Genomic DNA, 42,551 nt, shown 5'->3' on the forward strand with positions numbered 1-42,551 from the left:
TCACCTCGATGCTGGAGGGATCGATTTCATGGTTGATGACACTTTGTCCCATCAGCCATCGATGCAGCCAGTGGCCGTCGAGACCCGCCTCGTAGCACGACAAAACACGTACCGGCCGGCCATCTGCGGCCGCCTTCTTGCGCATGTCGGCAAGCCGGGCCGTCAAGGCGGCCAGGTCGCCGCCACCGATCGTATAGCGGCTCAGCTTCTGCGATCCCGGCAGCAACACGCCGAGTTCCATTTCGCTTGGCTCAGTTCAAAAGCCAGATAAACCGTGGCATGCTCCGCTGCGGCGGGTGTCTCAGTGCGATCGAGCTTGATCATCTTGGTCCTCCGAGGCTGGATGGTTTGCAATCTAATCCTACCTCTCCTGACCACCCGCCACCCATAGGATCTGAGGCGCGAGACGTGCGGTGCGAAGCAACGCACGAGGAGCCTCGAAGGACGACGGCCCGGCTACCAGCGCGGCCGCTCATCCTTCGAGCCTCGGCTTGCGATGCATACGCATCACAAGCCTCGCACCTCAGGATGACGGGATTAGGCAACGAAAGCATTCACATCGCCCGCCTTCACTCCGGCGCAGCCCCCACCGGCGGGCCGCCGGGCGGGCGGTGCAGGAAGGTCAGCGAGACGTAGGCGCCGACCCAGGAGCCGATCGCCGCGAAAGCGACATAGAAGGCGTTTTCCGTGTAGCTGATCACGGCATAGGAGGAGAGCAGGTACCAGATCGCGCTCCAGCTCGCCGCCGGCACGCGCTTGCGCGCGACTACGGCTGACGTGAACATCACATAGACCGCGTCCGTGGCCGCCGTTGCGAGGAGCACGGCGCCGGCGGTGAGGGGATCGACGGCAGTCATTGCATTCCCTTTCGTGATCGTGAAAAGCTTGCAACGTTAGCGGGAGCAGATAGGCATGCAAAGTCCGAGCGAGATACTCAAGGGCATCTGGACTTCTGTCGGTGGTGACGCCACAGCTCTGCAACGCGTGCGACTGACGGGCGAGGAGCCGCAGATCCCGTCATCGTTTCGGGTTGCCGTTGCCGGACAGACGACGATCGCCGCGGCTGGCCTTGCCGCTGCCGAAATCTGGAAGATGCGCGGCGGCGAGGCGCAGGACGTCAGCGTCGACATGCGTCACGCCGTCGTCGAATGCCGCTCCGAGCGTTATCTTCGCGTCAACGACAAGCCACCGTCACCAGCCTGGGACGCGATTGCCGGCGTCTACAGGACCGGCGATGGGCGCTTCGTCCGCTGCCACACCAATTTCAGGCATCACCGCGACGCCGTTTGCAAGGTGCTCGGCTGCGAGCCGGAGCGCGAGAAAGTGCAGGCCGCATTGATGCGATGGAAGGGCGAGGATTTTGAAACTGCGACTTACGCCGCCGGCGGCGTCGTCGCCCTGATGCGCAGCCATGACGAATGGTCCGCGCTGCCGCAGGCACGAGCGCTCGTCGAATTGCCGCTGATCTCGATCGAGAAGATCGGTGATGCCCCGCCAAAACCCTGGCCCGGACCGTTGTCGAGCGGCGATCGTCCGCTCTCAGGCCTTCGCGTGCTCGATCTTTCCCGCGTGATCGCAGGCCCGGTCGCCGGCCGTACGCTCGCGGCCCACGGCGCGGACGTGCTTCTGGTCTCGGGGCCTGAGCTGCCCGCCATTCCCTGGCTCACCATCGATACCGGCCGCGGCAAGCTCACCACGTTCATCGAGCTCAAGAGCGAGGCGGGGCAAGCGCAATTGCGCGGACTTCTGAAGGACGCCGACATCTTCTCGCAAGGCTATCGCCCGCGCGCCCTCGCAGCCCTCGGCTTTGCGCCGGAAGATGTAGCGAAGATCAATCCCGGCATCGTCTACGTCACGCTATCGGCCTATGGCCATGCCGGTCCTTGGGCGGAGCGGCGCGGCTTCGATTCCCTGGTGCAGACCACGACCGGCTTTAATCATGCCGAGGGACGGGCTGCCGGCATCGATGGGCCGAAGGAATTGCCGGCACAGATGCTCGACCACGCCACAGGCTATCTGATGGCGTTCGGCGCGATGATGGCCAAGGCCCGTCAGGTCCGCGAAGGCGGCAGCTGGCACGTGCGGGTGTCGCTGGCGCAGACCGGGCGTTGGCTGTGGAATCTCGGCCGGCTCGAGCATGGTTTGAACACCCCGGATCTTACGGGCGAGGCCGTACATGCTGCATTCATCGAGAGCATACCATCTGGCTTCGGCACGTTGAAGGCAGTGAAGCATTCAGCGGTGATGTCGAAAACGCCGGCACTATGGAGCCGTCCGGCGATGCCGCTCGGCAGTCATCCGCCCGAATGGCCGGTGCGAACCTGACGTGGAGCTGACGTGTCGCAAAATTTTAACGCAAACCGAAAGGCGATCGGTACTTTTTAGGTTGTTTGAAATCTGAATTCGGCACTATTAGCGCGATCGATCACGCAGTCATTTGCCGAGATCGTCGCAGACTAGACCGGGCCCCATGGTAGTTAAAAAGACCAAGCGATTGCAGGTGCTTACAAAACCGCGGATGATCGCATCCGTAGTTTTACTAGCTCTTGCCGGCGCTGGCGCCTATGGCTTTCTCTCCACAGGAGGCAAGCAGAAGAGCCACTCCGAAATCTCCAGCCAGTCGCGCAGGAATGCGCAGAACTTCACGCCGACGCCGTCCGAATGGGCGACGCTGACGATCGAGCCGGTCAAGGCCAAGACGTTCCGGGCTGAATATGTCACCGAAGGCAAGGTCGCGGTCGACGAGGACCGCTCGACGCCGGTGTTCTCGCCCTATGCCGGACGTGTGACCAAGCTGCTCGCCAAGCCCGGCGAGAGTCTGAAGCAGGGTCAACCGCTGTTCACGATCGAGGCCGCCGACACCGTGCAGGCGCAGAACGATTTCATCACGGCGATGACCTCGCAGAACAAGGCGAAGTCGGCGGTCGATCTCGCCGACATTCAGTTCAAGCGCGCCAAGGATCTCTATGAAGGCCACGCCATTCCGCTGAAGGATTATCAGCAGGCCGAAGCGACCCAGATCCAGGCGCAGAACGACGTGCGCTCCTCGGCGACGGCGCTGGAAGCTGCGCGAAACAAGCTGCGCATCCTCGGATTCACCGACGAGACTATCAAGACTTTCCAGGACAAGGGCGCCATCAATCCGGAGGTCACGATCTACTCGCCGATCGCGGGCACGGTCGTGCAGCGCAAGATCGGTCCGGGCCAGTACGTCAATTCCGGCGCCAGCGATCCGGTCTTCGTGATCGGCGATCTCTCCACGGTCTGGCTCACCGCCTTCGTACGCGAAAGCGATGCAGCTTCGGTCTGCATCGGGCAGGACATCACCGTCAATGTCATGGCGCTGCCGGGCCGTCCCTTGACCGCCAAGATCAACTATGTCGCCACGGCGATCGACCCCAGCACCCGCCGTCTCCTCGTCCGCGCCACCATCGACAACAAGGACGGACTGCTCAAGCCGGAGATGTTCGCCAACGTCACGATCTATTCCGCCGGCGACCGCGCCGCGCCAGCCGTGCCGAAGCAGGCGTTGATCTATGAAGCCGACCAGGTCCGCATCTGGGTCGCGCGCGAGGACAGGTCGGTCGAACTGCGCCAGATCAAGATCGGCCTCATCAACGGCAGTCTCGTCGAGGTCACCAGCAACCTCAAGCCCGGCGAGCAGATCATCACCAAGGGCAGCTTGTTCATCGACCGTGCGGCGTCCGGTAGCTAGTGCAGTGACGCTTGATTGAATCAACTACTCAGCGCGCGAGTTCACCTCGCCCCGCTTGCGGGGAGAGGTCGGATTGCGCCCTCGCGGAGAGTCCCCCTCACCCCAACCCTCTTCCCGCAAGCGGGGCGAGGGAGAACGCCTGAAGACCTGAATGGATCGCCTCGTCGCCCTTGCCGTCAACCGGCGCTTCCTGATGGTCGGCATGTTCGTCGCCGTATTGATCGGCGGCCTGATCGCGTTCAATCAGCTCAACATCGAAGCCTATCCCGACCCGACCCCGCCGATGGTCGACATCGTGACGCAGAGCCCCGGCCTGTCGGCGGAGGAGATCGAACGCTACATCACGATCCCGATCGAGACCCAGGTCGCCGGTCTGAAGAACCTCACGACCATCCGCACCATCTCGCTCTACGGCCTCTCCGACGTCAAACTCCAGTTCTCCTTCGCTTATACCTATGACGAGGCGCTGCAGCAGGTGTTGAACCGCCTGGCGCAGCTTGCGCCGCTGCCGGGCAACGTGCAGCCGCAGATATCCCCGCTCAGCCCGATCGGCGAAATCTTCCGCTACAGGCTGGTCGGTCCGCCGAACTACAGCGTGCTCGACCTCAAGACCATCCAGGACTGGATCCTCCAGCGCCGCTTCCGCGCCGTACCCGGCGTGATCGACGTGACGGGGTGGGGCGGCAAGAGCAAGACCTATGAGCTTCAGGTCGACTTCAACAAGCTGGTCGCCAACGGTCTGACGCTGCCGCAATTGCTCCAGGCCGTCGGCAACTCCAACGTCAATGTCGGCGGCAACACCGTCAATATCGGCCAGCAATCGGCCGTGGTGCGCGGCGTGGGTCTGATCCGGTCCATTGACGACCTCGCCAACACCATGGTGGCCCAGACCGGCGGCAATCCGGTGCTGGTGAAGGACGTCGCCACGGTTACGGTGGGCCAGAGGCCTCGTCTCGGTATCGCCGGCCTCGACGAGGCCGACGACATCGTGCAGGGCATCGTGCTGATGCGCCGTGGCGAGCAGAGCTCGCCGACGATCAAGCGCGTCCACCAACTCGTTCAAACCATCAACAATTCCAGCATCCTGCCGCCCGGCGTGCGCATCGAGCGCATCTACGACCGCGGCGACTTGATTGAGCTCACCACCCACACCGTGTTGCACAACATGGTGGTCGGCATTCTGCTGATCGTGCTGCTGCAATGGATTTTCCTCGGCAATTTGCGCAGCGCGCTGATCGTCGGCGCCACCATTCCGTTTGCGCTGTTCTTTGCCGTGATCATCCTGGTGTTGCGCGGGGAATCGGCAAACTTGTTGTCGGTTGGTGCGATCGATTTCGGCCTGATCGTCGATGCCACCGTCATCATGGTGGAAGCGATCTTCCGCCGCCTGACGCAAACCACGCCGCTCACCGAATTCGAGCATGTCTCGCCCGAGACGCTGTTCGGCATGAAGAGCCATGCCATCCTCAGCGCCGCGGCCGATGTGTCGCGCTCTATCTTCTTTGCCGCGGCCATCATCATCGCCGCGTTCCTGCCGCTGTTCACGCTCTCCGGCGTCGAGGGCAACATCTTCGGACCGATGGCGCGTACCTATGCCTACGCGCTCGCCGGCGGGCTCCTTGCGACCTTCACCGTCACCCCGGCGCTGTCCGCGATCATCCTGCCCGCGCATGTCGAGGAGACCGAGACGAGGATCATGCTGATCCTGCACCGGATCTACATGCCGGTGCTGAATTGGGCGGTCGCCAACCGCAAGATCATGCTCGCGGGCGCGCTCGGTCTCGTGCTGATGACGGTGGCGCTCAGCCGGCTGCTCGGCCTCGAATTCCTGCCCAAGCTGGAGGAGGGCAATCTGTGGATCCGCGCCACGCTGCCGCCGACCATCTCGCTCCAGGAAGGCAACACCTACGTCAATGAGATGCGCAAGCTGATACGCGCCCGGCCCGAAGTGGAATCCGTGGTTTCGCAGCACGGCCGTCCGGATGACGGCACCGACGCGGCGGGCTTCTTCAATGCCGAATTTTTTGCGCCGCTCAAGCCCGCCAGCGATTGGCCCGGCACGCATGACAAGGAGGAACTGACCGCGCAGTTGCTCAAGCAGCTCGACGACCGCTTCCCCGGGGTCGAGTTCAACTTCTCGCAATATCTCCAGGACAACGTCTCCGAAGCCGTCTCCGGCGTGAAGGGCGAGAACTCGATCAAACTGTTCGGCAGCGATCTGCAGGCGCTCACCGACACCGCCAACAAGATCAAGTCGGTGCTGGCGACGGTGCAGGGCGTCACCGACCTTGCGGTGTTCACCTCGCTCGGACAGCCGACCATCCAGATCGACATCGACCGCGCCAAGGCCGCGCGCTATGGGCTCGCGCCCGGCGACATCAACGCCACCATCAAGGTCGCGATCGGCGGCGACACCGCGGGCGATCTCTATGAGCCCGGAAGCGACCGCCACTTCCCGATCATCGTTCGCCTTGCGCCGGAATTCCGCAGGAGCGCCGAGGCGATCCAGAACCTGCGGATCGGCGCGCCCGGCCCGAACGGCACCGTCACGCAGATCCCCCTCAGCGAGGTCGCCAGCATCAGCCTCGTCTCGGGTGCGGCGTACATCTACCGCGAGCAGCAGGAGCGCTATCTCCCGATCAAGTTCTCGGTGCGCGAGCGCGACCTCGGTAGCGCGATCCGCGAAGCGCAGCAGAAGATCGCCGATCAGGTACAATTGCCGCCCGGCGCGCACATGGACTGGGTCGGCGAGTTCGGCAATCTTCAGGACGCGATCCGGCGGCTGTCGATCGTGGTACCGATCTCGTTGGCGCTGATCGGCGTCCTGCTCTGGTTCAATTTCGGCTCGATGACCGACACGCTGCTCGCCATGAGCGTGATCCCGATGGCGATCTTCGGCGGAGTGCTCGGGCTATTGATCACCGGTACGGCGTTCAGCGTCTCCGCCGCCATCGGCTTCATCGCGCTGTTCGGCATCGCCGTGATGGACGGCATCATCATCCTGTCGCAGTTCAACCAGCTGATCGACGAAGGCATGGACCGCATGAGCGCGGTGATCCGCACCGGCGAATTGCAGCTCCGGCCGGTGCTGATGACCTGCGTCGTCGCCGGCATCGGTCTGCTGCCTGCCGCCCTGTCGGAGGGCATCGGCTCGCAGGTGCAAAAGCCGCTCGCCGTCGTGGTCGTCACCGGCATGATGCTGGCGCCGGTCGTGATCCTAGTGACCCTGCCGGTGCTGATCTCCTTCTTCTCGCGACGCGCGCGCTAGGGCAATCAGAACCCGTAAAGCCGCGCCGGATTGTCGGCCAGGATCTTCTTGCGGACATCCGCATCCGGCGCCCACACCGGAAGCTGATTAAGCAGGCGGCCGTCGTCGATCTGGTAGAGCGGCGCGACGTCGGTTGCTTTTCGGCCCGGCACCTGGCTCGAATCCGGATGCGGCCAGTCGGTGCCCCAGACGATGCGATCCGCGTTCGCCGCGATCAGCGCGCGGGCATAGGGAACCATGTCCTGGTAGTCGGGTGCGAGCTTAGACGAGCGGTAGGCTCCCGAAATCTTCACATAGGCCTTGCCGGATTTGACGAGCGCGACCAGGTCGGAGAATCCCGGCTGCTCCAGTCCGAGCGAAGCCTCGAGCCCGCCGAAATGGTCGAACACGGCGGGCACCGGTGCGGCCAGCACCAGGTCCTTGATCGCCGAGATCATCGGCAGCGTCGTGTAGAGCTGCACGTGCCAGCCGCGCGCCTTCATGTGCTCGACGGCCGCCGTGAAGCGGGCGCGGCCGACATTGGGATCGCTGATGCCGCCGGTCGCGAGATTGATGCGGATGCCGCGGAAGCCGTCCGCCTGCATCGCATCGAGCTCCGCCTCCGTCGTCTTGTCGTCGATCACGGCGACCCCGCGCGCGGTCGCGCCGCGCGCCTTCATGCCGAACAGGGTGGAGGAGTTGTCGGTCCCGTAGACGCTCGGGGTGACGATCACCACCCGCTCGATATGCAGCGCCTTGTGCAGTGCCGCCATTTCTTCCGGGCTCGCCGGCTCCGGCGTATAGACGCGCCCGGCGAAGAACGGAAACTTTTCGACATCGTCATGGATATGAGTGTGGCAGTCGCAGGCATGCGGCGGCACGTCGAAATTGACCTGCGTCGCGGGCTGCGACGGCTTGGCGCGGGCTTTGTCGGTCATCGCTACTCCGGCGGCAAGGGAGACAAGCAGGAGGCTGCGTCGGTTGAGCATGGTTGTCCCCTGCTTATCTTTTGGCGACGGGCACCGGAAGAATATCACATCAGCCGGACAACCGTTGCGCTTCGCTGCATGGCTGCTCGACAAGGTCCGCAAGCGGGCGTGAGCCGTCAACGCGTACCACCGGGCAGGGCAGGCCGGCGAGCCACGCTTCATGCTTTGCAAGATTGCGGCCTTCGCGATCAGCGGCCTCGTAATGGGAGGCCCATTCGATGAACGCTTCGGTCTCGTCATGGCGCCAGCCACCCGGCGCGACGGCATCGGCGCCGAAATGGGCGGCCTCGCGCGCGCAATCGCATCAACCGGATTTCGCGCGGCGCGGCCGCGAAGACGACGAGATCGAAGAGCGGCATGAGCTCCTCGCCCCAGCCGGTGACGGATCCGCTCAGCACCCAATCGAGACTCGGCAGAAACATCTCGCGCATCAGGCGCAGGCGCTCGGAGGCGGGGCGCGTGGTCTGGTAGGGCGGCGCAGTCGGCAACCAGAAATAATCATCGCTGTCGTGATGGGGAGGGCAAGCCTGTCGGCGAGCGCGCGACCGAGCGTCGTCACGCCGGAGCCTGAAGCTCCCATCAGATGGATGCGACGACTCTTCATCGGCACCGGCCAGAAGATTTGAGACTACTGCCCCGACGGCGTGCGCAACCCGTGCCAGGCGTCGCGGACCTGCTGGTAGTGCACCTCGGGTAGGTAGTCCGGCGTGTTCAGGCTCAGCGTCTTGACGTCGAGGCGGCCGACAGCGCTCAGCAGCGTGTAGGACGCGATCACGCGGTCGCGCAGCGCACCGATCAGGCGGGCCCTGGCTTGGATCAGGTCGGCCTGCGAGTTCAAGACGTCGACGGTCGTGCGCTGTCCGCCGGCCGCTTCGCGCTGCACGCCTTGCAATGCCACGCTTGCCGCCTTCACTTCGGACTCCGAGGCCGAGACGGCGATCTTGGCCCCCTCATTGGTGACCCAGGCGCTCGTCGCTGCCGTGCGCGCTTGGTTGCGCACCTGGTCGAGCACGAGCCGGCTCTGCGCCGTGATCTCCTTGGCTTGCCGCGTCTGCGAGGCGGCCTGGCCGCCATCATAGATTGGTGCGGTGACGTTGGCGACGATCGAGGCCTGGTCTTCTGCGAGGGTGCCGAGCGTCGGGTCGTTGTTGCGGCTGCGGCTGGCGCTGCCTTGAATGCTCGCGCTCGGCAGCAGCGTGCCTTCGGCGATGCGGATGGTGGTGGAGGCGACATCGACGTCGAAGCTAGCTGCCATCACCGCAGGATGCTCGCGGATCGCCATCGTCATCGCGTCCTCGCGGCTCCTTGGCAGATAGCGATCGACGACCTCGGCGGGCCGAAGCTGCGACGGCGTATTTCCGACCACCTGGGCGTAGGTCGCCTGGCTCACCGCCAGCGCGACTTCGGCGGCATTGAGATCGGCGAGCCCGCGGTTGAGCCGGGCCTCGGCCTGTGCACTGTCGGTCGGCGTGACGTCTCCGGCGTTGAGGCGGCGCTGAGTGACGGCGAGCGTCTCGCGCAGGAACGCGACGTTGGAGCGCTGGGCCTCGACCAGCGACTGGTTGGCCAGCACGTTGGTGTAGGCGGTCACCGCGTCCAGCAGCACGCCCTGACCGACATTGCGCAGCGCCTCGCGGCCCGACTGCACCTGGAGCTCCGCCATCCGCACGCTGTTGGCGGTACGGAAGCCGTTGAACAGGGTCTGCGTCACGGTGACGCCGATAATCCATGGTTTCAGGTTTGCGGTCTGGATGGTGTTGTCAGGCAGCAAATTGCGCACCGATTGCAGACCGGCGCTGAGGCTTGCCACGATCTGCGGGCGGTAGCCGGCGAGCGCCTGCGGCACGTTCTCGTCGGTGGCGCGCTGCCGCGCGCGCTCGGCATTGAGCTGCGGATTGGTCTGGTAGGCTTTTGCCAGCGCTTCCGGCAAGGCTTCAGCCTTGGCGGTGGCAGTCACGACGCAGGAAAGCGCCAGCGCGGTCCATGTCGCCAGGACAGGAGCCACGCCCAATCGATGCCGCATCATCACGCGACCAGCTCTGGCGGCACGCCCAATCATGTAATCCCGCAAACTTTCGGCTGTCCGCCCCCGCCGACAGTCGCCCTCGTACCTGTTTAACCAGCGCCGGTCCCGCAGGCAAACTGCCGCGGGCAAAACCCCCATGTATTCCGTGCTTGTTGCAGCTTCGTCACAGGGATTCTGCTGGAGGCGTCAGAGCCTTGCACCAGCCTTACCTGCGCTTGTCTTGCCGGTGCTCGCCTTAGCGGTTCTTGTTCACCGGCTTGCGCTTCTCGATGAACGCCGCCATGCCCTCCGAGCGGTCTTCCAGCGCGAAGGTCGAATGGAACAGGTTGCGCTCGACGCTCATGCCCTCGGCGAGCGTGGTCTCGAAGGCGCGGTTGACCGCTTCCTTGGCCATCGCGACTGCGGGCCGTGACATCGCGGCGATCTTCTCGGCCGCCGCCATCACCTCGTCCATCAGCTTGTCAGCGGGCACGATGCGGCTGACGAGGCCGCTTCGCTCGGCTTCGGCTGCATCCATCATGCGGCCGGTGAGGCAAAGGTCCATCGCCTTGGACTTGCCGATCGCGCGCGTCAGGCGCTGGGTGCCGCCGATGCCCGGAATGGTGCCGAGCGTGATCTCGGGTTGGCCGAATTTGGCGGTGTCGGCGGCGATGATGAAATCGCACATCATCGCGAGCTCGCAGCCGCCGCCGAGCGCATAGCCTGCGACCGCGGCAATCGTCGGCTTGCGGCAGCGCGCGATGCGATCGCCGCCAATCGCGGCAAAGTCCTCGGAGAACATGTCAATGAAGCCCTTCGGCTGCATCTCCTTGATGTCGGCGCCAGCGGCAAAGGCCTTCTCGCTGCCGGTCACGACGATGCAGCCGATCACGTCATCGGCCTCCAGATCGTCGACGGCGGAGGCGATCTCGCGGAACACGCCGAAGGAGAGCGCGTTGAGCATCTTCGGCCGGTTCAGCTTGATGATGCCGACCGCGCCTTTGCTTTCGACGATGATGTGATCGAATGTGCTCATGCTCCACCCACGCATTTGAATGAGCGGGCAATGTGCCCGCTGGCGCGGTGGGCTTCAAGAGGGCCAAACGCCCCGCAGGGACGCGCGTGCCGCGCGTCCTTACGGAACCGGCCGTCAGGCCATGAACATGCGCGCGGCGGAGGCCAGCGTCAGCAGCGTGCCGACGCCGATGAAGATCTTGCCGATCAGCGAACTCTGGTCCCAGGCCGAATTCTGCTGGCTGCTCGCCATCACCGGCGCCGGCCGCGGTTGTGCGTCGGTCGCGGCAATAACCGCCTTCTGCGCAGTCGGGTTGTCCTGTTGCAGGGCACGGTCGAGGTCGTTGAGCTGGTCGGGTGGGACCACTTGGTTCTCGGAGCCGGAGGTGGCGGTATCATCGGCCGCTGCCTGCACATTGTCGTTGGCGCGACCGGTCATCGCGGAGGCTGCCGCCGCGGGCGGCGTATCGCCGGCCGCGAGCTGTGCATTGGCGTCGGCGACTGCGGGCGGCATCTGGCTGGAGGCCGGCACGTCGCTGGCGGCCTTTGCATCGCCAGCCTTTGCATCGCCAGCCTTGGCGTCGTCGGCCTTTGCCGCCTCTTTCTTGTCGGCGCTGTCGCCCGATGATTTCTGCGCCGTCTTGCTATCTGTGCGATGGTGAGAATCCTGATGAGAATCTCGGCGCCGCTGCTTGCCGGATTTGACCTCATCTGCCTGCTTGCTCGCACCGTCCGGCTTGGAGCTTGCAGCCGAGCTTGGCGCCGCCTGCGCCGCGTCCCCGAACAGCACGAATACCGCGGCCAAAAGAAGCAATGCCGCACGCCTGCTGGCTTTCAACATGTTGAGGGTCTCCCCGATTGCGCCATCCCGAACCGAACAGAGACCCCGGCGCATGACGACAGCGGGGCAAAAAATGGGAATCTTCGGGCTAGACCGGGCGAAAGCGGGGCAAATCAGGGCAGCGCCCCAGCCACCCGGATGCGAGTCGAACCGATCGGTGTTATGAGCCTCCCGGCCTTTAGGCTGGATCGGAGCCTTTGGGTTGCGTCCTGATCACGACTTCGTGATCCCCTGGAGTGCCGGCGTAACAAATTGAAAGAGCGGCCGAATTGCCGTGTAGGAGCGCGCGTGCGCGGACGTGAGGACGAGTGGACCGGCCTGATGCGGTCGGCCATGGGAGGGGATGATGCAGCGTATCATCGTCTGTTGAGGGCGGTCACGCCGGTGCTGCGCGCTGCCGCGAGGCGCGGCCTGGCGCGGGCCGGGCAGCCTCCCGACCAGGCCGAGGATATCGTGCAGGAGATTTTGTTGGCGGTGCATCTGAAGCGACACACCTGGGACAGCGAAGCCTCCTTCGCGCCTTGGCTGTTCGCGATCGGCCGCAACAAGCTGATCGATGCGCTGCGGCGGCGGGGCCGGCGGATCTTCGTCAACATCGACGACTTCGCCGAGACGCTGCCGGGTGAGGCGCCGCAGGAGACGGCGTCCGCGGGCGAGGTCGCGGCGCAGCTCGATACCTTGCCGCAGCGCCAGCGTGACGTGTTGCAGTCGATCGCGGTCGAAAGCGCCTCGATCAAGGATACGGCGGCAAGATTTTCGATGAGCGAAGGCGCGGTGCGGGTCGCGCTGCATCGCGGACTTTCGGCCCTCACCGCCAAACTGCGGGACCACTAGGATGGATACCGACCAACTCATTCGCACGCTTGCGGCCGATAATGCCCACCGCGCCCCGCGCGTCGGCGCCATGCTGACCATGGCGCTGCTGGTGGCCGCACCCTTGTCGATCCTGATTTTCGCCACCTTCCTTGGCGTGCGTCACGACCTGATGAGCGCCATGCGCAATCCGTTCTTCGACATGAAGTTCGCGGTGACGCTGTCGCTCGCGATTCCCGCCATCATCGTCAGCCTGCACCTGTCGCGGCCTGAGGCTCTTTTGCGTGGCTGGGGCTGGTTGCTGCTGCTTCCCGTCGGCTTGCTTGCCGTCGCGATCGGCGGCGAGATGATGATGGCGCCGGCGATGCCGATGACGATGCGAATGGTCGGCAAGAACTCCAGGGTGTGCCTGTCCGCGATCCCGGCGATGTCGCTGCCGCTGCTTGCTGGCGCGCTGTTCGGTCTGCGGCATGGCGCGCCGTCGCGCCCTGCGCTCGCAGGCGCGCTCGCCGGTCTGGCGTCGGCCGGGCTCGCCGCGACGCTCTATGCCTCGCACTGCACCGACGACTCCCCGTTGTTCGTCGCGACCTGGTACACGCTCGCAACCGCGCTGGTGACCGCGATCGGTGCGCTGGTGGGATCGAAAGTGCTGCGCTACTGAGCCTGCGGCCCGTTGAAGCACGTGCCCATCAAAGTCTGCGAGCCGGCGCACTCCGTAATATGGCGCAACGTCCCTTATCCGCGGCGTCGGTGCTTCACATGCGCGCGATGCGACTCAATTCATGAATGGCGGACATAGGTTCATGCCATCGTGAAGGGCTAAGCCAGATCGCACCTGGAAACTAACCTCGGTTGGAAGACTTCTAGCCAGAGCGTCGCCGGACGCTGCTGTAGCAAGGGACATGCCCAACCATGCGAAAACCCAGCGCATTCGAAATGTCGCGGCGGAACCTTCTGATCGGAACCGCCACGTCAGTTGCGGTCGGCGCCGCGCCGCGCGCCGCCCAGGCCCAGAATTCCGCCGCCGGATCTCCTCTCATGGCTGAGGAGCCCGTGATGGCGACGGTTTCTCTCAGCGTCAACCATGAGCTCCGCGCGCTCAAGCTGGATACCCGCACCACACTTCTCGATGCGCTGCGCGAACATCTCCATCTCACCGGCACCAAGAAGGGCTGCGACCATGGTCAATGCGGTGCCTGCACCGTGATCGTCGGCGGACAGCGTATCAATTCATGTCTGACGCTGGCGGTCATGCATGAAGGCGACAACGTCATCACGATCGAGGGGCTTGGTACACCGGAACACATGCATCCGATGCAGACCGCCTTCGTCAAGCACGATGGTTTCCAGTGCGGCTATTGCACGCCGGGACAGATCTGCTCGGCCGTTGCCGTGCTGGATGAGATCAAGGCCGGAATTCCCAGTCACGTTACTGGCGACCTGAATGCCGCCCTGCAATTGACGAACGCTGAACTGCGCGAGCGCATGAGCGGCAACATCTGCCGCTGTGGCGCCTATTCCAACATCGCCGAGGCGATCACCGAGGTTGCCGGGAGGCCTGCATGAAGTCCTTTACCTATGAGAAGGCGAATTCGCCCGCGGCGGCTGCGTCCGCTGCCGTGAAGACCGGCAACGCCAAATTCATCGCCGGCGGCACCAATCTGCTCGCCCTGATGAAGCTTGAAATCGAGACGCCGGCTCATCTGATCGACGTCAACGGCCTGGCCTTCGATAAGATCGAACCGACGCCCGAAGGTGGCTTGCGGATCGGTGCCCTGGTGCGCAACACGATCCTGGCTGCCGACGCGCGGGTCCGGCGTGACTATGGTCTGCTCTCGCGCGCGCTGCTTGCCGGCGCGTCCGGGCAATTGCGCAACAAGGCGACCACGGCCGGCAATTTGCTGCAGCGAACGCGTTGCCCGTATTTCTATGACACCAACCAGCCGTGCAACAAACGCGCCCCCGGCAGCGGCTGCGCCGCCATCGGCGGCGTGACCCGCCAGCATGCGGTGATCGGCTCCAGCGATGCCTGCATCGCGACGCACCCGAGCGACATGGCGATTGCCATGCGGGCCCTCGATGCGACCGTCCAGACGGTTCGTCCGGACGGTTCGACCCGAAATATTCCGATCGCCGATCTCCACCGTCTGCCGGGAGACACGCCGCACATCGAGACGACGCTTGCGGCCGGCGAACTGATCACGTCCGTGACGCTTCCAAGACCCGCTGGCGGAACGCATATTTACCGGAAAGTGCGTGACCGCGCCTCCTACGCATTCGCGTTGGTTTCGGTCGGAGCGATCGTCCAGCGCGATGGATCAGGTCGTGTCGCCGTCGGAGGTGTCGCTCACAAGCCGTGGCGGATCGAGGCAGCGGAAGCCGAGATGCCACGCGGCGCCAAGGCCGTCGCAGCACGTCTGCTCGACGGTGCCCGGCCGACGCGGGATAACGTATTCAAGCTGGCCTTGGTCGAGCGCACGCTCGCCGCCGTGCTGGCCGAAGCGAAGGGCTGAGCCATGAAGTTCGATACGCCCGCGACCACGAATCCGATCGACCAGCTCAAGATCATCGGGCATGCGACGAGCCGGATCGACGGTCCTCTCAAGACGACGGGGAGGGCAACCTACGCTCATGAATGGCACGACGCCGGCTCGCGCCCTGCACCTGCCTACGGCTACATTGTCGGGTCTGCCATCGCCAAGGGCCGGATCGCGTCGATCGATCTGTCCCGCGCCAAAGCCGCGCCGGGTGTCATCTCGATCGTCACAGCCGAGAATGCCGGCAAGCTCGGCAAGGGCAATTACAACACGGCGAAGCTGCTCGGCGGCCCCGAGATCGACCATTATCACCAGGCCGTCGCGGTCGTCGTCGCCGAAACGTTCGAGCAGGCCCGTGCCGCGGCCCATCTTGTCCAGGTCAACTACAACGCGGCGAAGGGCTCGTTCGACCTGTCGGCCGGACGGGACGGTGCCGCCAAACCTCCCGGTCGCGGTGATAGCCAGCCAGATACGACCGTCGGCGATTTTCCGGGTGCCTTCGCCGCCGCGCCGGTGCAGCTTGATGCGACCTACACCACCCCGGATCAAGCCCATGCCATGATGGAGCCGCATGCGTCGATGGCGGCCTGGGAGGGCGACAAGCTGACGCTGTGGACATCCAACCAGATGATCGCCTGGACGACCGAGGACGTCGCAAAGACGCTTGGCTTGCCGAAAGAGAACGTTCGCCTCATTTCGCCCTTCATCGGAGGGGGGTTTGGCGGAAAATTGTTTCTCCGGTCGGACGCGGTCCTCGCGGCACTCGGCGCCCGTGCTGCGAAGCGTCCGGTCAAGGTCGCGATGCAGCGTCCCCTGATGTTCAACAACACGACGCATCGTCCGGCGACCATCCAGCGAATTCGCATCGGCGCGACCCGGGATGGCAAGATCACCGCGATTGGACACGAGAGCTGGTCGGGCAATTTACCGGACGGCAGGCCGGAGACGGCGGTCCAGCAGACCCGTCTGCTCTATTCCGGCGAGAACCGAATGACGGCGTTGCGTCTGGCCATGCTCGATCTGCCCGAGGGCAACGCCATGCGGGCTCCCGGAGAGGCGCCTGGCATGATGGCGCTCGAGATCGCCATGGACGAGATGGCGGAGCGATTGAATCTCGATCCGATCGAATTCCGCGCGCGCAACGACACCCAGGTCGATCCCGAACATCCCAACCGTCCTTTCTCGCAGCGTCAACTCGTGGAATGCATGCGTCTTGGCGCGGAACGCTTCGGTTGGAGCGCGCGAAATGCCGAGCCTGGCAAGCGGCGTGAAGGCCGTTGGCTGGTGGGCGTCGGCATGGCCGCCGCGTTCCGCAACAACCTTCTGATGAAGTCGGGTGCGCGCGTCCGTCTCGACCGACGCGGGATCGTGACTGTCGAGACCGATATGACGGACATCGGAACAGGCAGCTACACCATCATCGCCCAGACCGCGGCGGAGATGATGGGCGTGCCGGTCGAAAAGGTCGTGGTGCGCCTCGGCGACTCCCGTTTCCCCGTGTCAGCCGGCTCCGGCGGCCAGTTCGGTGCGAACAACTCGACATCGGGCGTCTATGCAGCCTGCGTCAAGCTGCGCGAGGCGGTGGCGCAGAAGCTCGGCTTCAACTCTGCAGACGTCGCCTTCTCGGATGGACAAGTGTCCTGGGGCAACCGGAGCGCCCCGCTGGGACAGGCGGCTTCCGAAAGCGAGCTCGTGGCGGAGGATTCGATCGAATATGGCGATCTCGCCAAGACCCATCAGCAATCGACGTTCGGCGCACATTTCGTCGAGCTCGGCGTGGACGCAGCGACCGCGGAGATCCGGGTTCGCCGCATGCTCGCCGTCTGTGCCGCGGGCCGTGTCCTCAACCCGACGACCGCACGCAGCCAGGTGATCGGCGCAATGACGATGGGCGTCGGTGCGGCGCTGATGGAAGAGCTGGCGGTGGACAAGCGCACCGGCCTCTTCGTCAACCATGATCTCGCCGGTTACGAAGTCCCCGTCCATGCCGACATTCCGCACCAGGATACGATCTTCCTGGACGAAACCGACCCGATGTCTTCGCCGATGAAGGCCAAGGGGATCGGTGAACTCGGGCTATGCGGCGTCGCTGCGGCGTTGGCCAACGCCATCTACAATGCGATCGGCGTACGCGTGCGGGACTACCCGATCACGCTCGACAAGCTGCTGCATCGCATGCCCGATGCCTGACATTGGCGGCGGCACGCGGTCCTCACGCCGCCGGCGTCGCGCCCTGTTGCATGCGGTGAAAGCGCAGCACCTGCTGCGCGGTCGAGCTGCGCAGGGCCTCGTACGTGTTGCGCAGGGTCAGCGTGTCCGTCTGCGAACCGCCGGATAATTTTTCGCGCATGGCGATAATGGCGCGCACGCTCGGCCACGACATGCCCGCGACCTTGGCGAGGAGCATCACGCCCTCGGTGCGGCTCTCGATCATGATGCTCTCGGCAGTCTCGACCGAGACGCCAGCGAGCGCGGCGAGCCCTGCGCTGGTCTCGTCGAACTTGCCCTGCTCGGCGAAGGTCGCGACCTGGAATTCATTGAGACGGCCGTCGTCGTGCAGCGACTTCACCAGCGCCCGCGCCATCTCGATCTGCCTCGTCACGGCGGCGGCGCGAACGCGCTGGGCGGCTTCCTGCACCACACTCGAGACTTCTTCGGCGAGCTCCGGATGGGCAGCTTCGAGCTTCTTGCGCACGCTGAGCGACGCTTTCGCGACCAGCTTCAGGTAATGATGGCGCGGCAGGTCGGGCCGCAGGCCGATGCAGCTGGCGAGGTCGTCGTCGCGTTCGGCGCGTATGACGAGCTCGGTGAGGCTTCCCTCGGAGAGCTGCGCGCCCGGATTCTTGACGGTCAATTGCACCACCTCTTCGTCGCCGCGCGTCACCAGCACGTCGCTCAATGCTTCGGAGAGCACCCGCCGAAGCGAGATCGCCTTGAGATGCGCCTGGCCCCTGCTGTGCGCAATCTCGATCAGGGTTACCTCATCCAGGCACTCCGACTTCGTCAGGACGGGGCCGGCGACCTCGATGACCTCGTCGAGCGCGAGCGTGCGGATGGTTTTGGGCGGCGCGGCCGCCATCGGCGCGAGGCGGTCGGCAAGCAGCGCCCTGGCCGACGTTTCGATCTGCCCGATCAGGCACTGGAACACGTCGTCGAACAGCCGGACATGGTCGTCGGAATAGTCCACCGCGTTGTTGACGAAGAGATCGGTGATCCGGCGCAGCGTCTCGACGCGGCGCACGACGGTGCCGTGCGAGAGTGCCGCCTGCAATTCGTCGAGCAGGTTTTCGGCTGGCTTGGCGGATTTGGATCTCATAGCCCTGTCCTGGAGCGTTCGATCCCGCGGCGGCTTCTGCGCGCCCTGGAGGAAATGGATTGGTCAGCTCGATGCAATGCAGTTGCGCCCTTGCGCCTTGGCCGAATAGAGCGCGCGGTCGGCGCGCGCGAGAAACGTGTCGGCAGTATCGTTGTCGTGCAGCGTTACGACGCCGGCTGAAATCGTCACGCGCATGCCGGGGGAGAATGCGCTCCAGTCGAGGTCCGCGACGATTCCGCGCAGCCGATCGAGCATGCGCGACGCGACGTCGCCCGCCATTCCCGGCAGCAACAGCAAAAATTCCTCGCCGCCGTAACGGCCGAAACGATCGGCGGGGCGGATGTTGGCAAAAATCGTGATTGCGAAAGTGCGCAGCACCTCGTCGCCGACGGGATGACCGTGCGCGTCGTTGATGCGCTTGAACCAGTCGAGATCGATCAGTGCGATCGCGCAAGGCGCGGCCGCCTGCCGCGATATTTCAATCTCGGCGTCGAGATGCCGCATGATGCAGCGGCGGTTGTAGGAGCCGGTGAGCTCGTCGAGTTCGGCGAGTTCCTCGATGCGCTGATATGCGGCCTTCAGCTCGATGCTGCGCCGGTACAGGATCTTCCGCAGCGTGGCGCCGAACAGCCCGAGAAAGGCGCACTGGCCGATCACCAGGACGAAGCAAAGCATCGAGGCGGTGCGCTCGAGGCGGGTTCCGACGGGAAGTCCGATCGGCAGGTCCGAGGCCAGGAAGACCAAACCGAGTCCGCAGGTTGCGAGACCCCAGGTGACCATCGCCTGGCTCGACCTCATGCGCAGCGTACCGAATGCGAAGATCAGGAACAGGACGGCGATGAAGGCGATCCCGACTGTCGGCGCCGACACCAGGAACACGAACTGAAGCGCTATGTGCGCTGAGATCTGGAACACGGTGAGATAGTGATCGCTGTGGCGGTCGCCGACACCGGCTTCCGACAGCACCGTGAACGTGCCGATGATGAGCAGGCCGCCGAGCCAGAACAGCGAGGGAACGGCCATCGCGACCGCGCCGTCATGGGCATAAAGCAGCAGAACCGACGCGCCAAGCGAGTAGCTTACGACCTGGCCGGCATACATCTGGCGACGCTGCCGCATCCGCCGCGCGCGCATCTCCGGCATCGTCGCGTCGGAGGTCAACGCGAGATCCGCAGCTTCTGCGGCATTCCGGTCCGGGAGGGATGTCGCGGCCGTGCTCATGGTCTCGCCATTGGTGGATGTCAGTCCAAAAATCTACGTGGCAAGCCTTTAGGTTTGGTATCCTCGCCCGGCGAATCTAGGCTTGCTGCACCGCCAAAACGGTCTTGATCCGATAGGGAAATTAGCGAGCGATTAGGGATCGCCGGCAATCGGGCCGCGGGGCCTTCAGGATGCGCTGTGTAAGGCTGTGCTATGGACCGAGGCTTGGTAAGGTCGCGGGGCCTTGCGCGGTCTTCGGCGGGAAAGTGTTTTAGTATTATGTTACCGACACGGATGAGGGCGGTCCGGCGCCCTGGACGGCTACAGGAAAATACGCCGATGTGGGGTAGATCACACAGGCGCCCGTATGAACGCGGTAGGTTGAAGATTCTTGCATCTTCCGTCGAACCGTCCGCCGTTCCGACCCGACCAATCTTGCGAGACGGCCTTTGAGCGTGACACAGGCGGCTTCGGACGAGATCCTGATCGCCCGGATCGCTCAAGGCGACCGGCTCGCCATGCAGGTGCTGTACGGGCGGCACCATGTCAGGGTGTATCGGTTCGGTCTGAGGCTCGTGCGGGACGAGCAGAAGGCGGAAGACCTCATCAGCGAGGTATTTCTCGACGTCTGGCGCCAAGCCGGCAAGTTCGAGGGCCGATCCGCCGTTTCCACCTGGCTGCTGGCAATCACCCGATTCAAGGCCCTGTCTGCGCTCCGGCGCAGGAAGGATTTTGAGTTGGACGACGCCGCCGCGAATGCGATCGAGGATACGTCAGACGATCCGGAAACGGTGGTGCAGAAGAAGGATACCAGTGCAGCGTTGCGGGAGTGTTTGACGGGCCTCTCGCCGGACCATCGGGAAATCGTCGATCTCGTCTACTACCACGAGAAGTCCGTGGAAGAAGTGGCCGAAATCGTCGGGATACCGGAGAACACTGTGAAGACGCGCTTGTTCTATGCGCGCAAGAAATTGGCCGAACTGCTGAAGGCAGCCGGCATTGAACGAGGCTGGCCATGATGGCATTGAGCAAGAAGATGCTGGAGCAAGAGCCCAGTGAAATCGAGATGCTGCTGCCGTGGCATGCCGCCGGCACGCTGAACGCCCGTGACGCCCGCCGCGTCGAGGAGGCGCTGGCGCGGGATTCGGCACTCGCCAGGCAATATGCTGCGATCCGCGGCGAGTACGAGGAAACCATCCATTTGAACGAGAGCCTCGGCGCGCCGTCGGCACGCGCGATGCAGAAGTTGTTCGCCGCGATCGACGCCGAGCCTGCGCGGGCAACGGGCGCGCTGCCGCTATCGGCGCGCATCTCGACCTTCTTCGCGAGCCTGTCGCCCCGCGCGCTGGCCTGGTCGGCAAGCCTCGGCGCGATCGCGCTGCTGCTCCAGGCCGGTGTCATTGGCGCCGTGCTGATGAAGAGCCAGACCGCAACCTTTCAGACGGCCTCGCTCTCCACCAACGCCCCGATCACGCGCGAGCTGGGAGCCGCCTCCGCACCGGCGCGCGCGCTGGTGCGTTTCACGCCCGAGGCGCGCGTGGCCGACATCACCTCGCTGCTCGGCAGCTATCAGGCCTCGATCATCGACGGCGCCAAGGGCGGTATGTTCCGCCTCCAGTTCGACAGGGCGATGAGCCAGGACGAGCTCGCCTCGCTGCTCGGCAAGATGCAGCGCGAAAAGTTCGTCAATCTCGCCGTGGCGGCGCCGTAAGACGTCCCTGAGATCATGCCGCGCAAGTCCAATCGCAAGTCCAATGGTGGGGTAAGAGCAGGCGCCTACGCTTCGTCGGTCGGAGCCGCGCTCCTGCTCGCCGCCTGTCTAGGCATCGAGGTCGCGCACGCACAGGCCATCATGCGGACGCCGACGATCAGTGTCCCCTCGCGTACGCCGACCATCTCTCCCAGCGTTGCCGCACGGGTCGGCCCGGGCGCTGCCGCAAGAGTGGTTGCCGTCGATCGCGCTCCCCGTGTGGTGACGACCGCGCGGATCTCGTCGGCGCGGATGGCGCCGACCGTCGTGCTGCCCTATGCGCGCTACTCGCCGAACCTCTATCCGGCCTGCACCGCGCCGTATCGTGACGCCGCCGGCGAGTGCTTGGCGCAACCGAACGCGGATGGCGACGGCTCCCGAAAGTCCGGCAAAAAGAGCGCCGGCAACGGCCGCCGCAACAAGACGCCGGTTACCGCGAACCTGCGAACCTTCGCCAACGAATTCGTCGCCGAGATCGATAGTGCTCTGTCGCTGACCGAAGCCGACGAGCTTGCCCGGAGGCACGGCTTGGAGCGCATCGATTCCGAGAATTTTCCGCTGGTCGGGGCCACGATCGGCCTGTTCCGCATCACCGACGGGCGCCCGTCCGAAACCGTGCGGCGCGAATTTGCCGGCGATGCCAGCGTACGCTCGCTCCAGCCGAACTTCCGCTACATGCTCCAGGACCAGAGATCGTCGGTGCCGACCGAGGGCGACCCGGCGCAATATGCGCTGGCAAGGCTGCGCCTGCCGCAGGCCCACACACTGGCGCACGGCGCCAACGTCACGGTCGCTGTGATCGATTCCGGGATCGACGCCAGGCATCCGGAGCTTGCCAATTCCATCGCCGACAACTTCGATGCGCTCGGCAGCACCGAGGGCCCGCACGTCCACGGCACCGGCATCGCCGGCGCCATCGTCGCGCATGCGCGGCTGATGGGCAGCGCGCCGGAGGCGCGCATCATCGCCATCCGCGCCTTCGGCGGCACCACGGGCGGTGCCGAGAGCTCTTCCTACGTCATCCTGCGCTCGCTGAATTATGCCGCCGAGCACGGCGCGCAGATCGTCAATATGAGCTTTGCCGGTCCGAAAGACGCGGTGATCGAACGCGCCATTGCGGCGACCGCCGCGCGCGGCTTGGTGCTGATTGCGGCGGCTGGCAATGCGGGGTCGAAGTCGCCGCCGCTCTACCCCGCCGCCAATCCCAACGTCATCGCGGTCAGCGCCACCGACCAGCAGGACAGGCTGTTCACCGCGTCCAACCGCGGCAATTACATCGCGCTTGCCGCACCCGGCGTCGACATCTTCCTGCCGGCGCCGGACGGCAAATATCAGATGACGTCGGGCACCTCGTTCTCGGCCGCCTATGTCTCCGGCGTCGCGGCACTGCTGCTGGAACGCAATTACGCGCTGAAGCCGGAAGCGTTGCGCTTGACGCTTGCAAAGACCGCGCGCGACCTCGGTTCACCGGGCCGAGACGATCTGTTCGGCGACGGTGAGGCCGACGCGTTTGCCGCAGTCATGGCTGTTCCGGCCGACAGCGCGACGCCCGTCGCCGCCGCATCCGGTACAACTAAACGTGAAGATATCGGGACGCGTCGCGACGAGCCTGGCGTCCGCGCAATAGAGCAACCCTCGCTGTCGAGCGCGGACGATAAATCCACGGTTTCTCAGGCGGATAGGCAGCCGACGCGATAACGGCTGCGACAAAGCTGCACGCGGCGCGATAGCCAGAAAATCGAGCGCCGCATTGAACGTTCCAGCCGGCTGCCACGACCAAATTATGTGGGAGCGGTCATCCCTCCCCATCAGTCATATCAGGCGCGAGCGCCCATCCACCCCAAGCGCTTATATGGCTCGACCCGTCCGGTTGTCCCCCCGGACGGGTCTCTTCTTTTCTGATCTCCAATTCATTGAGGCGGCGCGCGACATCAGCTTCTGGTTGAGAGATCGCGGCTGCATCACGGCTATCGCCCCGGCGGCGCGCCGCAGGCGCACTATGCTTGTGCGAGGCTTGACTCGAAAACCTCTTAAAACTCCGCACGACTACGGAATTTGACGACGAATATCGTGTCGTTGCTGGACAAGCCAAAACTTTTCCACAAAATATTCATGTCGCGTTTAAATTGATTCGTGTGCGTTGCGTCCCCGCGTCCGTATTTTTCTCCTGACGGGCTGGTCCATGACACATCGCCAAGAGTCTGTGCGCGCCGTGGCTTGCGGCCGCGACATTGCAGCGCGCTGGTGCGCGCTTGCTGAGCAGCGGCTGGAACATTTGACTGAAATGTTCGAGACCGGACGCTGGCGCCGCTATCACTCCGAGCTCGCGTTCCTCGAAAACATCCAGGAAGCCAAGCGCGCCGTTCAGACCTGGCGTGCCATCACAACCGGCGAGGACGTGGCTGTGGCGGCGGCGAGCGTAACGCCCGCATTCGGCTGGTCGCCTGCGACGATGCCTCGCATCGCGCCGCGCGAACAGGTGCAGACCGTACAGCCGAAGGCCGTGCACATCGCGCCCGAGACCGCCGTGCCCGTGGCGCTCGTTCCCACGCCGGACGTGCTTGCCGAAATCACCGAAGCCCCGATCGCGCCGCTTGCAGCGCTTCTGCAGCAGTTCTCGCCCCCGGCCGGCGAAATCGTCGCAGCCCCCGACCGCGTCGTTGAGTTCACCCTGAGCTTCGACGGCATCGAGGCGAAGTACCCGCTGCTGCGGAACACGTTTTAGCTTCTGAAGCTCTGGTGCCGGCCAAACACGCCGCCGTCGTCCTGGCCAAGGCCAGGTGAACTCTGGGGACCCATACTGCGGAATCTCTCAAGAGGACACCGCGATCGGTACCGCCCATAGAGCCCTATCCTGGGATAATGGGTCCTGGATCCGCGCTTCGTTGGTCCAAGACGATACCGACTGTATCCTACCGCCGCACCGCATTGCCGCCGACCACGACCTGCGCAAAGCGCTGTGCGCCGTCGGCTGACAGGTCCGCCGTCACCGCGCGCGCATGGTCGAGGCCGACCACGGCGCCGCGCGGGGTCTCGGAGATCATGTTGTTGTTGACGAGCGCGGTGCCGGCGCCCGGCACCACGGAGACGCCGACGCCGGCCAGCGCCTTTCGGATCACGTTGCCGGAGATCACGACGTCACGCAGATATTTGCCCCAGCCGGCGACGATGCCGTAGGATGGCGCGTTCTCGATCACATTGCCGGTCACGGAGGTGTCTGCCTCGATGTAGATGCCGACGCCGGCATCGTCGTCCGGCGCGGTCCCGATCGGCCGCTTCGGGATCAAATTGCGGATGATGTTGCCCTGGACCACGGCAATGCGGCCGCCTTCGTTGAAGTTGCAGACGGAGACGCCGACGGCGGCGCCATCCACGGTGTTGTTGGCGATCACGGCGGCCTCGAACGCGAACTCCGAATAGAGCGCGACCTCGCGCACGTCGCTGACGCTGTTGCCGGTGATGTGGATGTTCGAGGCCGAGTTGCCGCGCACGGCGGAGTAGTCGCAGTTCCTGATGCGATTGCCGCGCACGATCACGTTGCCGGCGCGGAAGGCGTTGATGGCATTGCCGTACTGGCCGGAGCCGCCAGGTCCGGCCTTGATGTCCTCGATGCGGTTGTCAGCGACCAGCGTGCCGTCATCGCCGATCGAATTGCGCAGGATCTCGACGCCGTTGTCATTGGTGCCGATGATGGTATTGCGCGAAACGCTGAGCCTCTTGGCATCGAACGAGACCACGGCCGTGACCGCGGTGCTGGTAAAGATGTTGCCGGAGATGTCGCCGGACACCTGCTCGAGCCAGATGCCGCTGCCGCCGGAGCCGGTGATTTCGCAATCGGTAATGCGGACGTCGCGGCCGCCGAGGCAATGGATCAGCCCGCGCCGTGTCGGCAGCGCAATGCCGCCGCCGTCGAAGGTGATGCCGGTGAGGCCAATCGAGTCTGAGCCGTCGCTCTGGATCATTGAAGGGCCGCCGGTGAAGACAATCTTCGTCGCGCCGCGCACGCCGATCAGCTGCGCGCCATTCGGGAGCCGCAGCAATCCGCTGCGATAGACCCCGGGCGGCAGCGCCAGCGGCATTTGTGCTCGCGCAGCCTCGTCGACGGCGTGCTGGAGCGCGCGGGTCTGATCCTCGTTGCTCCCGGGCCGCACGCCGTACTGGGTCGCATCGCGGCCGAGCAGGGACGTCAACGGCGCCGCACGCGCAGCGTCGGCCGGCAGGGCCAGCGCGCCGGCGAGGCCGGTGGCCGAGGCGCCGATGAGATGACGACGGTTGAGGGTCATGACGCGTCCTCCGGCGGACGCGGGAGATGTCCGCAGCGGTTAGGTAGCGCAGCGCGCTCGGGGCCGTGAGGATTGTTCGCAGTAGGGTTAAATGTTTACCTCCGACGAGGCGCGCCTCTTCCGCGCCAATCGCACCATCTCCATCAGCATTGCCTCGCCGGCATCCACCAGTTCCTCCAGCGTGATCCGCGGCGCGCCTTGGCGCCGCGACGCGCCACCACGCGCGAGCAGGGGAATGTGGATGAACGCCGCGAGCTGTGGCCCGCCGGCCTTCACGTTCTCGATCGCGCGCCAGCTCAGATAGTTGCAGAGATAGGCGCCGGCATCGCGCGAGGGGCGCGCATCGATGCCGGTGAGGCGCGCTGCGCGCAGCAGCCTTGCCGTGTGCGGGCCGAACGTCATCGCATCTGCATTGGCGGCGATGCCGCGCTTGCTCGAGCGGGTGTTGGCGGCATCGGGCCAGAGCATGGTGACGGCATTGCGCGCGCGGGTTTCGATGCGAAGGTACGAGGTCCGCGCCGCGAGGCCGAACATCAACAATGCGTCCGGCTTGTGCGCAGCGAGCACCTCTGGCAATTGCCGGTCGACTGCGGCATAGGTGACCGGGAAGATGTGGGTCGCGATCGCGACATCATCGAGTGCCGGTCGGCGCAGTCGCGCCAACCGCGCCACCAGCGGCTGCGTCGGATTATACGGAGCGCCCGGAAACGGTCCGAAGCCGGTGAGGAGAATGCGGAGCTTGTCGCTCATTGCAGCAACTCCAGAATCTGCTCGGCGGCGAGCGCCGGCGTGAGACGGCCGTCGGCCACCTCTGCCTCGATCCTCTTGACCTTGCTGCGGACCGACGCCTCACTGCGCAGACGCGCAAGCATGCGCTGCTCCAGCATCGACCACATCCACTTCACCTGCTGCTCGCGTCGACGCGCGGCGAAATCGCCGGATGCGTTCATCGCCTTGCGGTGGTCGAGGATTTTCTGCCAGAGCTTTGCGATGCCGTCGCCGGTCAGCGCCGAATAGGTCTCGACGGGTGGGTGCCAGTGCTCGGAGCGGGGGGTGAGGATATGCAGCGCGCTGCGATAGTCGGCCGCCGTGATGTTGGCGCGCTTGAGATTGTCGCCGTCGGCCTTGTTGATCGCGATCATGTCGGCGAGCTCGACCAGGCCCTTCTTGATGCCCTGGAGCTCGTCGCCGCCGCCCGGCAGCATCAAGGCGAGGAAGAAATCCGTCATGTCGCAGACCGCGGTCTCGGACTGGCCGATCCCGACCGTCTCGACCAGCACGACGTCGAAGCTGGCCGCCTCGCACAGCAGCATCGCCTCGCGGGTCTTGGCCGCGACGCCGCCGAGCGTACCCGAGGATGGTGAGGGGCGGATGAAGGCGTCGTCTGAGGCCGACAGTCGCGCCATCCGGGTCTTGTCGCCGAGGATCGAGCCGCCGCTGCGCGCCGAGGATGGATCGACCGCCAGCACCGCAACCTTGTGGCCCTGGTCGATCAGGTAAGTGCCGAGCGCGTCGATGGTGGTGGATTTGCCGACGCCGGGCGAGCCGGTGATGCCGACGCGGACCGCCTTGCCGGTATCCGGCAAGAGCGTCTGCACGAGCTCCCGCGCCAGCGCCTGGTGGTCGCCGCGCCGGCTCTCCACCAGCGTGATAGCTCGCGCCAGCGCCGCCCGCTGGCCTGCGCGGAGGTCACGGGCGAGGGATTTGATATCCAGCGGAGGAGCCTTCTTCTCAACCATGCCATGCTTTACAACGACCCGGCGAGGCAGGCGAGGGCCCCTAGCTCAAAGGCTGTTGCCGCGGGACAGGCGCTCGGAATGACGTGTCAAATCAGGCCATCTGATTCAACCCTTGGCAAAACCGGCTGCTTTCATGGCTTGCCCCATCTGGGCATCGGCCTGGTCCATGAAGGTTGTGAACTGGCTAGCATCGCGCCACACGGTGCCGAAGCCGCGCCTCGTCATGAAGTCCTTGAACTCGGCGGAGTCGTACACCTTCATCAAGGCCGCGGTCAGCTTTGTGGCGACCTCCGGGGCCAGGCCTCTGGGTGCGCCGATGCCGCGCCATGAGCTAGTGGAATAGTCGACGCCAAGCGCCTCTTTCAGCGTCGGGACGCCGGCGAAGATCGGATTGCGCTCAGGGGCCATGATCGCGAGGCTCCGCGCCTGACCGGCCTCGATGGTGGTCCGCGCCTCCGGCACTGAGCAGGTGGTGAGATCGAGGCTACCTGCGACGAGATCCTGCATGGCCGGTGCTGCGCCATTCGACGCCGACCACGAGACCTGGTTCGCCGGCAATCCCATCGCCTGCATCCAGCCGACGAGTGCGAGATGCCAGATGCCGCCTTGCCCCGTGCCCGACGCCTTGAACTTTCCCGGCGGCGCCATCTTGATAGCATCCATGAGCTCCTTCACCGTCTTGTAGGGCGAGGACGCAGCGACCTGGATGCCCGGCGGGTCTTCGTTCATCAGCGCAAGGGCTGTGAAGTTCCGCGGCGTCAGATGCGTCAAGGCCTGCCAATGCAGCATCGAGATTTCCACCGTCAGCATGCCGATCGTGTAGCCGTCCGGCGCCGCGGATGCGATCTCGGCATGACCAACGACGCCGGACCCGCCGGTGCGGTTGACGACGTTGAATGGCTGGCCGAGCTCCTTTTCCAGGAGCGTCGCGAGGATGCGCGCGGTTGCATCCGTTCCGCCACCCGCACCCCAGGGCACGATCAAGCTCACCGGCCGCGCCGGATAGGCTTGCGCGCGCGCAGGCGTGAGAAGAGCGGAAGCGGCCGTAGCTACAGAAGAGGCCGCGAAGGTGCGGCGCGTAATTCCTGACATCAATTTTCCCGGCGGCGCCCTCGGGAATCGGGCTCTTGCTAATGTGACATTCTATGCGGCTTTGCACTGATGTCGCAAGCAGCAGCCCGACGGCGCTGTGCGCAAAGGGGCTCCTTCGAGCTTACGGCAATCACTGAGCCTCGTCCGCATCGCCCTTCGGCCGCGCACCGCCAAAGATGCGCGCGCCTTCTGGGGTGAGATATGGCTTCAGCTGCTCCCACGGCACGAAGGCGACATATTCGCCCTCGGCGTAAGGGCCGACCGCGTAGGGCGGGTAGTGGAAGGTGAGACCGGAACTCTTGCCTGCTTCGGTCGACGGCGCGAGCGTTACCGCGCCGATCTTAAGCAGGCTCGGCTTCAGCTCCTTGAACCATTCGTCGGTTGCAGTCTCGCTGGTATCGCGCCTCTTCTTCTCGATCTTGAGCGAAGCAATCACGGCCTTCACCATCGCCTTCATCGTCGGACCATTATCGGTCGTCTCGATGAAGAACGGGCGGATCGAGATGCGCTTGTTCTCAGTCTTGTCCCACAGGATCGTGTTCACGTCCGAGTTGGGGTGAGCGCCGTGGGTGTCCATATACTCGTTGCGCAGGACGCTGGCATAGCGATCGGCGACCACCGAGCGGATCGCATATTTGCGTTCAAAGTCCCAGCCGCCGTCCTTGAAGAACTGTGGATCCTGCTTGCGCGAGGCGGCGGCTTCGGCCGCGTTCTTGTCGAGCCACTTTTTGCCTTCGGCGAGACAATCTGCCGCCAGCGGCGCGTCGGTCTTGATCCTGTCGTCGAGGAAAACGCGCGCTTCGATGCTCTTGGTCTTGATGATTGCGTCGGGCTTGGGATCGGCGGCGAGGGAAGGCGATGCTGTTCCGATCGCGGTGACCGCCAAGAGGATCGCGATGGTACGAAGAAGCAGTCCCGCGCGTGCCGTTGCACGATGGTCTCTCACGTCAGCCCTCACGGATGTCGAGCGGCGGCGGAATTACTCCGCCGCCTCGCTATGCCCGAGCCTTGCATTCAGCTTGCGGATCAGCTCCTCGGCCGCGTCCGCGATCACCGTGCCAGGTGGGAAGATCGCCTCGGCGCCGGCCGCATAGAGCGCGTCGTAATCCTGTGGCGGCACCACGCCGCCGACGATGATCATGATGTCGTCGCGGCCCTGCTTCTTCAGCGCCGCCTTCAATTCCGGCACCGCGGTGAGGTGGGCAGCAGCGAGCGAGGAGACGCCGAGGATGTGCACGTCGTTCTCGACCGCTTGGCGGGCGGCTTCGTCGGCGGTGGCGAACAGCGGCCCGATGTCGACGTCGAAGCCGATATCGGCAAACGCCGAGGCGATCACCTTCTGGCCGCGGTCGTGGCCGTCCTGGCCGATCTTGGCGACCAAGATGCGCGGCCGGCGTCCTTCCGCCTCCTCGAAGGCGTCGATCAGCGCCTGAACCTTCTCGACCCGGTTACCCATGCTGGACGCCTCTCGCTTGTAGACGCCGGTGATGGACTTGATCTCGGCACGGTGCCGGCCGAACACCTTTTCCATCGCGTCGGAGATTTCGCCGACAGTCGCCTTCGCCCGTGCCGCGTCGATGGCGAGCGCGAGCAGATTGCCGTTGCCTTCGCCGGCCGACCGCGTCAGTGCGGCGAGCGCGGCGTCGACGTCCTTCTGGTTGCGCTCGGATCTCAGCCGCGCCAGTTTGTCGATCTGGAGCCGGCGAACGTTGCTGTTGTCGACCTTGAGGATTTCGATCGGAGCTTCGTCCGTCGGCTTGTACTTGTTGACGCCGATCACCGCCTGCTTGCCGGCATCGATGCGCGCCTGCGTCTTCGCCGAGGCCTCCTCGATGCGCAGCTTCGGCACGCCGGCCTCGATCGCCTTGGCCATGCCGCCGAGCTCCTCGACCTCCTGGATATGGCTCCACGCCTTCGCGGCGAGATCGCGCGTCAGCCGCTCGACATAGTACGACCCACCCCAGGGATCGATGATCCGGGTGGTGCCGCTCTCCTGCTGCAGGAAGAGCTGTGTGTTGCGGGCGATGCGGGCGGAGAAGTCGGTCGGCAGCGCCAGGGCCTCGTCGAGTGCGTTGGTGTGCAGCGACTGGGTGTGACCTTGCGTCGCCACCATCGCCTCCACCGTCGTGCGCATCACATTGTTGAAGACGTCCTGCGCGGTCAGCGACCAGCCCGAGGTCTGGCAATGCGTGCGAAGCGACAGCGAGCGCGGATCCTTCGGATTGAAGGGCTTGAGCAGCTTGGCCCAGAGCAGCCGCGCCGCGCGCATCTTGGCGACTTCCATGAAGAAGTTCATGCCGATCGCCCAAAAGAACGACAGGCGTGGCGCGAAGCGGTCGACGTCGAGCCCGGCGGCGAGACCCGCCCGCAGATATTCGACGCCGTCGGCCAGCGTATAGGCGAGCTCGAGGTCCTGCGTCGCGCCGGCTTCCTGCATGTGATAGCCGGAGATCGAGATCGAATTGTATTTCGGCATCTTTTGCGAGGTGTACGCAAAGATGTCCGAGATGATCCGCATCGACGGCGCAGGCGGATAGATATAGGTATTGCGCACCATGAATTCTTTCAGAATGTCGTTCTGAATGGTGCCCGAGAGTTTTTCCGGCGGCACGCCCTGCTCACCCGCGGCCGCGACGAACAGTGCCAGGATCGGCAGCACCGCGCCGTTCATGGTCATGGACACGCTCATCTGGTCGAGCGGAATCCCTGCAAACAGCGTGCGCATGTCGTAGATGGAATCGATGGCAACGCCGGCCATGCCGACATCGCCGCCGACGCGCGGGTGATCGCTGTCATAGCCGCGATGCGTGGCGAGATCGAACGCGACCGAGAGGCCCTTCTGTCCGGCCGCGAGATTGCGGCGGTAGAAGGCGTTGGAATCCTCCGCCGTGGAGAAGCCGGCATATTGCCGGATGGTCCAGGGCTGATTGACATACATGGTCGGGTAGGGGCCGCGCAGGTAAGGCGTGATGCCCGGATAGGTCTCGAGGAAATCGAGCCCCGCGAGATCAGCCTCGTCATAAGACGGCTTCACCAGAATGCCTTCGGGCGTCAGCCATGGCTCGGCATTGCCGGTTGGTACGGCGGTGGCGGCGCGCTCGAAGGCGACATCGGCGAAGTTCGGAATGCGGCTCATGGTTTCAACCGTATCATAGCTGCGCGTGAGGCGCTCAATCGTGATCCGGATGCTGATGGCTGACGATGGTTGCCATCTTCTCCGGTCCGTAGTTCTGCTGCGTGGTCTGGCTCGGCAGGTTGGCGATACCTACGACCCAGCCGAGCCGGGATTCGGTTCCATATTGCCGTGTCGGTACCACGTGATCCGGGCGGTCGAAGGTGCCGGTCATGATCTCGATACGAGGGCCGTCGATGCGGCGGAAGCTGAGCGGCGTGCCGCAGGCCGCGCAGAAATCGCGCATTGCGATCGAGGAGGACTGGAACGCCGACGGCGTGCCCTTGGTCCATGCAAAGTCGGTTTTCTCGATGTCGGCATAGGAGGCGAACGGCGCGCCAGTCGCCTTCTGACACATCCGGCAATGACAGATGCTAATCTTCGCAGGTGCCGTCGAGACAGCAAAGCGCACCGCTCCGCATTGGCAGCCGCCGGTGAGAACTGGTTGGCCCGCTTCGGTCATGGCTGCTCCATCCGTCGATAGGCTTCCTGCAGCGTAGCAAGCGCATCGGCACCGGCAAAGACGAAGCCGGTGACGCCGGCGGCACGCAACGCCGCCTCGGCCGCGGCCGGGCGGCCTGCCAGATAGATATGTCGCGCGCCGGCGGTTTGCAGGGCCTGTGCGGCGGCTTCCGCCTGGCCGGCATAGACCTTGTCGCTGGAACAAAGGCAGGCGAGCGCGGCGCCGGAAGCCTTGAACGCAGCGGCTAGCTCGGCCGGATTGTCAAAGCCATCGGTATCGATGGCCTCGATGCCGCCGGTCTCGAAGAAGCTCTTGACAAACGTCGCGCGGGCGGTGAAGTCGGCGGGTGTGCCGAGATTGGCGAGGAACAGCTTTGGCCGCGCGCCGCCGGCCTTCAACATCGCATCCGACTTGTCGCGGAGCGCCTCGAACGGTTCCGCCAGTCGGATCGGTGGTAGCGCATCGAACCTGTATTTTCGCTCGCCGTAGGGTGCGAGCGCAATCGGCGTCGCCTTCAGCACCACCGTCTCCCGCTCATGCAAATTCGGAAATTCGCTGGCACCGGTCAACACGTCGCGGCGCTTTGCGATATTGGCCTCGCGCGCCTTGCGCGTGGCAGCGACCTTGCTCTGTAACACGCCTTGCTGGAGCGCGGCGAAGGCGCCGCCGGCCTTCTCGGTTTCCTGGAACAGAGCCCAAGCCGCTTCGCAGAGCTGCGTGGTCAGCGTCTCGATGCCACCTGCGCCCGCGGCGGGATCGCTGACCTTGGCGAGGTTGCTTTCCTCGAGCAGCAGAAGCTGGGTGTTGCGCGCCGCACGCCGCGCGAACGGATCGGGCAGCCCGAGCGCCAGCGTATGCGGCAGCACCGTGATCGCATTGGCGCCAGCAAGCCCCGCCGCAAACGTCGCCATGGTCGCGCGCAGCATGTTCACGTAGGGGTCACGCTGCGTCAGCATGCGCCAGGCGGTATCCGCGGCGATGAACAGCGGCTTGGGCGTCAAGCCGCAGGCGGTCTCAATGCGTGCCCACAGCAGCCGCAGCGCGCGGAACTTCGCCATGGTCAGGAACTGATCGGCGTCCGCAGCAAGCCGCGCATAGACCATGCCCTGCGCCTGCTCCAGCGGAACACCGGCGCCTTCGATCGCGCGCAAATAGGCGGTGCCGCAGGCGAGCACGAAGGCGAGTTCCTGCACCTCCGATCCGCCGGCATCGTGGATCACGCGCCCGTCGGCGGACGCAAACGGCCCCTTGAAGCCGAGCGCAGCAAGGCCCTTGATAGCGCTGGTGACGGCAGGAGCGATCTCCTCCCAAGTATACGGGCTGTGGCCCCACACCGCGCCCGCCGCGAGCGGATCCAGTCCGAAGCGAATGTTGCAGGCGGCAGGATCAAGACCTCGGCTCTTCACATATTCCGCGACATGGATCGCCGCCATTCGCGACTGCGGGCCGATCTGCAGTTCAAGGTCGATACCGGCGTCGAGATGAATGTCCTTCAAGACTTTTGCGATCGCATCGGCCGTCGGTTCCAGACCGAAACCGTAGCTGCCATTGCCGCCGGCGAACACCAGCGCGAGACCCGTTGCGCCGTTCTCGAGATCGGTCAGCGCCTGCGCGTTTGCGGCGGCCGCGTCGGGATGGTCGATCCGCTGCATGATTTGCCATGGCGCCGCCGCGGGCCGTCCGACCACCGGTGCAACGCCTGTGGCGCGCGGATAGAGCGGATCGATCCTCACCCCGTCATAGGTTTTGCCGACCAGCTTTTCGAACGGCGCGCCCTTCAGCACGCCATCCACCAGCTTGCGCCAGTCCTCGACCGTCGCCTTGGGAAAATCGGCCGCCAGCGGCAGATCGTCAGTCACGGAGGTCATGCGGCGGAGCGCTCCCAAAAATCTTGTTGTTCGCAGGCGAAATTGCCACGGCCGGCCGTCCCTGCAAACGGTTGTTTTTGGTTAGCCGGTATCCGGAAGCCGCTTGATGCCTTGCGTCGAGACGCTGGCCAGCCCGTCACGAACACGGATGCCGCCGATCACGCGGTCGGGCGCGATCTCGGCCAGCGGCACCAGCACGAAGGCGCGCTCGAACAGGCGCGGATGCGGCAAGGTCAGGTCCGGCTTGTGCAGGCTGACGTCGTCATAGGCGATCATATCGAGATCGAGCGTGCGCGGTCCCCAGCGCCGCTCTTTGTCCCGCGTGCGGCCGAATTTCTGCTCGACCTTCTGCATCACGAACAGCAGCGCGTGCGGATCGAGGCTGGTCTCGATCTCGATGCAGGCATTGATGAAGGCAGCCTGGTCCTCGTCGCCCCAGGGCGGCGTCGCATAGTCGGAGGAGCGCGCGATCAGCGCCGCCTGCGCCATTCCGCAGATTTGCGCGATCGCCTTCCCGAACGTCGCGCGGACATCGCCGACATTGCCGCCGAGCGCGATCAGGACGCTCGCCATGTCAGGGGTGCCGCGCGCGCGTCAGCATGATGCCGACGTCGTCGAAGATCGCTGCGATCGGCGCATGCGGCTTGTGCACGGTGATCTTCACGGCGCGGATGCGCGGGAAATGCGACAGGATGGCGTCGGCGACCGCGCCGGCCGCGCGCTCCAAGAGCTTGTAGTTGGTGTTCTTGAATGCCGCCGTCGTGGTCGCCACGACTTCCGCGTAGGACACCGTATCGGCGAGCCGGTCGGTGCGCGAAGGCTCCGACAGGTCGGTATAGAGTTCGAGATCGATGACAAAACGCTGGCCGACTTCGGTTTCGTGATCCATTACGCCGTGGCGAGCATGGATCGACAGGCCGGTCACGAAGATCGTATCGGTCATTGCTTGCTCTCGATTGCGTGCGCCACCCGCAGGGCCTGCAGGGTCTCGGCGACGTCATGGGTGCGGATGATTTTTGCGCCGCGCTGTGCGGCGATCAGATGCGCCGCGATCGAGCCGGCGAGCCTGTCTTTCGGCTCCGACGGCGACACCGAGGCGATGAAGCGCTTGCGCGAGGCGCCGACCAGGATCGGCAGGCCGAACTTGTCGAATTCGCCGAGCCGCGCCAGCGCGGTCATGCTCTGCTCGGCGGTCTTGCCGAAACCGATGCCGGGATCGAGCACGATCTTGTCGCATGCGACGCCGGCCTTTGCGGCGATCTCGAGCGAGCGCTGAAAGAACGCCTTCATGTCCGCGATGATATCGATGGCGGGATCGACGCTGTCGCGGTTGTGCATGACGATGACGGGCGCGCCTTTCGCGGCCACCAGCGGCGCCATGCCGGCGTCGCGTTGGAGGCCCCAGACGTCGTTGGCGATCGCAGCGCCCTGGTCGAGCGCGAAGGCAACGACCTCCGCCTTCATGCTGTCGATTGAAACCGGCACCCCGAGCGCCACCAATTCGGCCAGCACCGGCTTCAGCCGGGCAAGCTCGTCGGCTGCCGTGACCGGTTGCGCCCCCTTGTAGGGCCGGGTCGACTCGGCGCCGATATCGATGATGTCGACGCCGGCCTCGATCATCGCCCGCGCCCGCGCCAGAGCCTGCTCGGGCGCGATGAATTCGCCGCCGTCGGAGAAGGAATCCGGGGTCACATTGAGCACGCCCATCACCGCCGGAATCGGCCGTTCCAGCAGCGTCCGCAGCACGTCGGTCCCGGCCGAGCCGGCCGCCGGGACGGATGGGGAAGGCGAGGCATTCATGCCGCTGGCTTTGCGCGGTCGGGAAGGGGGAGTCAAGACGGGATTGGCCGCTCCCACTGTGCCCAAGCCACCGTCATTGCGAGCGTAGCGAAGCAATCCAGAATCTTTCCGCGGGCGGCAGTCTGGATGGCTTCGCTGCGCTCGCAATGACGAGTGTGGAAGCAGTGGCACGCTAGCTCCCGAGCGTCGTCCCGGCGAAGGCCGGGACCCATACCGCGGAATCTATCGATTGCGGAAGGTCGGAGTACCGAACGACGGGTCTTCGCCGAACTGCTCCCTGTGATTATGGGTCCCGGCCTTCGCCGGGACGACACTGAGGAGGAATTGCCGGGATTCTTACGCAGCGAACGCCGGACCTAATACGTGATCTTCGGCGGCAGCTTCTTGGCCTTGGCGATGATGTCGCCGACCGACTTCTCGGAAGGAAGGATGCGGACGAGCTTCTTCTTCTCGTTGGCTTCCCGCATGCTCGCGGCGAGCCTTGACGGGTTTCGATAGGAGAGCTCGCGCACGGTGGTAACGCCGGCGGCGCGGACCAGGCCGACCTTGGCCTTGCCCATGCCGGGGATGCGCATGTAGTCGGAGACGTTGGCCCATTCCAGCAGCAGCTGCTCGCTGATGCCGGTCTTGGCGGAGAGCGTCTTGCGACCCTTCACGGTGCTGGCCGCCTCGAGCAGCGCATCGGTGGTGCGAATACCCTGAGCCTTCAGTTTGCCGGCGGCAAAGGCGGACAGGCCGTCAATCTCGGAGATCGGATATGTCATGATACTCGGTATGAAATGCGCGCTTCAGGCGAACTGGCCGAGGCCCGGCGTTCCCGCGATGATCTTGCCCATCCGATCCGCTCCGATTTTGTCTCGGCCGAAACGAAAAAGTTCACGGGCGACGTTCTGAATCTCGGACATGCCGAGCCCCAGGCCCATCAGGCGCGTGCCGACGGCCATCAGGCCGCCGCCCATCAGCCGTGACAGTCCGCCGCCGCTCTTGGACGCTTCGATCGCCGCTTCTGCACCTGGAATCTGGTCGATCAGGGCCTGCACGCTATCGGACGGACCCTCGCTGCGGAGGAAGCCCAGAATAATGCCGACCGTCTTTTCAGCGACAGCACTATCTATGCTGGCGTTCGTCGCCAGCCGCCCGATCAGCTCGTCCATAAGGCCCGCCCCTCAGCCGGTCTGCATCCGGAGTATTACTTTCGAAAAATGATCTTGAGCCGGAGCGATGTGAAATACAAGCGAGGAACGCACGCGATGCCGCGATTCATCTTCGAACGCGCGGCAAGTGTTGCAGCGTTGCAAGAGCGGAGACGAAATCGGCAACAAATTGCCGCGGTGCGAACCCGTCGTTCCTACTTTCGGCGGATGTCATCCACTCGTTCTCCGACAATGTCGCATCTCCAGGACGCGTTGAACGGTTTCAATCGACAGGCGACATGCGCTAAACTACGGAACTGGAGCACGCGAGTTTCGATACGCGAAACATCGCAGAGAGATCAGAGAAAATAGATGACGGCACAGGACAGCAAGCTCGGCGATACCGACGAGAAGATCTTCGTCGGCAAGGGAGACGAGCAGGCCTGGCTGACGCTGGCGCTCGCCAATCGCCACGGCCTCGTCACCGGTGCAACCGGAACCGGCAAGACGGTATCGCTACAGGTGATGGCGGAAGGATTTGCGCGCGCCGGTGTTCCGGTGTTCGCCGCCGATATCAAAGGAGATCTCTCCGGCATCTCCGAGGTCGGCGTGCCCGCGGACTTCATCGTCAAGCGCGCCACCGGGATGGGGCTGACGTTCCAGCCCGACCAGTTCTCGACTGTGTTCTGGGACGTGTTCGGCGAGCAGGGCCACCCGGTGCGGGCGACCGTCACCGAGATGGGGCCGCTGCTGCTGGCGCGCATGCTCGATCTGAACGACGTACAGGAGGGCGTGCTTAACGTTGCCTTCCGCGTCGCCGACGACAATGGTCTCGCGTTGATCGACATGAAGGATCTGCGGGCGCTGCTGGATGCCATCGTGCCCGACAGCGGCAAGAAAGGACCGGACGCGGCGGACGATCCGCTTGCCGCCATTCGGAAAGCGGCGCAGGGTTTTGGCAACGTCACCAAGGCCACCGTCGGCACCATCCAGCGCCAGCTCCTGGTGCTGGAGAACCAGGGCGGCACTAAATTCTTCGGCGAGCCGGCGCTGACGCTGAAGGATTTCATGAAGACCGACCGTGACGGCCGCGGCATGGTCAACATCCTCGTCGCCGACAAGCTGATGCAGAGCCCGCGGCTTTACGCGACATTCCTGTTGTGGATGCTGTCGGAGCTGTTCGAGGAGCTGCCCGAGGTCGGCGACCCGCCCAAGCCGAAGCTGGTGTTCTTCTTCGACGAGGCGCATCTGTTGTTCAACGACGCGCCGAAGGCGCTGATGGACAAGATCGAGCAGGTGGTGCGCCTGATCCGCTCCAAGGGCGTCGGCGTTTATTTCGTGACGCAAAACCCGATCGACGTGCCCGACCGCGTGCTCGGGCAGTTGGGCAACCGGGTACAGCACGCGCTGCGCGCTTTCACCCCGCGCGACCAGAAGGCGGTCGCCGCCGCAGCCCAGACCTTCCGGCCCAATCCGAAGCTCGACACCACCAAGGTGATCATGGAGCTCGGGAAGGGCGAGGCGCTGGTGTCCTTCCTCGAAGGCAACGGCACACCGGCGATGGTCGAGCGGGTGATGATCCGGCCGCCATCGGCCCGGATCGGGCCGATCACACCGGAAGAACGCAAGGCGATCATGGATGCAAGCCCTGTGAAGGGCAAATACGACACCGCCGTCGATGCCGAGTCCGCCTACGAGATCCTGCAGAAGCGCATCGCCGGCACCGCGGTCACCGCAGACGGTCCGGCAGGCGCAAGCGGCGGCGGCATCCTCGGCCAGATCGGCTCGATCGTCGGCACCATCTTCGGCACCAACGTCAAGCGCGGCCGCTTATCGGCCGGCCAGGTCATTGCGCGCGACGTGACGCGATCGGTTACCAATCAGGTGATCGGCGGGATGGCAGCCAACCTTGGCAAATCCGTCGGCGGTCAGCTCGGCGGCTCGATCGGCCGTACGCTGGTCCGCGGTGCGCTCGGCGGATTGCTGCGGAGGTAGGCAGCAAGCCCTGTTTGAGGCAATTGGTCCCCAATCCTCGGGCGGCCGGGAGAGAGCTTGCGTGATCGATCGGTACAAATTCGGGTGAAGGGGCTCTCCAAGCGTCCATCGGTCTGCTAGGTCCTAGGTCCCCCGATTGGACCACACAGTGACCCCAACCACCCCCTTTGCCAAATCCGGCGCGCTCAGAACCCTGTCCCTGCGCGCGCCGCTCGATCTTCTCTTCCTGTTCTGCTGCATCCTTCTGACCGCGGACGTGCTCGTTCCCGAGATCTTCGGCCACGGCAAGACCAAGGATTATGGACTGTGGTACTGGGCCGGGCAGCAGGTCTTGCAGGGCAAGCCGCTCTATCCCGGCGACATCCGTGAGTACTTCGAGTTCATCTATCCGCCTCTGCCGGCGATCCTGCTGGCGATCCCGAGCTGGTTCGGCAAGCTCCCGCTCTACATCGTCCTGTCGATCCTGAATGCGGTGGCATGGTGGTACACCGGGATGTTCTCCAATGCCATGACCGGATCGGGCCACACGTCCGGCCGATGGCTGGAAGCGCTGCCGGCTCTGGTCACCGTGACCTTCGTGTTCGACATGTTCGACCTCGGTCAGCCGAACCTCGTGTTGCTGGCAATGATGCTCTACGGCTTCTGGAGCTTGCAGCGTCAACGTCCCTGGCTTGCGGGCTTCATGTTCGCGCTCGCCACCGCCATCAAGGTGTTTCCGGTCGCGGTTCTGCCCTTTCTGGTCTGGCGTCGAAATTGGGCTGCGGTCGTCGGCACGATCGCCTTCACCGGCATTCTGCTCTATGTCGTGCCGGCGCCGATCCGCGGTTTCGAGCGCAACGCGGCCGAACTTGCGACCTGGTATAAGGGCATGATCGGAACGAGCTCGGAAAAGGGCTTTGGCCAGCGTGACGAGCAGAACTGGTCGTGGGTCAACCAGTCCCTCATTGCGGTCACGCACCGTCTGGTGCGGCCGATCAACTACAATCAGGAAGATCCCAACAAGCCGCCGCGCACGATGAATGTCATCGACGTCGATTATGGGACGGCGAACTGGATCGTGCTCGCGGTGTCGGCGTTGCTCGGGCTCGGCTTTGTTGCGGTCATGCCACGGCAAGCGCGGCGTACGGCGCGCTCGGATGCTGAGGAGCTCGGCATCCTGTTCTGCCTGATGGCGGTCGCCACGCCCTTGGCGCGGCAATATTACTTCATGTGGCTGTACCTGCCGATCACGGTGCTGATGCATCGCGCCGCATTTGACGAGCGGGCGGATGTGCGCCTGGGGACTTGGCTCGCCCTCGGCGCCGCCGGCATTCTCATGCTGCTGTCGCTGCCTTGGTTTCCCAATGTGCTCCAGGCTTGGGGCAACAACCTCGTCGCGACGGCCATTCTCGCCGTCGCACTCGGCTGGCATATCCGGCATCCGCCGGTTGCGGCTAGCTCCGACGCGGCGGCAAGGCTAAAACTCCAACCAACTTGAGACCTCGATTTCTTGTGCCTCAAACGACGGGAATACGACCATGGCCAACGCCCAGCTCCAATCCGTGCTCGACCACATCGACAAGGACTTTGACAACAGCCTCGAGCGTCTGTTCTCGCTGTTGCGGATCAAGTCGATCTCCGCGGATCCCGCGTTCGTCGCTGATTGCAGGGCGGCCGCCGAGCATCTGGCCAAGGACATCGCAAGCTTCGGCGTCGCGACCGAGGTGAGGCCGACGGCCGGCCATCCCGCCGTCGTCGGCAAGACCGCCGCGGGCGGGCGGCCGCATGTGCTGTTCTACGGCCATTATGACGTGCAGCCCGTCGATCCGCTCGAGCTCTGGCACCGTCCGCCATTCGAACCTGTTGTCACCGACCACGCCGACGGCCGCAAGATCATCGTCGCGCGCGGCGCCGAGGACGACAAGGGGCAGGTGATGACCTTCGTCGAGGCCTGCCGCGCCTGGAAGAAAGTGACGGGCTCGCTGCCGATCGACATCACCTTCCTGATCGAAGGCGAGGAGGAAGTTGGCTCGAAGAATTTCGTGCCGTTCATCGAAGCCAACAAGGACGAGTTCAAGGCCGACTACGTGCTGGTCTGTGACACCGGCATGTGGGACCGCGACACGCCGGCGATCACGACCTCGCTGCGCGGCCTGCTCTACGAAGAGGTGAAGATCACTGCCGCCAATCGCGACCTTCATTCCGGCGTGTTCGGCGGCACGGCGATGAATCCGATCCGGGTACTGACCAAAATTCTCGGCGGGCTGTTCGACGACGACAACCGCATCACCATTCCCGGCTTCTATGACGGCGTGAAGGATGCGCCGCCGGACATCCTGACGCAGTGGAAGAAGCTCGACTTCACGCCGGAGACGTTCCTCAAGCCGGTAGGGCTGTCGATCCCGGCCGGCGAGAAGGGCCGCCTGCTGGTCGAGCAGGCCTCCACGCGTCCGACCTGCGACGTCAACGGCATCTGGGGCGGCTATATCGGCGAAGGTTCGAAGACGGTGATCCCGTCGCATGCATCGGCAAAGGTGTCGTTCCGCCTGGTCGAAGGGCAGGATCCCCAGAAGATCCGCAAGGCTTTCCGCGATTACGTGTCGGCGCGCATTCCCGGAGACTGCAAGGTTGAGTTCGGCGACCATTCCGCCGGGCCTGCGATCGCCCTCCACTGGAACATGAAGCCGCTCGCCGCCGCCAAGACCGCGCTGACCGAGGAATGGGGCAAGGAGACCGTGCTGATGGGGTCGGGCGCCTCGATCCCGATCGTCGCCGACTTCAAGCGCACCCTCGGGCTGGACTCGCTGCTGGTCGGCTTTGGGCTGGACGACGACAACATCCACTCGCCGAACGAGAAATACGACCTCCGCAGCTTCCAGAAGGGCATCCGCTCCTGGGCCCGCATCCTCGCCGCGCTGGCGGAGGTGAAGTAGGCGCGGTGCCGAAGGGTGGGCCAAGCGAAGCGTGCCCACCATTTGCCGAGCGAGCTGCAAGATGGTGGGCACGGCGCGCTAAGAGCGCGCCTGTGCCCACCCTGTGAGAACTCTATCCTCGTCATTGCGAGCGAAGCGAAGCAATCCAGAATTTTGCCGCGGAGGCATCCTGGATTGCTTGTGCGCCAGGCAAGCTGGCGCGGTCCAACCGGTGGAAGTCCGGTCCGGGTAAGCCGTAGCGGGCGCCCGGTAGTGAGTGTTGCGGTGTCGTCGGCGACGGCGGCAGCGAAGCGTACACAACGATGCTGTGGGGTGGCTATTGAGCCGCGAAAGACAGAAACTCGCAGAGGCCGAGGCGGTAAGCAACGTCGAAGGCAACATGTGCGGTCCCGTTATGCGAGGGGCTGACGCTCTGCCGTGGTCGAAGACCCCATCACGCAGTAAGGGACCGCGCCGGAACCTGGGAGGTCCCGCGTTCGACCGCAGGCGGCATGCGCCTTCGGTCCGCATCGGGAAGGCGAGGAGCCGAAGCCGATGACGAACGAACGCGGGAAGTCGGACGTGGCCACAGTAGCGGCGAAGCCGGCGAACGAGGCAGAGCGATCTGCGAAAGGAGCTGGTGGAGCGAAGGGCCGCGACCAAGGGGAATGCGGACCAGCAAAGCACG

35 protein-coding genes and 2 pseudogenes are annotated in these 42,551 nt (G+C 64.7%); 15 read left to right on the forward strand and 22 right to left on the reverse strand.

Annotated elements, in window-relative coordinates:
- A pseudogene (locus tag IVA82_RS09580) lies at positions 1–241 on the reverse strand (IS110 family transposase); the annotation flags it as partial.
- Between the two features lie 328 nt (positions 242–569).
- Positions 570–857: a hypothetical protein gene (locus IVA82_RS09585; protein ID WP_247383231.1), complete on the reverse strand. Its 288-nt coding sequence runs from the start codon at positions 855–857 to the stop codon at positions 570–572.
- A 55-nt stretch (positions 858–912) separates the two neighbouring features.
- Between IVA82_RS09585 and IVA82_RS09590 the strand changes: the two genes are divergently transcribed.
- The 3 genes from IVA82_RS09590 (at position 913) to IVA82_RS09600 (ending at position 6,983) form a co-directional block, all read left to right on the forward strand.
- Positions 913–2,325 (forward strand): CoA transferase, encoded by a 1,413-nt coding sequence (locus tag IVA82_RS09590; protein ID WP_247383233.1) that lies wholly within the window; start codon positions 913–915, stop codon positions 2,323–2,325.
- 145 nt (positions 2,326–2,470) lie between these two features.
- Positions 2,471–3,715 carry an efflux RND transporter periplasmic adaptor subunit gene (locus IVA82_RS09595; protein ID WP_247383234.1) on the forward strand — a complete coding sequence of 415 codons (1,245 nt, stop codon included), beginning with the start codon at positions 2,471–2,473 and terminating at the stop codon, positions 3,713–3,715.
- A 151-nt stretch (positions 3,716–3,866) separates the two neighbouring features.
- The gene (locus IVA82_RS09600; protein WP_247383235.1) at positions 3,867–6,983 is read left to right on the forward strand and encodes a CusA/CzcA family heavy metal efflux RND transporter; all 3,117 of its coding nucleotides are present in this window, start codon (positions 3,867–3,869) and stop codon (positions 6,981–6,983) included.
- Between the two features lie 5 nt (positions 6,984–6,988).
- Here the strand turns inward: IVA82_RS09600 and IVA82_RS09605 are convergent, their stop codons facing one another.
- The 5 genes and pseudogenes from IVA82_RS09605 to IVA82_RS09625 form a co-directional block, all read right to left on the reverse strand.
- A complete protein-coding gene (locus IVA82_RS09605; RefSeq protein ID WP_247383236.1) occupies positions 6,989–7,951 on the reverse strand; it encodes an amidohydrolase family protein in 963 nt (320 codons plus the stop codon).
- A gap of 49 nt (positions 7,952–8,000) precedes the next feature.
- Positions 8,001–8,555 (reverse strand): annotated as a pseudogene (locus IVA82_RS48925) (hypothetical protein).
- Positions 8,556–8,579: 24 nt separating this feature from the next.
- Positions 8,580–9,977, reverse strand: a complete 1,398-nt coding sequence (locus IVA82_RS09615; protein ID WP_247383274.1) for a TolC family outer membrane protein — start codon at positions 9,975–9,977, stop codon at positions 8,580–8,582.
- Between the two features lie 235 nt (positions 9,978–10,212).
- A complete protein-coding gene (locus IVA82_RS09620; protein WP_247383239.1) occupies positions 10,213–10,992 on the reverse strand; it encodes an enoyl-CoA hydratase in 780 nt (259 codons plus the stop codon).
- A gap of 114 nt (positions 10,993–11,106) precedes the next feature.
- Entirely contained in the window at positions 11,107–11,811 is a 705-nt protein-coding gene (locus IVA82_RS09625; RefSeq protein WP_247383241.1) for a hypothetical protein, read from the reverse strand.
- A 288-nt stretch (positions 11,812–12,099) separates the two neighbouring features.
- Between IVA82_RS09625 and IVA82_RS09630 the strand changes: the two genes are divergently transcribed.
- From IVA82_RS09630 to paoC, 5 genes are all read left to right on the forward strand, one after another.
- Positions 12,100–12,645: a sigma-70 family RNA polymerase sigma factor gene (locus IVA82_RS09630; RefSeq protein ID WP_247383243.1), complete on the forward strand. Its 546-nt coding sequence runs from the start codon at positions 12,100–12,102 to the stop codon at positions 12,643–12,645.
- A gap of 1 nt (position 12,646) precedes the next feature.
- On the forward strand, positions 12,647–13,285 hold the full coding sequence (locus IVA82_RS09635; protein WP_247383245.1) for a DUF1109 domain-containing protein: 639 nt from the start codon (positions 12,647–12,649) through the stop codon (positions 13,283–13,285).
- A gap of 251 nt (positions 13,286–13,536) precedes the next feature.
- Positions 13,537–14,190 carry an aldehyde dehydrogenase iron-sulfur subunit PaoA gene (gene paoA / locus IVA82_RS09640; RefSeq protein WP_247383247.1) on the forward strand — a complete coding sequence of 218 codons (654 nt, stop codon included), beginning with the start codon at positions 13,537–13,539 and terminating at the stop codon, positions 14,188–14,190.
- Positions 14,187–15,137, forward strand: a complete 951-nt coding sequence (locus IVA82_RS09645; RefSeq protein WP_247383248.1) for a xanthine dehydrogenase family protein subunit M — start codon at positions 14,187–14,189, stop codon at positions 15,135–15,137. The genes paoA and IVA82_RS09645 overlap by 4 nt, the downstream gene beginning before the upstream one ends.
- Before the next feature lie 3 nt (positions 15,138–15,140).
- Positions 15,141–17,351 carry an aldehyde oxidoreductase molybdenum-binding subunit PaoC gene (gene paoC, locus IVA82_RS09650; protein WP_247383249.1) on the forward strand — a complete coding sequence of 737 codons (2,211 nt, stop codon included), beginning with the start codon at positions 15,141–15,143 and terminating at the stop codon, positions 17,349–17,351.
- A gap of 22 nt (positions 17,352–17,373) precedes the next feature.
- Here paoC and IVA82_RS09655 read toward each other — a convergent pair whose 3' ends face one another.
- Positions 17,374–18,477: a DUF2336 domain-containing protein gene (locus IVA82_RS09655; RefSeq protein WP_247493281.1), complete on the reverse strand. Its 1,104-nt coding sequence runs from the start codon at positions 18,475–18,477 to the stop codon at positions 17,374–17,376.
- Between the two features lie 63 nt (positions 18,478–18,540).
- Positions 18,541–19,698 (reverse strand): GGDEF domain-containing protein, encoded by a 1,158-nt coding sequence (locus IVA82_RS09660; RefSeq protein WP_247383251.1) that lies wholly within the window; start codon positions 19,696–19,698, stop codon positions 18,541–18,543.
- Positions 19,699–20,126: 428 nt separating this feature from the next.
- Between IVA82_RS09660 and IVA82_RS09665 the strand changes: the two genes are divergently transcribed.
- From IVA82_RS09665 to IVA82_RS09680, 4 genes are all read left to right on the forward strand, one after another.
- Positions 20,127–20,696, forward strand: coding sequence for a sigma-70 family RNA polymerase sigma factor (locus IVA82_RS09665; RefSeq protein ID WP_247383252.1), 570 nt, complete (start codon positions 20,127–20,129; stop codon positions 20,694–20,696).
- Positions 20,693–21,388, forward strand: a complete 696-nt coding sequence (locus IVA82_RS09670; RefSeq protein ID WP_247383253.1) for a hypothetical protein — start codon at positions 20,693–20,695, stop codon at positions 21,386–21,388. The genes IVA82_RS09665 and IVA82_RS09670 overlap by 4 nt, the downstream gene beginning before the upstream one ends.
- Positions 21,389–21,403: 15 nt before the next feature.
- On the forward strand, positions 21,404–23,125 hold the full coding sequence (locus IVA82_RS09675; RefSeq protein ID WP_247383254.1) for a S8 family serine peptidase: 1,722 nt from the start codon (positions 21,404–21,406) through the stop codon (positions 23,123–23,125).
- A gap of 484 nt (positions 23,126–23,609) precedes the next feature.
- Positions 23,610–24,152 carry a TIGR03809 family protein gene (locus IVA82_RS09680; RefSeq protein ID WP_247383255.1) on the forward strand — a complete coding sequence of 181 codons (543 nt, stop codon included), beginning with the start codon at positions 23,610–23,612 and terminating at the stop codon, positions 24,150–24,152.
- A gap of 187 nt (positions 24,153–24,339) precedes the next feature.
- Here the strand turns inward: IVA82_RS09680 and IVA82_RS09685 are convergent, their stop codons facing one another.
- The 13 genes from IVA82_RS09685 to IVA82_RS09745 form a co-directional block, all read right to left on the reverse strand.
- Positions 24,340–25,710 carry a TIGR03808 family TAT-translocated repetitive protein gene (locus IVA82_RS09685; protein WP_247383256.1) on the reverse strand — a complete coding sequence of 457 codons (1,371 nt, stop codon included), beginning with the start codon at positions 25,708–25,710 and terminating at the stop codon, positions 24,340–24,342.
- An 87-nt stretch (positions 25,711–25,797) separates the two neighbouring features.
- Positions 25,798–26,460, reverse strand: coding sequence for a pyroglutamyl-peptidase I (locus IVA82_RS09690; RefSeq protein WP_247383257.1), 663 nt, complete (start codon positions 26,458–26,460; stop codon positions 25,798–25,800).
- On the reverse strand, positions 26,457–27,449 hold the full coding sequence (gene meaB / locus IVA82_RS09695; RefSeq protein WP_247383258.1) for a methylmalonyl Co-A mutase-associated GTPase MeaB: 993 nt from the start codon (positions 27,447–27,449) through the stop codon (positions 26,457–26,459). The genes IVA82_RS09690 and meaB overlap by 4 nt, the downstream gene beginning before the upstream one ends.
- Before the next feature lie 105 nt (positions 27,450–27,554).
- Complete coding sequence (locus tag IVA82_RS09700; RefSeq protein ID WP_247383260.1) at positions 27,555–28,541, reverse strand: tripartite tricarboxylate transporter substrate binding protein; 987 nt, start codon at positions 28,539–28,541, stop codon at positions 27,555–27,557.
- A 130-nt stretch (positions 28,542–28,671) separates the two neighbouring features.
- On the reverse strand, positions 28,672–29,439 hold the full coding sequence (locus IVA82_RS09705) for an RsiV family protein (protein WP_247383275.1): 768 nt from the start codon (positions 29,437–29,439) through the stop codon (positions 28,672–28,674).
- An 81-nt stretch (positions 29,440–29,520) separates the two neighbouring features.
- Complete coding sequence (gene scpA, locus IVA82_RS09710) at positions 29,521–31,677, reverse strand: methylmalonyl-CoA mutase (protein ID WP_247383261.1); 2,157 nt, start codon at positions 31,675–31,677, stop codon at positions 29,521–29,523.
- Positions 31,678–31,711: 34 nt separating this feature from the next.
- Positions 31,712–32,176 carry a GFA family protein gene (locus tag IVA82_RS09715; protein WP_148739622.1) on the reverse strand — a complete coding sequence of 155 codons (465 nt, stop codon included), beginning with the start codon at positions 32,174–32,176 and terminating at the stop codon, positions 31,712–31,714.
- On the reverse strand, positions 32,173–34,044 hold the full coding sequence (locus IVA82_RS09720; protein WP_247383263.1) for a methylmalonyl-CoA mutase subunit beta: 1,872 nt from the start codon (positions 34,042–34,044) through the stop codon (positions 32,173–32,175). Before IVA82_RS09720 ends, IVA82_RS09715 begins: the two co-directional genes overlap by 4 nt.
- An 81-nt stretch (positions 34,045–34,125) precedes the next feature.
- Complete coding sequence (gene folK, locus IVA82_RS09725) at positions 34,126–34,617, reverse strand: 2-amino-4-hydroxy-6-hydroxymethyldihydropteridine diphosphokinase (protein ID WP_247383264.1); 492 nt, start codon at positions 34,615–34,617, stop codon at positions 34,126–34,128.
- A 1-nt stretch (position 34,618) separates the two neighbouring features.
- Positions 34,619–34,987, reverse strand: coding sequence for a dihydroneopterin aldolase (gene folB / locus IVA82_RS09730; RefSeq protein ID WP_247383265.1), 369 nt, complete (start codon positions 34,985–34,987; stop codon positions 34,619–34,621).
- Entirely contained in the window at positions 34,984–35,844 is an 861-nt protein-coding gene (gene folP, locus IVA82_RS09735) for a dihydropteroate synthase (RefSeq protein ID WP_247383267.1), read from the reverse strand. The genes folB and folP overlap by 4 nt, the downstream gene beginning before the upstream one ends.
- 356 nt (positions 35,845–36,200) lie before the next feature.
- Entirely contained in the window at positions 36,201–36,608 is a 408-nt protein-coding gene (locus IVA82_RS09740) for a DUF4332 domain-containing protein (protein ID WP_247383269.1), read from the reverse strand.
- A gap of 24 nt (positions 36,609–36,632) precedes the next feature.
- Entirely contained in the window at positions 36,633–36,998 is a 366-nt protein-coding gene (locus IVA82_RS09745; RefSeq protein ID WP_247383270.1) for a DUF2267 domain-containing protein, read from the reverse strand.
- Positions 36,999–37,349: 351 nt separating this feature from the next.
- Between IVA82_RS09745 and IVA82_RS09750 the strand changes: the two genes are divergently transcribed.
- The 3 genes from IVA82_RS09750 to IVA82_RS09760 all read left to right on the forward strand — a co-directional run bounded on the left by IVA82_RS09750 (position 37,350) and on the right by IVA82_RS09760 (position 41,884).
- On the forward strand, positions 37,350–38,972 hold the full coding sequence (locus tag IVA82_RS09750; RefSeq protein WP_247383271.1) for a helicase HerA-like domain-containing protein: 1,623 nt from the start codon (positions 37,350–37,352) through the stop codon (positions 38,970–38,972).
- A gap of 148 nt (positions 38,973–39,120) precedes the next feature.
- Entirely contained in the window at positions 39,121–40,449 is a 1,329-nt protein-coding gene (locus IVA82_RS09755) for a glycosyltransferase family 87 protein (protein ID WP_247383272.1), read from the forward strand.
- 40 nt (positions 40,450–40,489) lie between these two features.
- Positions 40,490–41,884, forward strand: a complete 1,395-nt coding sequence (locus tag IVA82_RS09760) for a M20/M25/M40 family metallo-hydrolase (RefSeq protein ID WP_247383273.1) — start codon at positions 40,490–40,492, stop codon at positions 41,882–41,884.
- Positions 41,885–42,551: the final 667 nt, after the last annotated feature.

The sequence above is a fragment of the Bradyrhizobium sp. 142 genome, from assembly GCF_023074015.1.
In the GTDB taxonomy this organism is placed as follows: domain Bacteria; phylum Pseudomonadota; class Alphaproteobacteria; order Rhizobiales; family Xanthobacteraceae; genus Bradyrhizobium.

Excerpts from the sequence above, each read along its gene's own strand:
- IVA82_RS09585 (WP_247383231.1), bottom strand. The coding sequence starts at position 857 with ATGACTGCCGTCGATCCCCTCACCGCCGGCGCCGTGCTCCTCGCAACG.
- IVA82_RS09590 (WP_247383233.1), top strand. The coding sequence starts at position 913 with ATGCAAAGTCCGAGCGAGATACTCAAGGGCATCTGGACTTCTGTCGGT.
- IVA82_RS09595 (WP_247383234.1), top strand. The coding sequence starts at position 2,471 with ATGGTAGTTAAAAAGACCAAGCGATTGCAGGTGCTTACAAAACCGCGG.
- IVA82_RS09600 (WP_247383235.1), top strand. The coding sequence starts at position 3,867 with ATGGATCGCCTCGTCGCCCTTGCCGTCAACCGGCGCTTCCTGATGGTC.
- IVA82_RS09605 (WP_247383236.1), bottom strand. The coding sequence starts at position 7,951 with ATGCTCAACCGACGCAGCCTCCTGCTTGTCTCCCTTGCCGCCGGAGTA.
- IVA82_RS09615 (WP_247383274.1), bottom strand. The coding sequence starts at position 9,977 with ATGATGCGGCATCGATTGGGCGTGGCTCCTGTCCTGGCGACATGGACC.
- IVA82_RS09620 (WP_247383239.1), bottom strand. The coding sequence starts at position 10,992 with ATGAGCACATTCGATCACATCATCGTCGAAAGCAAAGGCGCGGTCGGC.
- IVA82_RS09625 (WP_247383241.1), bottom strand. The coding sequence starts at position 11,811 with ATGTTGAAAGCCAGCAGGCGTGCGGCATTGCTTCTTTTGGCCGCGGTA.
- IVA82_RS09635 (WP_247383245.1), top strand. The coding sequence starts at position 12,647 with ATGGATACCGACCAACTCATTCGCACGCTTGCGGCCGATAATGCCCAC.
- paoA (WP_247383247.1), top strand. The coding sequence starts at position 13,537 with ATGCGAAAACCCAGCGCATTCGAAATGTCGCGGCGGAACCTTCTGATC.
- IVA82_RS09645 (WP_247383248.1), top strand. The coding sequence starts at position 14,187 with ATGAAGTCCTTTACCTATGAGAAGGCGAATTCGCCCGCGGCGGCTGCG.
- paoC (WP_247383249.1), top strand. The coding sequence starts at position 15,141 with ATGAAGTTCGATACGCCCGCGACCACGAATCCGATCGACCAGCTCAAG.
- IVA82_RS09655 (WP_247493281.1), bottom strand. The coding sequence starts at position 18,477 with ATGAGATCCAAATCCGCCAAGCCAGCCGAAAACCTGCTCGACGAATTG.
- IVA82_RS09660 (WP_247383251.1), bottom strand. The coding sequence starts at position 19,698 with ATGAGCACGGCCGCGACATCCCTCCCGGACCGGAATGCCGCAGAAGCT.
- IVA82_RS09670 (WP_247383253.1), top strand. The coding sequence starts at position 20,693 with ATGATGGCATTGAGCAAGAAGATGCTGGAGCAAGAGCCCAGTGAAATC.
- IVA82_RS09675 (WP_247383254.1), top strand. The coding sequence starts at position 21,404 with ATGCCGCGCAAGTCCAATCGCAAGTCCAATGGTGGGGTAAGAGCAGGC.
- IVA82_RS09680 (WP_247383255.1), top strand. The coding sequence starts at position 23,610 with ATGACACATCGCCAAGAGTCTGTGCGCGCCGTGGCTTGCGGCCGCGAC.
- IVA82_RS09685 (WP_247383256.1), bottom strand. The coding sequence starts at position 25,710 with ATGACCCTCAACCGTCGTCATCTCATCGGCGCCTCGGCCACCGGCCTC.
- IVA82_RS09690 (WP_247383257.1), bottom strand. The coding sequence starts at position 26,460 with ATGAGCGACAAGCTCCGCATTCTCCTCACCGGCTTCGGACCGTTTCCG.
- meaB (WP_247383258.1), bottom strand. The coding sequence starts at position 27,449 with ATGGTTGAGAAGAAGGCTCCTCCGCTGGATATCAAATCCCTCGCCCGT.
- IVA82_RS09700 (WP_247383260.1), bottom strand. The coding sequence starts at position 28,541 with ATGTCAGGAATTACGCGCCGCACCTTCGCGGCCTCTTCTGTAGCTACG.
- scpA (WP_247383261.1), bottom strand. The coding sequence starts at position 31,677 with ATGAGCCGCATTCCGAACTTCGCCGATGTCGCCTTCGAGCGCGCCGCC.
- IVA82_RS09715 (WP_148739622.1), bottom strand. The coding sequence starts at position 32,176 with ATGACCGAAGCGGGCCAACCAGTTCTCACCGGCGGCTGCCAATGCGGA.
- IVA82_RS09720 (WP_247383263.1), bottom strand. The coding sequence starts at position 34,044 with ATGACCTCCGTGACTGACGATCTGCCGCTGGCGGCCGATTTTCCCAAG.
- folK (WP_247383264.1), bottom strand. The coding sequence starts at position 34,617 with ATGGCGAGCGTCCTGATCGCGCTCGGCGGCAATGTCGGCGATGTCCGC.
- folB (WP_247383265.1), bottom strand. The coding sequence starts at position 34,987 with ATGACCGATACGATCTTCGTGACCGGCCTGTCGATCCATGCTCGCCAC.
- folP (WP_247383267.1), bottom strand. The coding sequence starts at position 35,844 with ATGAATGCCTCGCCTTCCCCATCCGTCCCGGCGGCCGGCTCGGCCGGG.
- IVA82_RS09740 (WP_247383269.1), bottom strand. The coding sequence starts at position 36,608 with ATGACATATCCGATCTCCGAGATTGACGGCCTGTCCGCCTTTGCCGCC.
- IVA82_RS09745 (WP_247383270.1), bottom strand. The coding sequence starts at position 36,998 with ATGGACGAGCTGATCGGGCGGCTGGCGACGAACGCCAGCATAGATAGT.
- IVA82_RS09750 (WP_247383271.1), top strand. The coding sequence starts at position 37,350 with ATGACGGCACAGGACAGCAAGCTCGGCGATACCGACGAGAAGATCTTC.
- IVA82_RS09760 (WP_247383273.1), top strand. The coding sequence starts at position 40,490 with ATGGCCAACGCCCAGCTCCAATCCGTGCTCGACCACATCGACAAGGAC.